Here is a 56,614-nt window from a genome sequence, read left to right on the forward strand (position 1 = left end):
CCCGGAACAGGAACGTCGATCTGACGTGGACCCCACCCGGGACGGGCGGCCCGGTCAAGGAGCACCAGCTCTTCCTGAACGGCAAGTTGGCCACGACCATTGTCTGGGGTGCCGCGCCTCCCGCCGGGACTGCGACGTACACCTTCGCGGTCACGGACAAGCCCGGCACCCGCTACAGCGTCAAGCTCCGCGCCAGACTCCCCGACGGGAAGTGGGGTGACTTCTCCGCGCAGCGCACGGTGGTGATCGGCTAGCCCACTGCCGCGGTCTGTCTTCCGGGCTCGCGCAGCTTGTCCCGTATCCGGATCCGTCCAGGGAAATGCCTGGCTCACGGCGTGATGGAAGCACCGTCCTCGGCGGCGTGGAGGTCGGGCGAAGAAGGCCAACTAAGGCTCGCGTACAGGCACGTTCAAAGTGGGCCCCCGCCACCGGATCGCTTCCGTGGCGAGGCGCCTTCGTTCGTGTGCGCTCAGCCTTGCGCGGCGAGCTCCTCGAGGGCCGTCCAGCCCTCGGAGCGACGCGCAGGGTCGGCCCTGCCTTGTCCTTTGAATCGCGGACGTGGATGGTGCCGGGGCGGGCCGCGGCCTCAACGCACTCGCCGCCCGACCCCGTTTCGATCGGAAGCACTTGGATTCGACGTTGCGACGATGCCCGTGCAGCCAGGATCTGCTCCAGCTGGCCCGGCCCGGCAGATGCCCCGCAAGATTACCTACATCGCCCCGGCGGCGGAACGGTATACGGCCCTCTTCGAGCTTGCGGTGGAATGCCCGGGAATCTCCCAGTATGAACTGATCAAGCGTGCGACTTCTTCGGTTGGCGCCGCGTGGGCAAGGACCGTCCGGCGAATCGATGTCACCGATGGCGTCTCGGCGCCTTCGGTCGCCTCGAATATGCAACTATGTATCCGGTCGCGAGAAACAACCCCAGAATGCCGATACCGGTGAACGCCAGGATTTGAAGGATTCCCGAACCACTCGAAATTCCAGCGATGGAACCTGCGACTCCGGTGAACGCTCCAAGGACGCCAAGGATGAGCGTTCTGTGGTTTCCGAACAATCCGTCGACGAGAAGCCTTCTGCCCGGACCGGTCATGTTATCCTCCCTGTTTCCAGGCGCTCTACTTCCAATGTACTCGTCCTGGGTCCTTGGGAGCCATAATCTTTGCATCGGGTCGCTCCGAGGCATTCTGGGCCGGCGTGTAATAGAAATCCAGACCTGTGGCGACGACACTGGCAGGGAATCCGAAGACCTTCCCTCCGAAACTCCCAACCTTATTCACCAGGGTCGGCTGGCGGTGCCTTCCGCCGCCGCCGGATGTCTCCAGCAGCGAGGACCCCATGCCGGCCGCAAAGGCAGGCGTGCCACCGATGAAGTACGACCTTGCATTGGCCCAGTCCCTCTTCTGTACGCTGTCGGCGCTGTTCAGCCAGGATCTGTAACCTATGAACTCGGCGACCGGCTTGATGGTGCCGCTGCCGAACTTGCCTCGTGACGCGTTGTCGAGCCTGGTTTGGATCTCCTTGTCGGAGAGCTCCTTGAGGGAGATCCTATTTCCGCTCTCCTGTCCGCGTTCCCTGCGTATCTGTCGTGCCTCTGCAAGGGAGACCGGGGCGGTCGGCAGGAATCCGATGTCGTAACTGTCGCTCATGTCCCGCAGTGCCCAACGGAGGGTTGAGTCCGTTTGATCGGCATCTTCAAGAGCCTGGCGCGTTCTTTCCTTGTACGAGGAAATGGTAGTCTCGTAGGCCTTTCTGAGGTCGCCAATGTCATCCGGTTTCACCCTGTTGGGGTCCACAAAGACCGACCCGTCGTTCGGATTCACCAAGAGGTGTTCGTGGCCCTCCAGGCCGTTCGTGATGTTGTCGAGTTCCCCCTTCGCGGAGCGAAATGAATTGAGACAGTTGTTCAAAAATTTATGGACGCTGCCTGCCTCGCTCTCCGCGTTGTCTATCTGATTTCTTATTCCGTTGAGCGCTGTGAAGGCCGTTTCAGCCGCCTCGCCTTCCCAGTCTGATTCCCGGAGTCCTTTCGCCACCTCGTTGTTGAAGGTCCAGCCGGATTGATGAACGAGTTTGGGTGAATTTGCCCAGGCGTCAACAGCTGCGGAAAATTTGTCCAGATTCACAGTCTTGAGGTCTGTGTAGGTCAGCGACATGCCGCCCCCTAAATGACGTCGCCCGGTTTGTAAGTGCCCTCACCACGGAAGCTCTTCTTTCGCTCCTCCTCCTCGTTCCCGAAGGAATTCGCCGATGATCTCAGAGCCTTCGCGAGCCCTTCGTTTCCGATCTGGCCGCTTACGTATTTTACGCCCTTCTTCCAGGAATCAATAAATTCGGTGAACGCCTCGTCAGAGGAGAAACCTTTCATGGATCCGGATATCTCGGAGGTTTTCGACACTGCGATCGTGTGGGCGTCACGGAATTCCTTGGATGCCTTGTGCTCAGCTCTTTCCGCGCGGCCCCGGAGGAGGGAAGGTGTCACATGAAGCTTCTTCTTGGAGCCCTGGCCTCCGCCGTCGTCGGCTTGATTGAGCCGCATTTGTGTGGCGCGCTCCGCTTTCGCCGTCGCCATGTGCTGGGCCCACTCGTCGTCAAAAGACATGTCTCCCCCGTTCAACGCACGCTGAGCGGGCGCCCGTTCGCCGTCCGTAGGGGCCCGCAAATGCACGCTATCCGACGAGTCGGCTCGATCGTCGTGGGGCGGCGTATCCGCTGCGTATGTGCTTCGTATGTTCTTCGTATGTGTCGCGTATGGAAGGACCGCGCGCCGCTGGCCTCGCACGGCTTCCGCCGTGCGCTCACGGCGCGGCGAGCCCGACGAGTGTGCGGTGAGCCGTGCCCGCCGACGGCTACTTCTCGTAGGTGCCCCTGGTCGTGGTGCGTGCGCCCCCACTTCGACGTGCGTGCACGTCGGCTGCCGTGTACGTCGGATGACGAGCGCAGCGCAGTGCGGGCGCTTGCGCTGTCCGTACCTCTTGAGGGGTGCCGCTGCAGGCAGTGAGCGCGGTCAGCGCTTCAGCTCCCGCCCGCCGAACACCCCCGCCCCGTCCGCCCGGCCCCACCACTCCTCCAGCCCCGCCTGGTCCAGCGTCCGCCAGTCCGGGGTTCCCTGCACCAGGGCGTGGCCCAGGCTGCGGCCCAGGTTCACCATCGTGCGGCCCGACGTGGCGCGGGCCTCGTCGTATGTGCGCAGGGCCGCACGCCAGTCAGCGGTCGTGGTGAAGGCGGATTCCAGGGTGGTCGCGTCCTGGAGGGCCTTCACCGCGCCCGCGCCCGTGTGGGGGCGGGCGACCGCGGCCGCGTCGCCCAGGAGGAGGAAACGGTCGGTGGGGACGCGGGGAGCCGTGAAGTCGTACATCGGCTGGCTGAAGACCTCCGCAGGGGCGGTCTGCCTGATCAAGGCGCCCCAGTAGGGCGGGAGCCGGGTCTCGGCGATATGAGCGAGGCGGTGGTGCAGGGCCTCGGTGAGAGTGCCGGGTGGGAGGCTCGTGGGGGTGGTCAGGTGGGCGTCCAGGCCCGGGGGAGGGGTTGCGTAGAGGATCCAGTTGACGCGGTGGCCGCCCGCGCCGTCCGGGATGCGGTAGACGATCATGTGGCCGCCGCTGAAGACCACATAGATGCAGTCAGTGGTGTTCCAGAGGGAGGGGTCGGCCAGTCGCGAGACCGGGAACGCGCCGCGCCAGGCCAGGTAGCCCGCGTACTCCGGGCGTACGTCGGGGCAGGCCGCCGCCCGCACCACCGAGCGGTAGCCGTCGGCTCCGATCACCAGGTCGAAGGACTGGGTGAGTCCGGGAGTGCGGACCTCCGCGGCGGTTGCGGACGCCTCCACCGAGTCGACTGTCGTGCCCGTACGGAACCGCACCGAGCCAGGGACCCGCGCGCGCAGCTCCCGCCACAGCGGACCCCAGTTGTACGTACGGAACGGGAAGGGCAACGTGCCGATGTGGCGGCCGAGGGGATTGCCGCTGTCGCCGTCGCGGACATACCAGCGGCGTTGCGTCAGTTGGACCCAGGGCATGGCCGCGTCCAGATAGCCGGCCGCCTCCAGCTCGGCGTAGCGCGCGTTGTGCACCGCCAGGCCCACACCGCGGTCCGCCAGGTCCCCCGCGGACCGTTCGTACACGGTGATCTCGTCAACTCCCGCACGGTGTACGGCGAGTGCCGCCGCGCAGCCCGCGATGCTTCCGCCCACAACGGCAACCCGTAATTTCCGCATGCGCTCATCGTCGCAGCGCAACACCCCCGGTGCTGTGCGGTACCGGGGGTGTCGGCCGGACTGTGTCGGCCGGACGGTGTCGGCCGGACTGTGTCGGTCGGCCGCTGTGCGGTCAGCCGACCAGCTGCTCGTACGCCGGCAGCGTGAGGAAGTCCTCGTAGTTCTCGTCGAGGGCCACCTTCAGCAGCAGGTCGTGCGCCTGCTGCCATTTGCCGGCCGCGAAGGCCTCGTCGCCGAGCTCCGCGCGGATCGCGACGAGTTCGTCCGCGGCGATCTTGCGGGCCAGCTCCGGGGTGGCTCGCTCGCCGTTCTCGAAGACGACACCCGCGTTGACCCACTGCCAGATCTGGGAGCGGGAGATCTCCGCGGTGGCCGCGTCCTCCATCAGGTTGAAGATCGCGACCGCGCCGAGGCCGCGCAGCCACGCCTCGATGTATCGGATGCCGACCTGGACGGCGGCGACCAGGCCGCCGTAGGTCGGCCTGGCGTCGAGGGAGTCGATGGCGATCAGGTCGCCGGCCGCCACCGAGACGTCCTCGCGCAGGCGGTTCTTCTGGTGGGGGCTGGTGCCCAGGACCGCGTCGAACGAAGCCATCGCGATCGGCACCAGGTCCGGGTGCGCGACCCAGGAGCCGTCGAAGCCGTCGCCCGCCTCGCGGTCCTTGTCCGCCTTGACCTTCTCGAAGGCGACCTTGTTGACCTCGGCGTCCTTGCGGGACGGGATGAAGGCCGCCATGCCGCCGATCGCGTGCGCGCCGCGCTTGTGGCAGGTGCGGACCAGCAGTTCGGTGTACGCCCGCATGAACGGGGCGGTCATCGTCACCGCGTTGCGGTCCGGGAGCACGAACTTCTCGCCGCCGTCACGGAAGTTCTTGACGATCGAGAAGAGGTAGTCCCAGCGGCCCGCGTTCAGGCCGGCCGCGTGGTCGCGGAGCTCGTAGAGGATCTCCTCCATCTCGTACGCCGCTGTGATCGTCTCGATCAGGACGGTCGCACGGACGGTGCCCTGCGGGATGCCGATGTAGTCCTGGGCGAAGACGAAGATGTCGTTCCACAGACGGGCTTCCCGGTGGGACTCCGTCTTCGGCAGGTAGAAGTACGGGCCCTTGCCGAGCTCGATGAGCCGCTTGGCGTTGTGGAAGAAGTACAGGCCGAAGTCGACCAGCGCACCGGGGACGGGCCGGCCGTCGAGGTGCAGATGGCGCTCCTCCAGGTGCCAGCCACGCGGGCGCATGACGACGGTCGCGAGCTCGTCGGCGGCCTTGAGGGCGTAGGACTTGCCGGAGCGGGGGTCCGTGAAGTCGATGCGGCGCTCGTAGGCGTCGATCAGATTGAGCTGGCCGAGGACGACGTTCTCCCAGGTGGGAGCGGAGGCGTCCTCGAAGTCGGCGAGCCAGACCTTCGCGCCCGAGTTCAGGGCGTTGATGGTCATCTTGCGGTCCGTCGGTCCGGTGATCTCCACACGGCGGTCGTTGAGGGCCGCCGGGGCCGGGGCGACCTTCCAGGAGTCGTCCGCGCGGATGGCGGCGGTCTCCGGAAGGAAGTCCAGGGTGGACGTGCGGGCGATCTCGGCGCGGCGTTCGCCGCGGCGGGCGAGGAGCTCGTCACGCCGGGGCGTGAAGTTCCGGTGCAGCTCGGCCACAAAGGCGAGGGCCGCGTCGGTGAGTACCTCGTCCTGCCTCGGCAGAGGCTCGGCATCGACGATGGCCAGCGGGGACGGCGCTGGTGCGGACATGAGCTGTCACTTCCTTCAGCGGGCGGTGCCCGGCGGCCGCCGGGCTCAGAGATACGGCACTCGGTGCCGCAGGAGCCGAGATGCGGTCGCGGGCGCGTCTGGAGAGTCGGGCGCTTCTGACCAGTGGATAGTAGTTTCCTCATGGTGGAAGTTCAATGGTTTGTTGATATCGAGATTCTCTGAGTCGACAGACCATGGCTCTGAGTGCCACGCCGTTCACTCAAGGTGCGCCAGATCTTCCGCGGTGTCGATGTCGTACGCCTGGGCCACGTCGCCGCACTCGACGAGGGACAGCGCGCCCTCATGGGCCTTCAGATAGGAACGGGCTCCGCGATCGCCGGTCGCACTCGCCGCGATGTCCTTCCAGCGATGCGCGCCGAACAGAACGGGATGCCCGCGCTCCCCTCCGTACGCGGCCGCGGTGAGCGAGTCGGGGGAGCGGTACGAGGCGCGGACCCGGGCCACCGCCGCCGCGCCGATCCCCGGCTGGTCGACGAGAGAGACGAGGGCCGCGTCCGCCGCCGTGGCGGCCAGGGACTCCAGACCCGCGCGCAGCGAGGAACCCATGCCCTCCTCCCACTCCGGGTTGTCGACCAGTACACAGCCGGAGAGATCCGCCCGCTCGCGCACCCGGTCGGCCGACGCCCCCAGCACCACGTGCACAGGGCCGCAACCGCCCTCGCGCAGTACGCGCACCGCATGCTCGACCAGTGGTCTTCCCCGGTGCTCGAGCAGCGCCTTCGGGCGTCCGCCGAGCCGGCGGCCACCTCCCGCCGCAAGCAGCAGTCCGGCGACGATCGGTTCCTTCGGTGGTTGTGCCATAAGGACTCCTTACCTCATATACGGGCGAAGCGCTGCGCCGTTCGTGTGCCACCGTCAGGCTTTCGGAACCGCCCGGTCCGAGCGGGTCGTCCAACGTGGAGAGCGCAGGGTGACCTTGGATAAGGTGCATCTCCAACACTGAAGTTCGCCATGGGGGACAAGAGTCGATGAGTGGGCGCGGGCACAAGGGAATGGTCTTCCAGCCGCTGGGCGAAGACGATCCGAAGAATGTCGCCGGGTACAAGCTGGCCGCGCGCCTCGGCGCCGGCGGCATGGGCAAGGTCTACCTCTCGTACACGCCCGGCGGACGCCCCGTCGCCATCAAGGTGATCAGGCCCGACTTCGGCCAGGACCCCGAATTCCGCCGCCGGTTCGCGCAGGAGGTGCAGGCTGCGCAGCGCGTGCAGGGCCTGTACACCGCGCCGGTCATCGACGCCGACCCCGACGCCGAGCAGCCCTGGCTCGCCACCGCCTACGTCCCCGGGCCCTCCCTCGCCGACGCGGTCGTCGAGCACGGCAAGTTGCCGGTCGAGACGGTGCTGTTGCTGGTCGCCGGTATCGCCGAGGCGCTGCACATCATCCATGGCGCGGGCATCGTCCACCGCGACCTCAAGCCGGCCAATGTCCTGCTCGCCTCGGACGGGCCGCGCGTCATCGACTTCGGCATCGCCCGGGCCGCCGACGCCACCTCGCTCACCAGCAGCGGCGTCACCATCGGCACGCCCTCCTTCATGGCGCCCGAGCAGGCGGCCGGCAGCCATGTCACCCCGGCCACCGACATCTTCGCGCTCGGCCAGGTCGCGGCGTACGCGGCGACCGGCAGCCCCGCCTTCGGCGAGGGCACCTCGCACGGTGTGCTCTACCGGATCGTGCACGAGGACCCGGACCTCACCGGACTTCCGGAGCAGCTAAGGGAGTTGGTGACCCGCTGCCTGGCCAAGGACCCGGAGGCCCGTCCGTCGGTCGCCGACCTTCTCGCCATCTGCCAGTCCGCCAACGCGGAAACGGTGCTGCGTCGTCCGGAGGAGTGGCTGCCGGGCGCGGTCGCCGCCGAGATCACCACGCGCAAGGCGGCCCCGGCGCCGCCGGTGACCCCGCCGGACGGTCAGCCGGCCGTCGCGGCGCAGGGCCAGAACCCGGCGCAGGGCCAGAACCCGGCGCAGGGCCAGAACCCGGCTCAGTCTCCGAATCCGACTCAGGGACAGAATCCGGCGTACGTACAGAATCCGGCGCCGACGCAGGCGCCCATGGCGCAGCCTTACATGCCGCAGAACCCGGCCACCGGGCCCGTCCCGGGGGCGCAGGCCCCGATGCCCACGCCCACTGCCGCCTCGGCCCCGGCGACGCCGCCGCCCGGCTTCGGCCCGGCGCCGCAGCCCCAGGCCTACGGCTACCCGCAACAGCACGCCACCCCGCCGCCCGGCCACTCCTACCCCCAGCCGGTGCAGCCGTACGGGACCGTTCCCACGCCCGTCGCACCTGCCGCGCCCAAGAAGAAGACCGCCCGCAATCTGGCCATCGCCGTCCTTGCCACGGTGGTACTCGGCGCATTGGCGGGCGGCGGTGTGTACGTCGCCCTCTCCGGCGACGATGAGAAGAAGTCGTCGCAGAGACAGAGTCAGGAGAAGGGCCAGGGCTCGGCGGACGCCACCCCGCAGGCGGACACCACTCCTTCCGCCGACACCACGCCCGACACCCCGGGGCAGGAGGAGACCTCCCCGCCCGCGGAGCCGATTCCCGACCCGGTCCCCAAGACCTACACCGATCTCGAACTGGTGGACAACTACCACATCACCTTCGGCGACGATCCGGTCAAGCCGATCGAGGACTCCTCCAACTCCGATGTCGAGTACGAATACGACCTCAGCAGGATGGAGGTCGAGAACGGACGGCTGATCCTGCTGCGTGCCGGGCAGGCGGGGGATCTCGCCACCTGCAAGAGCGAGACCCGGTACGCCGAGCAGCTCGATCTCGTCAACCTGTCGAAGGGCGCCAAGTTCTGCGTCCTGACCAACTCGGGGCATGTGGGCCTGGTGACGTACAAGGGGAAGTCGGCCGATTCCGATCCCAGCAGGTTCGTCACCCTCGATGTGACCGTCTGGCGCAATGCGCTCGATGTTGTGCAGCCGACTCCCTGAATTCGGTCGGTGGAGTGGCGCGCACCGCACCGGATGACGTTAACTTGCCCGCGACCGACAGTGTCCGACCATCAGCTGACGGTCGTCGAACCGGCACAACGACGTGCGAGGGGGAGGGCATTGTTGCGGAGCGCGAGGCAGACGCGGGTGACAGGCAGCGATGAGGGCCCGAGGGAGACGGAGCTGCGCGCTGCCGTCTCCCGGCTCCGCCGTGAACTCGCCGGATATCCGGCCGAGTTCTCCGACCGGGGCATCGCCGAGGACGAACTGGCGGTGCTGGCCGCGATGGTGGCGGGCGGCGATCCGGAGATCCCGCGGATGCGTCGCTCCCTGTTGCTGATCGCCGGTGCGGTCGGGTCGGTGAGCGCACTTGCGCCCGCGCTGATGGACGTACGCAACGCGGTCGATCTCTTCGGTGAGGTGCCGCCCCGGGGGCGGGTCTGAGGGGCGGCCGTTCGGCCGAGGTGGATCGACCCCCTCCCGCCCCTTCCCGCTGTATCGATGTGCGGCTCCGCCGCGTGGGGACTCCGCCCCGGACTCCGCGCCTCAGGCACCGGCGGGGCTGGAGTTCCCGCCCGTCGGGCGGGAAATTCGGCCCGTCCGGCGATGGAGGACACGCCCGCAGGGCGCCCAGGGGCGGGGCGTAGCTCCAGGGGAACAGGTCAGCGCCCGATGAGGCGGCGTGCTCTCGCTGTCGCCGCCGCCGGTGTACGCGAGTCCACCCCCAGCTTCGCGCAGATGTGTGTTCCCGTGGGGGCGGCGGTGTCTCTCCCCTGACCTGACCTGACCTGACCCGCCACTCCCCGAAACCGGGGCTCCGCCGGAGCCCGCAGTGGGCCTCGCCCCGCCTCGGAGAGTCCGCAGTGGACCCCGGGCCTCGGAGGGCCCGCACTGGACCCCGGCCCGCACTGCGGGCCTTTCGCCGCCGCTCCGCGGTGAGCGAGACGTGCCCCGGCCGTCAGGCCTACGCCGGGTTCTGGCTCGCCAGCGCCGTCGAGAGGTCCTGGGCGACCTCCTGGAGGACCGGGACGATCTTCTCCATGGCCGCCTCGGTGACCCGGCCGGCCGGGCCCGAGATCGAAACCGCCGCCGCCGTCGGGGAGTTGGGTACCGAGACTGCCAGGCAGCGGACCCCGATCTCCTGCTCGTTGTCGTCGACCGCGTAGCCGGCGCGCCGCACCTGCTCGAGCGCCTCCAGGAAGCCCTCGGGCGTTGTGATCGTCTTCTCGGTGGCGGCGGGCATGCCGGTCCGCGCGAGCAGGGCCCGTACCTCCTCCGGCGGGGTGTGCGCGAGCAGTGCCTTGCCCACGCCCGTGGAGTGCGGCAGGACACGGCGGCCCACCTCGGTGAACATGCGCATGGAGTGCTTGGACGGCACCTGGGCGACGTACACGATCTCGTCGCCGTCGAGCAGCGCCATGTTCGCCGTCTCGCCGGTCTCCTCGACCAGGCGGGCGAGGTAGGGGCGGGCCCAGGTGCCGAGCAGCCGGGAGGCGGACTCGCCCAGGCGGATCAGCCGGGGGCCGAGCGCATAGCGGCGGTTGGGCTGCTGGCGTACATAGCCGCAGGCCACCAGGGTGCGCATCAGCCGGTGGATCGTGGGCAGCGGCAGACCGCTGCTGGCGGAGAGCTCGCTCAGCCCGACCTCGCCACCGGCGTCGGCCATTCTCTCGAGCAGGTCGAAGGCGCGCTCCAGGGACTGCACGCCACCGCTGGAGGCGGACTTGGCGGCGTCGGTGGTGCTGGCGCTGGACGTCGGCACGTGGGCGGTCCTTTCGGGCAGGCAGGGCAAGGCAGCAGCCTACCGGGCAGCTGCACAGGGCACATCGCTCTCGTCAAGGGGTCCGTGCCGGTCAGGGCCCGTTTGTCCCCGTGTCGGCGTCGCCCCCGGCGATCTCCTGCCGGCGCCCTTGGTCGAAACAACATTCTGCGCAGTGAAAGTCTACTTCCACTTCGTGGAAACGTCCAAGGAGGCATCGCGGGGCGGAATGTGGTGCCGCGCCCATGATCCCTTCGCAGGTCACGGGGGTGGCGGCCATGCTGGTGGGGTCTTGACGGGCCGGACTCGGGGGTGAAGACTCCTTCAACAGTTCGTTGAATTTCGCTGTACGGGATTGGAAGTGAGGGCACGGGTGTCCGATGTGGACGTGAACCTGGTACTGCGCTCGACGCGCGTCATCACCCCGGAGGGGACGCGCGCCGTATCGATCGCCGTCGCCGCCGGGAAGATCGCGGCGGTACTGCCGTACGACGCCGAGGTGCCGGCCGGGGCCCGGCTGGAGGACTTCGGGGACGATGTCGTACTCCCCGGCCTCGTCGACACCCATGTCCATGTGAACGACCCCGGCCGCACCGAGTGGGAGGGTTTCTGGACCGCCACCCGCGCGGCCGCCGCCGGCGGCATCACGACCCTCCTCGACATGCCCCTCAACTCCCTTCCGCCCACCACCACGGTCGAGAACCTCGCCACCAAGCAGCAGGTCGCCCGGAACAAGGCGCACATCGACGTCGGCTTCTGGGGCGGGGCCGTCCCGTCCAATGTGAAGGATCTGCGGCCGCTGCACGATGCCGGTGTCTTCGGCTTCAAGTGCTTCCTGTCGCCCTCGGGCGTGGAGGAGTTCCCGGAGCTGGACCAGGACCGGCTCGCCCGGTCGATGGCCGAGATCGCCGGCTTCGGCGGACTGCTGATCGTGCATGCCGAGGACCCGCACCACCTGGCCGCAGCACCGCAGGAGTCCGGCCCGAAGTACGCCGACTTCCTCGCCTCCCGCCCGCGCGACGCCGAGAACACCGCCATCGAGGGCCTGATCGCGCAGGCCAAGCGGCTCAACGCCCGAGTACACGTACTGCATCTGTCCTCCTCCGACGCGCTGCCGCTGATCGCGGCCGCCAAGCGGGAGGGCGTCAGGATCTCGGTCGAGTCCTGCCCGCACTTCCTCACCCTCACGGCCGAGGAAGTCCCGGACGGCGCAACGGAGTTCAAGTGCTGTCCGCCCATCCGTGAGGCCGCGAACCAGGACGCGCTGTGGGAGGGCCTGGCCGACGGGACGATCGACTGCATCGTCTCCGACCACTCGCCCTGCACCACCGACCTGAAGACCCCGGACTTCGCCTCCGCCTGGGGCGGAATCTCCTCCCTCCAGCTGGGCCTCCCGGCGATCTGGACCGAGGCCCGGCGCCGCGGCCTTTCGCTGGAGGACGTCGTCCGCTGGATGTCCGCGGCCCCCGCGAAGCTCGCGGGACTGGACGACCGGAAGGGCGCCATCGAGACGGGCCGCGACGCGGACTTCGCGGTCCTCGCGCCCGACGAGACCTTCACCGTGGACCCGGCCGAACTGCACCACCGCAACCAGGTGACGGCGTACGCGGGCAAGACGCTCCACGGCGTGGTCAGGTCGACGTGGCTGCGCGGCGAACGCATTGTCGAGAACGGCACCCTGGCCGAGCCGACCGGACGACTGCTCGAAAGGAACAACTGATCGTGTCCATCCCTTCCTTCACCGGTGACGCCAGCCCGTTCGGCGGCGGCGACCCGTACGCCGACTACCGCACGGCCGACTTCCCGTTCACGCACTACGCCGACCTCGCCGACCGGCGTCTCGGGGCGGGCGTGACCGCCGCCAACGACGAGTTCTTCGCCGAGCGCGAGAACATGCTCAAGCCCGAGGCCGCGGAGTTCGACCCGGAGCACTTCGGCCACAAGGGCAAGATCATGGACGGCTGGGAGACCCGCCGCCGCCGCGGTGTGAGCGCCGCGCAGCCGCACCCCACCGACGACGACCACGACTGGGCGCTGGTACGGCTCGGTGCGCCCGGAGTCGTACGCGGCCTCGTCATCGACACCGCCCACTTCCGCGGCAACTACCCGCAGGCCGTCTCGGTCGAGGCCACCGCCCTGTCCGGGTCTCCGTCGCCCGAGGACCTCCTCGCCGACGACGTGAAGTGGACGACGCTGGTGCCCCGTACGGCCATCGGCGGCCACGCGGCGAACGGCTTCGCCGTCGACGTCGAACAGCGCTTCACGCATCTGCGTGTCAACCAGCACCCCGACGGCGGCATCGCCCGACTGCGGGTGTACGGCGAGGTGGCACCGGACCCCGCGTGGCTGGCCGCCCTGTCCACGTTCGATCTCGTCGCGCTGGAGAACGGCGGCCAGGTCGAGGACGCCTCCGACCGCTTCTACTCCCCGGCGACCAACACCATCCAGCCGGGCCGCTCCCGCAAGATGGACGACGGCTGGGAGACCCGTCGCCGCCGGGACAAGGGCAATGACTGGATCCGTTACCAGCTCGTGGAGCAGTCCGAGATCCGCGCGGTCGAGATCGACACGGCGTATCTGAAGGGGAACAGCGCGGGCTGGGCGGCGCTGTCCGTCAAGGACGGCGCGGACGGCGAATGGGCGGAGGTTCTGCCCCGCACCCGTCTGCAGCCCGACACGAACCACCGCTTCGTGCTGGACACGCCGGCCGTGGGCAGCCACGTGCGGATCGACATCTTCCCGGACGGCGGCATCTCGCGACTGCGTCTCTTCGGCTCCCTGACGCAGGAGGGCGCGAACCGCCTGGCGGCCCGCCACCAGGAACTGGGCGGCTGACGACACCCTCCCCGTCCCGCCCCTTCCGGCTGTATCGATGTGCGGCTCCGCCCGGAACCCCGCGTCTCTCCCCGGACTTCGTCCGGGGGGGGAGACGGAGGACAGCGCCCGCAGGGCACTCCGGGGCCTGGGAGCTCGCCTCCAGCTCGGGAAGGGGCGGGTGGGGAACAGGCCTGCCGCAGGCGTTACGCCGCGTGGCCGCCGTCCACCGACATCTCGGCGCCGGTGATGTAGGCCGCCTCGTCGCTCGCCAAGTACGCGACCAGTGAGGCCACTTCGCCGGGCCGGCCGAACCTGCCCAGAGCCGTATCGGCCTTCTGCGGCTCGGCGTACGGGCCGTCCGCCGGGTTCATGTCCGTGTCGATCGGCCCCGGGTGGACCAGATTCGCCGTGATACCGCGGGCGCCGAGCTCCCGGGCCAGCGCCTTGGTCAGGCCGGTCAGCGCGGACTTGCTCATCGCGTAGAGCGTGCCGCCGGGGCCCGGTACGTACTTCGTCATGCAGGTGCCGATGGAGACGATCCGGCCGCCTCGCTCCATGCGGGAGGCGGCCGCCTGCGAGGCGAGGAACACCGCCCGTACGTTCACGTCCAGCACCCGGTTCACCGCATCGGCCGACAGGCTCTCGATGGGACCGAGTACGCCGACGCCCGCATTGTTGACCAGGATGTCGATGCTCCCGAGCCGTTCCACGACCTGACCGACGATCGCGCCGGCCGCTTCGGCGTCCGCAGCGTCGGAGCGCAGAGCGAGCCCGCGCTGCCCCGTCGCCTCGATCTTGCGGACCACCTCCTGGGCGGCCTCCTCTCCCTGAACGTACGTGATCGCTACATCGACGCCCTCCTGGGCGAGCCGCAGGGCGATCGCCGCCCCCATCCCGCGGCTGCCACCGGTCACCAGAGCCGTCCTGGCCATGTCGTAACACCTCTTGTCTGCTTGTCAGTAGTGGTTACGACTTCAATGAAATCGGCCCTGCCTCCTCGGTGCTGGCGGCAAACGGACGTTGAATCCGCGTGTGACTCTTCAGCAAGAGATCGTCGGCAACGCCATGCAGATGGCGGTCGTCAGCCTGCAGCCCGGCCAGACCGTCTACTGCGAGGCGGGGAAGTTTCTGTTCAAGACCTCCAACGTGACGATGGAGACCCGCCTGTCGGGGCCATCGGGGCCTTCGGGGAGCGGTGGCAGTGGTGGCAGCCGTGGCGGGCAGCCCGCGGCCGGCGCCGGCAGCCTGCTGCGCCAGGCCATGGGCACCGCCATACAGGTCGGCCAGCGCGCCCTCGCCGGTGAGTCCTTCGCCTTCCAGTACTTCACCCCCACCGGCGGTGAGGGCACCGCCGGCTTTGCGGGCGTACTCCCCGGCGAGATGCGAGCCCTCGAACTCGACGGCACGCGCGCCTGGTTCGCGGAGAAGGACGCCTTCGTCGCCGCCGAGTCCACCGTCGACTTCGGTATCGCCTTCCAGGGCGGCAAAGCGGGACGCAGTGGCGGCGAGGGCTTCGTCCTGGAGAAGTTCACCGGCCGCGGCACGGTCATCATCTGCGGCGCCGGCAACTTCATCGACCTCAACCCCGCCGACTTCGGCGGCCGCATCGAGGTCGACACCGGATGCATCGTCGCCTTCGAGGAGGGCATCCAGTACGGCGTCCAGCGCGTCGGCGGTCTCAACCGCCAGGGCCTGATGAACGCCGTCTTCGGCGGCGAGGGCCTCTCCCTCGCCACCCTGGAGGGCAACGGCCGCGTGATCCTCCAGTCACTCACCATCGAGGGCCTCGCCAATGCCCTGAGAAAGGCGCAGGGCGGCGACAAGCAGGGCCCGACCGGCGGGCTCTTCTCCACCAACGCCGGTTAGCCCGCTCCGGCCCGCTCGCGCCGATCGATGAATGTCCCGGCGCGAGCGGGGTCTGAGCTGATGACGGGAACATCGCACACCAGGACCCCGAACACCGCCCATCAGCGACCCCGAACACTGCACACCGTCCAGGACCCCGAACACCGCACACCGTCCAGGAACCCGAACACCGCACATCAGGAAGCAGGCACGTGTCATGGCACAGCTCTCCATCACCACTTTTGTCACCCTCGACGGCGTGATGCAGGCGCCCGGCGGACCGAACGAGGACCCCAGCGGCGGCTTCGAGCTCGGCGGCTGGTCCGTGCCGTACGGGGACGAGGACTTCGGCCGGTTCATGACAGAGGTCTTCGACCGTGCCGGAGCCTTCCTGCTCGGCCGGCGCACGTACGAGATCTTCGCCGGCTACTGGCCCAAGGTGACCGACCCCGCCGACCCGATCGCATCGCGGCTCAACTCTCTGCCGAAGTACGTCGTCTCGACCAAGCTCGAGAAGGCCGACTGGGCGGGCACCACCGTCATCAGTGGTGACCTCGCCAACGAAGTTGCCGCAGTCAAGGAGCGCACGGACGGCGAGCTCCAGGTCCACGGCAGCGGCGCCCTCGCCCACTTCCTCATGGCGCACGACCTGATCGACACGCTCAACCTGCTCGTCTTCCCCGTCGTTCTGGGCACGGGCCGCCGCCTCTTCGCGAACGGCGCGGTACCGACCGCCTTCCGGCACACCGGGGCCCGCACCACGGCCGCGGGCGTGGCCATCCACACGTACGAGCTGGCCGGCCGCCCCGAGTACGGAACCTATGAGGCCCCCTAAAACGGTGGGCCCTCACGTACCCGGCCGGGTACGGTGATCGCTCCAGGTGGCAGCCGACGACGTCTCCACGCCCGAATCTGAGACATCGCCGCTCCCCGGAGGCTCCCGCACGTGACCTCGATCGCCGTACCCGCCGCGCTCGCGCCCCGCCGGGCCTGGCTCACCGATCTGCCCGTGCTGCTCGTGGCCGTGGTCTGGGGCGCGAGCTATCTCGCGGCGAAGGGCATCACCACAACGCACACCGTCGTTGCCGTGCTGGTGCTCCGCTTCGCGCTCGTCCTGCCGGTGCTCGCGGTGGCCGGACACCGCAAGCTGCGGGCACTGACCCCGGCCCAGTGGCGCGGCGCCGGCCTCCTCGGGCTCGTACTCGGCGTGATCTTCCTGCTGGAGACGTACGGCGTTGTGCACACCTCCGCGACCAACGCAGGGCTCATCATCAGCCTCACCATGATCTTCACGCCGCTCGCCGAGGCGGTGGTGACCCGCAACCGGCCGCCCAGGGCCTTTGTGGCCGCGGCCGGGCTCTCCGTGGCCGGTGTCGTGCTGCTGACCCAGAGCGGCGGTTTCACCACACCATCCCTCGGCGATCTGCTGATGCTGCTGGCTGCTCTCGCCCGTACCGTCCATGTGCTGGCGATGTCCAGGATCAAGGCGGTGCAGGGCGCGGACTCGCTCTCCTTGACGACGGTCCAGCTGGGCAGCGCGGTCGCGGTGTTCGCGGTCCTGGCCGCCGTCCCCGGCACCGGGGCCTCGCCCTGGACGGTGGCCCTCGGTTTCGGTCCGCGCGAATGGGCCGGGCTGCTCTTCCTCTCCGTCTTCTGCACGCTGTTCGCCTTCTTCGTGCAGATGTGGGCGGTACGCCGCACCTCACCGTCCCGCGTCAGCCTGCTGCTCGGCACGGAGCCGTTGTGGGCGGCCGCGGGGGGCATCGCCATCGGGGGCGAACACCTCGGCGCGCTCGGTCTGCTGGGCGGGGCGCTGGTCCTCGCGGGCACGACGTGGGGACGCCGCACCGCCGACCGGACTGCTTGCTAGGTTCGGGCGCCCGGACTGCTCGGCGTCCCCGGGAACCGGGGGCTGACCCACACATGTCGCGCTCCGCAGCCGTCAGGCCCAGGCTGGAGGTGAGGGAGTTTCCCCTGATCCCGCAGCAGGCCGGCACATGGAGGGTCAGCGCGGTGATCGATCACGTCACGGCGCAGCTGGGGTGACCGTACGCCCCGTTCGGAGTCCGACATGAATCTCCTGCTTCTCGGCGCGACGGGGCTCACCGGCCGACAGGTGGTGGCCCAGGCCCTCGACGCGGGTCATCACCTCACCGCGGTCGTCCGCAATCCGGACAGACTTCCCCCGCTCGACGACCGGCTGACCGTGCTCGTCGGTGACGTCGCCGACGAGCAGGAGGTCGCCAGTGCGGCTGTGGGCAAGGATGCGGTGCTGAGCACGATGGGGACGGGAAAGAGCCTCACCTCCGACATCGTCAGCCGGACCGTGGACGCGCTCGTCCCCGCCATGCACGATGCGGGAGTCGATCGCCTGATCTTCCTCTCCGCCTTCGGCGTCGACCGGACCTATACGCAGGCGTCGTTGCCGCAGCGGTTCTTCTACCGCACGCTGCTGAGGAAGATCTACTCCGACAAACAGCGGGCGGACCGCAAACTCCTCGCCGGCGACCTCGACGTGACCCTGGTCTATCCGGTGTCGCTGACCAACCGGCCGTTCACCGGCACCTACCGCGCCGGTGACCTCTTCGACTTCACGGGCATGCCCCGCATCAGCCGCGCGGACGTTGCCCACTTCATGGTTGCGCAGGTCAACGACTCGACCTGGTCGCGCCGTATCGCCATCCTCACGAGCTGACACGGCCACGGGACCCGACGCTGCGGCGGCCGCAACGCCGCCGGAGCTTTCGTCTGCCCGGACGGTCTGGTCAACGATCTGCGCGGGATGAACAGGGTCGAGGTCCGCCCCGGACGCGCGCCCGGCACGCTCCGGCCGACCATTAAGCGCTCCGGCCGCTCCGGCTGCCCCCTAAGCGCTCCGGCCGATCCGGTCCGAGGCCACCAGGAACACCAGTCCCACCACCGTCAGCACGATGTTCGCGAAGAGCTGGTAGCCGTCGGGGATATTCAGCAGCTGCAGGCCTCCCCAGACGCGGAACCAGCCGGTGAACTCATGGACCACGCCGACCGCGCCCCAGACGAGCAGGACAAAGCCGACCGCCTCGAAGATTTTCCTCATACGTGGAGCCTTGCGTATGCGCGACAGCCCCCGCGTCGGCCGTCGGAATGCGGGCGCGCGCCGAAAGTCTGAAGCCGTGCGACTTTGGTAGCTTCCCTCGGCCAGGGGGGCCACACCCTCGCCCCACCTGCGTAGTTTTGTCGATATGACGCGCACGGAGTACCCCTGGCTGCTGCCCTCAGCCATGTCCGACCCTCTGGACCCGGACCTCACCGGCAGCCGCGGCAAGGGGAGGGGCAAGGGCAAGGGCGCCGAGGACGGCAAGGGCACGGAGGACGGCAAGACCAGGGCCAGGCCGCGCCGTACCGTGCGCGACTGGATCGTCGACACCTCCGTCTTCGTCCTCGCCGCAATCCTCGGCATGCTCGCCTCCGAGGCGAGCACGCAGGCCGGCAACCCCGAGCTCGTCGTCCTCGCCGACCAGTTGCTGGGCGCGGCGGCCTGCTGCGCCCTGTGGGTACGGCGGCGCGCGCCCGTGGGGCTCGCGGGCGTTCTTGTCGTGCTCGCCTCCGTGGCTCCGGCGGCCGGCGGCGCCCTGCTGGTGAGCCTGTTCAGCCTCGCCGTGCACCGGACCTTCAAACCGGTCGCGACCGTCGGAGTCCTCGCCGTTGTGAGTTCGGCGGTGCAGGCAGCTGTACGCCCCGATCCGGCGACGTCTTTCGTGGCCTCGCTCATCACCTCGGTGATTCTGGTCCTGCTGATGACCGGCTGGGGCATGCTCGTCCGCGCCCGCCGACAGCTCGTCGTAGCCCTGCGCGAACGTGCCCGGCGGGCCGAGAACGAGGCCGAGCTGCGCGCCGCGCACGCGCAGCGCCTCGCCCGGGAGGCCATCGCCCGCGAGATGCACGATGTGCTGGCCCACCGGCTGACCCTCCTCAGCGTGCACGCCGGGGCCCTCGAATTCCGTCCGGACGCGCCCCCGGCCGAGGTTGCCCGCGCGGCCGGAGTGATCCGCGACAGCGCGCACGAGGCGCTCCAGGATCTGCGCGAGATCATCGGCGTGCTGCGCGCCCCGGGCGACGGCGACGGATCCGACCGGCCGCAGCCCACGCTCGCCACCCTCGAAGCGCTGGTCGCGGAGTCCCGGCAGGCCGACATGTTGGTCACGCTCGACAACCGCGTCACCGACCCGGCCTCTGCCCCCGCCGCCACCGGACGCACCGTCTACCGCATCGCCCAGGAGGGCCTGACCAACGCGCGAAAACACGCGCCGGGCACGGAGGTCACCGTCGCCGTGAGCGGCGGACCGGGGCAGGGGCTCACCGTCGACGTGGAGAATCCCGCCCCGCTCGGCGAGGTGGAGAAAGTCCCGGGATCCGGCCAGGGCCTGATCGGGCTGACCGAACGCGCCACGCTCGCCGGCGGCCGTCTCGAACACGGAGCTACGGACGACGGCGGCTTCCACGTCCGGGCCTGGCTACCGTGGCCCTCATGACTATCCGGTTGATCGTCGTCGATGACGACCCGCTCGTACGGGCAGGACTCGCCTTCATGCTCGGCGGGGCCGAGGACCTCGAGATCGTGGGGGAGGGGGCCGACGGCTCCGAAGTCGCCGCGCTCGTCGACGAACACGCGCCCGATGTGGTGCTGATGGACATCCGGATGCCGCACATGGACGGTCTCACCGCCACGGAAGCGCTGCGCCGCCGTCCCGACGCCCCTGAGATCGTGGTCCTGACCACCTTCCACGCCGACGAACAGGTCCTGCGGGCGCTGCGGGCGGGCGCCGCCGGATTCGTACTGAAGGACACCCCGCCCGCCGAGATCGTGGCGGCGGTACGGCGGGTGGCGTCCGGCGACCCGGTGCTCTCCCCGGCCGTCACCCGCCAGTTGATGACACATGTGTCGGACAGCCGGCCCGAAACACGCAGAAACGCCGCGGCACAGCGACTCGCCGCGCTCGCCGAACGCGAACGGGAGGTGGCGGTCGCCGTCGGCCGCGGCCAGTCCAACGCCGAGGTCGCCGCGGCGCTCTTCATGAGCGTGCCTACCGTCAAGACGCATGTCTCCCGCATCCTGGCCCGGCTGGGTCTCAACAACCGTGTTCAGATCGCGCTGTTGGTGCACGACGCCGGTCTGCTCGACGAAGGGGAGGCGACGTAGGCTGACGCGATGACCGTCGTCGATCTGGGGGAGTACGGAGCGGACTTCATCGCGAACCCGTATCCGTACTATGCGCGGCTGCGCGAGTCGGGGCCCGTCCACGAGGTGCGCCTGCCGAACGGCGAGGAGCTCTGGCTGATCGTCGGCCACCAGGAGGCACGGGCCGCGCTCGCCGACCCGCGGCTGTCCAAGTCACCCGCCACGGTGGGCGCGACCATGCTCGACGAACGCGTCGTCGGCCCGTACCTGCTGGTCCTGGACCCGCCGGACCACACCCGGCTGCGCAGGCTGGTCGCCCGCGAGTTCACCGGCCGCCGGGTGGAGAGTCTGCGCCCGCGCATCCAGCAGATCACCGACGAACTGATCGACGCCATGATCCCGGCCGGGCAGGCCGATCTGGTGCACGCGCTGGCCTTTCCGCTGCCCATCATCGTCATCTGCGAACTGCTCGGCGTTCCGGCCGCCGACCGGGAGGCGTTCCGTGCCTGGTCCAACGAGGTCGTGGCTCCGACCGGCCCGGCGGCCGAACGGGACGCCGTCCATCAGCTTGCCGCGTACCTCGACGAACTCATCGAGGACAAGCGCTGCGCCGGCCCCACGGACGATCTGCTCTCCGCCCTGGTCCGTACCCGCGACGAGGACGACGACCGGCTCTCGGCTTCCGAACTGCGCGCCCTCGCCTATCTGTTGCTGATCGCCGGTCATGAGACGACCGTCAATCTGCTCTCCAACGGGATCCGGGCGCTGCTCGGCCATCCCGGTCAACTCGCCGCCCTGCGTGCCGACTTCACTCTCCTCGACGGAGCCGTCGAGGAGATGCTGCGCTACGACGGACCGGTGGAGACCGGCACCGCACGCTTCACCGCCGCCCCCGTCCGTATCGCAGACACCGTGATCCCGGCCGGCGAGGCGGTGCTGGTCGGCATCGCCGCGGGCGACCGCGACCCGGGGCGCTTCCCGGCCCCCGACCGCTTCGACATCCGCCGGGACACCCGCGGCCACCTCGCCTTCGGCCATGGCATCCACTACTGCCTGGGCGCCCCGCTCGCCCGGATGGAGGGCCGGATCGCGATACGCACGCTGCTGGAGCGCTGCCCCGGACTCGCCCTCGACCCGTCCGCCGAACCGTACGACTGGCTGCCCGGCATGCTGATGCGCGGCGTACGCCGGCTCCCGGTGCGGTGGGAGTGTCGTCCGCCTGCCGGTCCCGGGGCCGAGGGGCGTGGCGGAGTGGGCGCGGACCCGTGCTCGCCCAGCACCAGAGCGGTACTTCAGAACCGAACGCCCAAGGAGCGTGACCATGCCGGGATTTGACCTCGAGGTGGCCCGGAAGGTCCTCGACAGCCAGCCGTTCAGCCGACTGCTCCGGGCACGGATTACCGCGTTCGGCGACGGGCAGGCCGTGCTCGAGGTGGACATCCGCGAGGAGCTGCACCAGCAGAACGGCTATCTGCACGGGGGAGTCCTCGCGTACGCCGCCGACAACTCGATCACCTTCGCCGCCGGTACGACACTTGGTGCCGCCGTGCTGACCGGCGGCTTCTCCGTCCAGTACATCCGGCCGGCGACCGGCCGCACCCTGGTCGCCCGCGCCGCCGTCGTGCACAGCGGCCGCCGCCAGGCGGTCGCCCGCTGCGACCTGTTCACGGTGAACGCGGATGGCGAGGAGACGCTCTGCGCCGTCGCGCAGGGCACCGTACTGTCCGCGCAGCAGTCCTGAACGCCGCGCGGGAGTCTGGAACGCCGCGCGGATCCTGGACGTCGCGCGGGAGTCCTGGGCGTCCGGGTCAGTCGGCCGGGATCTCCTCGAGCCGCACCGGCCTGCGCTCCCGCCGCGACAGCTCGCACGCCTCCGCGATCCGCAGTGCCGTCAGCGCCTCCCGCCCGTCGCACGGGTTCTCGGTCTCGCCCTGGACCACCCGCACGAACGTGTCCAGCTCCGCCTCGTACGCCGGGGCGAACCGCTCCAGGAAGCCCGGCCACGGCTTGTCCGCCGCGGGCGGGCCCTTGGGCTCGGTCGAGCTGATCGGCGTACGGTCGTCCAGGCCGACCGCTACCTGGTCGAGCTCGCCCGCCAGTTCCATCCGTACGTCGTAGCCCGCGCCGTTGCAGCGGGTGGCCGTCGCCGTCGCCAGCGTCCCGTCGTCCAGGGTGAGGACCGCCGCCGCGGTGTCGACGTCGCCCGCTTCGCGGAACATCGCGGGTCCGGCGTCCGAACCGGTCGCGTACACCTCGACGACCTCGCGGCCCGTGACCCAGCGCAGGATGTCGAAGTCATGGACCAGACAGTCCCGGTAGAGGCCGCCGGAGAGCGGCAGATACGCGGCCGGCGGCGGAGCGGGATCGGAGGTCATGGCCCGTACGGTGTGCAGCCGGCCGAGCCGCCCGGACCGCACCAGCTCGCGGGCCTGCGTGTACCCGGCGTCGAAGCGGCGCATGAAGCCCAGCTGGAGCACGGTGCCCGCGCTCTCGACCGCCCGCAGTGCGGCGAGTGTCCCGGGCAGGTCCAGTGCGATGGGCTTCTCGCAGAAGGCGGGGAGCCCGGCGCGGGCGGCGCGGGCGATGAGTTCGGCGTGGGAGGCGGTGGCGGAGGCGATGACCACGGCGTCCACGCCCCAGGCGAAGATCTCGTCCACGCCGGGCGCGGCGGTGGACCCGGTGCGCTCGGCGACCTCCGCCGCGCGAGCGGCGTCGGCGTCCGCGACGACCAGTGACCCCACCTCCCGATGGCGGCTGAGCACGCCCGCGTGGAAAGTGCCGATACGTCCCGTCCCGATAAGTCCGATGCGCATGGCCCAAAGGTGGAGCCGAGCCCGCCGCCCTGTCAAGACTTTGTCCTGACAACCGAACTTCACGACTTCCCGTCAACATTCCGTGCGACTACGCTCGGCCCGTGCCCAAGCAGCCCAGACACGTGACGGACCCGTCCCTGTCTCTCCAGCTGAGCGTGGACCGCACCAGTCCGGTCCCGCTCTACTTCCAGCTCTCCCAGCAGCTGGAATCGGCCATCGAGAGGGGGACCCTCACCCCCGGCAGTCTGCTCGGCAACGAGATCGAGCTGGCCAACCGCCTCGGGCTCTCCCGTCCCACCGTCCGCCAGGCCATCCAGTCCCTCGTCGACAAGGGCTTGCTGGTACGCCGGCGCGGCGTCGGCACCCAGGTCGTGCACAGCCAGGTCAAGCGCCCGCTGGAGCTCAGCAGCCTCTACGACGACCTGGAGGCGGCCGGCCAGCGCCCGGCCACCATCGTCCTGCGCAATGTCTTCGAGCCCGCGAGCGCCGAGGTCGCCGCCGCCCTCGGCGTACCCGAAGGCAGCGACGTCCAGCTGGTCGAGCGGCTGCGGTACGCCCACGGCGAGCCCATGGCCCGGCTGCGCAACCATCTGCCCGCGGGTCTCTTCGACTGTGACACAGAGCGGCTGGAGGCGACCGGTCTGTACCGGATGATGCGGGCCGCGGGAATCACCCTGCACAGTGCCCGGCAGTCGGTCGGGGCACGCGCCGCCACCGCCCTGGAGGCCGAGCTGCTCACCGAGTCGACGGGTGCGCCGCTGCTCACCATGGAGCGGACCACTTTCGACGACACCGGCCGTGCGGTCGAGTTCGGCTCGCACATCTACCGCGCCTCGCGCTACGCGTTCGAGTTCCAGCTGCTGGTCAGACCGTAGCCCCGGACCGCCCCGGGCGGCCGTCCCCCTGCCGTCCCTCTGCCGTCCGTCCTGCCGCCCGCATACTGCCCGCCTGCCTTGTGCGCCGCTGTCCGCGCCGCTGTTCGCAGTGCCGCCCGTAACCCCGTCGGCACCATCGTCCGCGTAAGAATGTTCGGACAAAGTCTTGACGGCGTCCCGTGACCACCGTAAAAACTCACCCAGCCGCAACCTGGCGGCCGGGAGAGAAGGCGGACCCACCATGCGTACCACCCGCACGGCAGCAGCCCTGCTCGCCGCATGTGCCCTGGTCGTCGTCGCCGGATGCAGCAGTTCCGGTGGCAAAGAGGCCAAGGACAGCCCCTCCACGGGCGGCAAAGGCGGCGAGCCCGCCACCACCGACCGGCTGAAAATCGCCATGGTGACGCACTCCGGCGAGGGCGACACCTTCTGGGACATCGTCCAGAGCGGCGCCAAGGTCGCGGCCCGCAAGGACAACGTCGAATTCCTCTACGCCGCCAACAAGGAGGGCAAGGAGCAGGCGCAGCTCATCCAGACCTACATCGACCAGAAGGTCGACGGGATCGTGGTGACCCTCGCCAAGCCCGAAGCGGTCCAGGACGCCGTCAAGAAGGCCGTCGCGGCCGGCATACCCGTCGTCACGATCAACTCCGGCGCAGAGTTCTCCAAGGGCGTCGGTGCGCTCAGCCATATCGGCCAGGACGAGACCGTGGCAGGCGAGGCCGTCGGCGAGGAGCTCAACAAGCGCGGCAGGAAGAAGGCGATCTGCGTTATCCACGAGCAGGGCAATGTCTCGCTCGAGGCCCGCTGCGCAGGGGTGAAGAAGACCTTCGAGGGGAGCGTGGAGAACCTCAACGTCGAGGGCACCAACATGCCCGCCTCCACCTCCTCCATCGAGGCGAAGCTGCAGAGCGCCAAGGACATCGACGCGGTCGTGACGCTGGGCGCGCCCTTCGCCGCGGCCTCCGTCAAGGCCAAGGAGGGCGCAGCCTCCAGCGCCGAGGTCAACACCTTCGACCTCAACGAGGAAGTGGTCAAGCAGCTCAAGGCCCAGCAGATCGGCTTCGCCGTGGACCAGCAGCCCTACCTCCAGGGCTACCTCGCCATCGACGAGCTGTGGCTCAACAAGACCAACCTCAATGTCATCGGCGGCGGCAAGCCGATCCTCACCGGCCCGGCGCTCGTCACCGAGAAGGACGTGCCCGCGCTGGAGAAGCTCACCGCCGACGGCACCCGATGACGTCCCCGGTATACCCGATGACGTACCCGGCGTACCCGATGCCGACCCTCCGACCAGCCGTGACACATACTTGGGCGGCCGGGGCGCGTCGACACGACTGTCGATACGACCCCCGGCCGCACCGAGAAGTACGGCAAGAAGGGCACGGGGTCGTGGCTAGGGCAAGGACTGGGGTACGCGCGCTCGGCGCGGTGCTGGCAGCGGTACTCGGAGCCTCCCTCGCGGGATGCAGCAGCACGGGCGGCAAGCGCGCGGAGGACGCCCGTAAGGCACAGGCCGCGGGCAGGTCCGCGGTCACCACCCCCCGCTGGACCTTCGCCATGGTCACCCACTCGGGCGACGGCGACACGTTCTGGGACATCGTCCAGAGGGGCGCCGAGCAGGCCGCCGTCAAGGACAACATCAAATTCCTGTACTCCCACAGCGACGAGGGGCAGCAGCAGGCACAGCTCGTCCAGGCCGCGATCGACAAGAAGGTCAACGGGCTGATCGTCACGCTGGCGAAGCCCGACGCGATGAAGGCCGTCATCGCCAAGGCGACCGGTGCCGGTATCCCGGTGATCACCGTCAACTCGGGATCCGAGCAGTCCAAGGCGTACGGCGCGCTCACCCACATCGGCCAGGACGAGACGATCGCCGGCGAGGCCGTCGGCGACGAGCTCGACAAGCGCGGCAGGAAGAAGGCCCTGTGCGTACTGCACGAGCAGGGCAACGTCGGCCATGAGCAGCGCTGCGACGGCGCCAAGAAGGCCTTCGACGGCGAGATGCAGAACCTGTACGTGGACGGCACCAACATGCCCGACGTCCAGGCGTCCATCGAGGCGAAGCTCCAGACCGACGCCTCCATCGACTCCGTCGTCACGCTCGGCGCGCCCTTCGCGGACGCCGCCGTCCAGGCGAAGAAGTCCGCGGAGAGCAAGGCCGAGATCGACACCTTCGACCTCAACCCCAAGGTCGCCACCGCACTCCAGGCAGGCACGCTCGGCTTCGCCGTCGACCAGCAGCCGTACCTCCAGGGGTACCAGGCCGTGGATCTGCTCTGGCTCTACAAGTACAACGCCGATGTCCTCGGCGGCGGGCGGCCCGTGCTCACCGGACCGCAGATCATCACCGAGAAGGACGCCGCCGAGCTGGAGGAATACACGGATCGGGGGACCCGATGAGCGCGACCGCTCCACCTGCCGCACCGGACAGGACCACCGACGAGCGGCTGCTGCGGACCTCGCCACTGCGCAAGCTGCTCGGCAGGCCCGAGCTGGGCTCGGTCGTCGGCGCCGCGGCGGTCTTCATCTTCTTCTCGATCGTCGCGGACTCCTTCCTGCGGGCGTCCAGCCTCTCCACCGTGCTGTACGCCGCCTCGACCCTCGGCATCATGGCCGTACCGGTCGCGCTGCTGATGATCGGCGGCGAGTTCGACCTCTCGGCCGGCGTCCTGGTGACCACATCGGCACTGATCTCCTCGATGTTCAGCTACCAGATGACGGCCAACGTCTGGGTCGGCGTCCTTGTCTCGCTGCTGGTCACGCTCGCGGTCGGGGTCTTCAACGGCTTCATGCTGACCCGTACGAAACTGCCCAGCTTCATCATCACGCTCGGTACGTTCCTGATGCTGACCGGTCTCAACCTCGGCTTCACCAAGCTGATCAGCGGCACGGTCTCGACGAAGTCCATCGCCGACATGGAGGGCTTCGAGTCGGCGAAGAAGATCTTCGCCTCCGAGCACACCTTCGGTGATGTCACCCTCAAGGTGACCATCCTGTGGTGGTTCGCCCTGGTTGCCCTGGCCACCTGGATCCTGCTGCGCACCCGCTTCGGCAACTGGATCTTCGCGGTCGGCGGCGGCGCCGATGCTGCCCGCGCGGTCGGCGTGCCCGTCAACAGGACGAGGATCGGCCTCTACATGGGCGTCGCCTTCGCCGCCTGGGTCTCCGGCCAGCATCTGCTGTTCTCGTTCGACGTGGTGCAGTCCGGCGAGGGCGTCGGCAATGAGCTGACGTACATCATCGCGGCCGTCATCGGCGGCTGTCTGATCACCGGTGGTTACGGCTCCGCGATCGGCTCGGCGGTCGGTGCCTTCATCTTCGGCATGACCAGCAAGGGCATTGTCTACGCGGAGTGGAACCCGGACTGGTTCAAGTTCTTCCTCGGAGCGATGCTCCTTCTGGCCACCCTGCTCAACGCATGGGTCCGCAAGCGGGCGGAGGCAAGCAAATGACGGCTGAAGACACGCAGGCAGCCCTTGTCGAGCTCGACGACGTCAGTAAGTACTACGGCAACATCCGCGCCCTGGAAGGGGTTTCGCTCCAGGTCCACGCCGGGGAGATCACCTGCGTGCTGGGTGACAACGGCGCCGGCAAGTCCACCCTGATCAAGATCATCGCGGGTCTGCACCGGCACGACGCCGGCACCTTCCTGATCGAGGGGGAGCAGGCGAGCCTCGCCAACCCGCGTGAGGCCCTGGACCGGGGCATCGCCACGGTCTACCAGGATCTCGCCGTCGTACCGCTGATGCCGGTCTGGCGGAACTTCTTCCTCGGCTCGGAGCCGACCAAGGGCGCGGGCCCCTTCAAGCGCCTCGATGTCGAGCTGATGCGCAGGACCACCCGATCCGAACTGCTGCGCATGGGTATCGACCTGCGCGATGTCGACCAGCCCATCGGGACGCTGTCGGGCGGTGAGCGCCAGTGCGTGGCGATCGCCCGGGCCGTCTACTTCGGTGCGAAGGTCCTGGTACTGGACGAGCCGACCGCGGCGCTCGGAGTGAAGCAGTCCGGCGTCGTTCTGAAGTATGTGGCGGCGGCACGCGACGCGGGACTGGGTGTTGTGCTCATCACCCACAACCCGCACCACGCGTATCTGGTCGGCGACCGCTTCGTACTGCTCAAGCGCGGCACCATGTCCGCCAGCCACACCAAGGAGTCCGTCACCCTCGACAAGCTCACCCGCCAGATGGCGGGCGGCAGCGAGCTCGAGGACCTCCGCCACGAGCTGGAACGGGCGCCCACGCCGACGCACCTGGGCGGCCACAGCACGTGACCGGGGCTCCGCCCCGGACCCCTCCCCCCGGGGACCCCCGCCTCGAGCGCCGGAGGGGCTGCCTGTGCAGCCCCTCCGGCGCTCGGCGAGATGTGGTCGAAAGACTGCGCGCCCAGGCCTCCGCCGCGGCGGACCGCCCTCACCACAGGAGCGGTACTGGCAGAATCGGTGCCGACAGTCATCCGCCCCCGAGACCCCGCAGGGACATGAGCACCTACCGCGACTTCACGAGCCGGGGCTCCGCCCGCGCCACCGTCCTGAAGACCGCCGGCACCCGGGAGCGGCGCTCGCACCTGACCGCGCCCCGCGTCCCCACGGTGGGCATCGACATCGGCGGTACGAAGGTGATGGCGGGCGTCGTCGACGCCGACGGGGTCATCCTGGAGAAGGTCCGTACCGAGACGCCGGACAAGTCCAAGAGCCCCAAGGTCGTCGAGGACACCATCTGTGAGCTGGTTCTCGACCTCTCCGACCGGCACGATGTGCACGCCGTGGGCATCGGCGCGGCCGGCTGGGTCGACGCCGACCGTTCCAAGGTCCTCTTCGCGCCCCATCTGGCCTGGCGCAACGAACCCCTGCGCGACGCCCTCTCGGCCCGCCTCGCCGTCCCGGTCCTGGTCGACAACGACGCCAACACCGCCGCCTGGGCGGAGTGGCGCTTCGGCGCGGGCCGTGGCGAGGACCATCTCGTCATGATCACCCTCGGCACGGGCATCGGCGGCGCGATCCTCGAGGACGGCCGGGTCAAGCGGGGCAAGTACGGAGTGGCGGGTGAATTCGGCCATATGCAGGTCGTGCCCGGCGGCCATCGCTGCCCCTGCGGCAACCGCGGCTGCTGGGAGCAGTACAGCTCCGGCAACGCACTGGTACGCGAGGCCCGTGAGCTCGCCGCGGCCGACTCCCCGGTCGCGTACGGCCTGATCGACCGCGTCGGCGGCAATGTGCACGAGATCACCGGCCCGCTCATCACCGAGCTCGCCCGTGAGGGCGACGCCATGTGCATCGAGCTCTTCCAGGACATCGGCCAGTGGCTCGGCGTGGGCATCGCCAACCTCGCGGCCGCCCTGGACCCTTCCTGCTTCGTGATCGGCGGCGGCGTCAGCGCCGCGGACGACCTGCTCATCGGCCCCGCCCGGGAGGCCTTCCGCCGTCATCTGACCGGCCGCGGCTACCGCCCCGAGGCCCGTATCGTCAAGGCCCAGCTAGGCCCGGAGGCCGGTATGGTCGGAGCCGCCGACCTGGCGCGACTCGTGGCGCGGCGCTTCCGCCGGACCAACCGGCGCCGGGTGGAGCGCCATGAGCGGTACGAGCGCTACGCGCAGGCGATCCGTAATTCCAGTACCACCCGCCCCACCCAGGAACCGTAGCCATGACAGTGCCCCGACAGTCGACGCCTCCGGACGAGAGCACCCACCCTCCCGAGGGCCGGCGCCATATGATCTTCCGCCGCTGGCTGACGGCGATCACCATCGTGCTGCTCGTCGGGATCCCGGCCGGCTATCTGGTGATCTCCGCCGAGCAGAGCCGCGACAGCGGCCGGGACAAGGAGGCGGAGTCCTCGGCCACCGGCCTGCGGGACACCTGGCCCTCTCTGATGAAGCGCCGTGTCTTCGAGGTGCCGATCCCGGAGGGGTCCACCAGGGTCGCCTACTACGAGACGAGCAACTGGAAGACCAGCCGGCTCTACGTGCAGTTCCGTACGTCGGCGGCCGGTCTCGACGCGTTTTTGAAGGGCGTCGGGACGAGCCGTGCCGAGCTCGGCGACGGCACCGTCACCATCGGCGGACGCGACGCCGATACGGTCGGCTGGAACTTCGGCCTGGCGGGACGTGACTGGGCGGGCATCACCCACAAGCAGAAGGATCCGCGGCCGACGCAGGACATCACCACTGATCTGACCGATCCGTCCCGCCCCTGGGTGTATGTCGTCTCGACTTCGACCCCCTGACCCGGAAGGGCCCGTTCCACTCACTACCGTGGAGCGGGTGAGTGAAATGCAGACGCCCCCGAAGACCCTGCAGTACCGGATCGACGGTCCGGACGACGCCCCCGTGCTCATCCTGGGGCCGTCGCTCGGCACCACCTGGCACATGTGGGACCGGCAGATCGCCGAGCTGGCCCGCCAGTGGCGGGTGATCCGGTTCGACCTGCCGGGCCACGGCGGTGCCCCCGCACACCCCGCCGCCGCCGTCGGGGAGCTCGCCGACCGGCTGCTCGCGACCCTCGACGGGCTGGGCGTCCAGCGCTTCGGGTACGCGGGCTGTTCCATCGGCGGCGCGATCGGCGTCGAGCTGGCGCTGCGCCACCCGCAGCGGCTGGCCTCGCTCGCCCTGGTCGCCGCCTCGCCCCGGTTCGGGACCGCCGACGAGTTCCGTCAGCGCGGGGTGATCGTCCGCACCAACGGTCTCGACCCGATGGCCCGCTCCGCGCCCGAGCACTGGTTCACGCACGGCTTCGCCGCCGCACAGCCCGCGATCGTCGAGTGGGCCGTCCAGATGGTCCGCACCACCGACCCCGGCTGTTACATCGCCGCCTGCGAGGCCCTCGCGGCCTTCGACGTACGCAGTGAACTCGGCCGCGTCGGCGTCCCCACCCTGGTCCTGGTCGGCTCCGAGGACCAGGTCACCGGCCCCGCCGAGGCCCGCACCCTGGTCGCCGGCATACCCGACGCCCGGCTCGCGCTGGTACCCGGCGCCTCCCACCTGGCCCCCGTCGAGCAGCCCGCGGCCGTCACCGACCTGCTCGTCCACCACTTCTCCACCGCCTGGCTGAGCGCCTCCGACACCACTACGGGTACGGGTCTCCCGACGATTCAGGCGCCGCCCCCGGCGCCCGCGGTCTCCGGCCCGGTGGCCCCGGTCGCCGAGATCGCCCCCTCCTCGCCCCTGCAGCCCGAAGCGGTCGCGGCCGTCCGCCCCGATCCGTACATCGCCGGGATGAAGGTCCGCCGCGAGGTCCTCGGCGACGCCCATGTGGACCGGGCGACGGATGCCGCGGACGACTTCACCGGCGACTTCCAGGAGCTGATCACCCGCTACGCCTGGGGTGAGGTCTGGACCCGCGAGGGCCTGGACAGACGCACCCGCAGCTGTGTGACGCTGACCGCACTGGTCGCGGGCGGGCACCTGGACGAGCTGGCCTTCCACACCCGCGCGGCCCTGCGCAACGGACTCACCCCCGCCGAGATCAAGGAAGTTCTGATCCACGCGGCCGTGTACTGCGGCGTGCCCGCGGCGAACTCCGCCTTCAAGGTGGCCCGTGCCGTGATCCAGGAGGAGACCACCCCCAAGCCGTAGCAGGATGGGGGTATGAGGCTCACGAAGAAGACGCATGCCTGCATCCGGCTGGAGAGGGACGGGCAGACGCTCGTCATCGACCCCGGCGGCTTCAGTGAACAGGACGCCGCCATCGGCGCGGACGTCATCCTCGTCACGCACGAGCATCCCGACCACTTCGACGAGGACCGGCTGCGCGCCGCCCTCGAGGCGAACCCGGCCGTCGGAATCTGGACTCTGCGCAGTGTCGCCGAGAAGGTCTCGGCGGCCTTCCCGGGGCGTGTCCACACCGTCGGCCACGGTGACACCTTCAGCGCGGCCGGCTTCGACGTCCAGGTGCACGGCGAACTGCACGCCGTGATCCACCCGGACATCCCGCGGATCACCAACGTCGGCTTCCTGGTGAACGGTTCGCTCTTCCATCCCGGCGACGCGCTCACCGTCCCCGACCACCCCGTCGAGACGCTGATGCTCCCGGTGATGGCCCCCTGGAACAAGATCTCCGAGGTGATCGACTACGTACGCGAGGTCAAGCCGCAGCGCGCCTTCGACATCCACGACGCCCTGCTCACCGATCTCGCCCGCCCCATCTACGACCGGCAGATCGGGGAGCTGGGCGGCACGGAGCACGGCCGGCTGACCCCCGGCGAGGCGACCGACCTGTGACTGTCACACCCCGCGGATAGGCTGTGGGACATGCGCATCGCCACCTGGAACGTCAATTCGATCACCGCTCGGCTGCCCCGGCTGCTTGCCTGGCTGGAGAACACGGGCACGGACGTGCTCTGCATCCAGGAGACCAAGTGCAGCGAGGAGCAGTTCCCCGCCGACGAGCTGCGCGAGCTCGGCTACGACTCCGTGGTCCACGCCACCGGCAGGTGGAACGGCGTGGCCCTGGTCTCCAGGGTCGGCCTGGAGGACGTCGTCAAGGGCCTGCCCGGCGGCCCGGACTACGAGGGCGCGCAGGAGCCGCGGGCGATCTCCGCGACCTGCGGTCCGGTGCGCGTCTGGTCGGTGTACGTGCCCAACGGCCGCGAGGTGGCCCACGACCACTACGCCTACAAGCTGGCCTGGCTGAAGACGCTCAGGGAAGCGCTCGCCGAGGATGCCGCGGGGGCCCGGCCGTTCGCGGTTCTCGGCGACTTCAACATCGCGCCGACCGACGACGACGTGTGGGACGCGTCGGTCTTCGAGGGCATGACCCATGTGACCCCGCTGGAGCGGGAGGCACTGGAGGCGCTGCGCCAGGCAGGGCTCGCCGACGTGGTGCCGCGCCCCCTCAAGTACGAGCACCCGTTCACGTACTGGGACTACCGCCAGCTCTGCTTCCCCAAGAACCGCGGTATGCGCATCGACCTGGTGTACGGCAACGAGTCCTTCTCCAAGGCGGTCAAGGACAGCTATGTCGACCGCGAGGAGCGCAAGGGCAAGGGCGCCTCGGATCATGCGCCGGTTGTTGTCGATCTGGACATCTGAGGTTTGTTGACGCGCGCCCAGTGGTGCGCCCGGTCACAGGGATGCGAGGCTGGGCAGTATGAACATCCCTTTCTTGGACAGCTGGCTCAATCGGCACGGCGGTGAGCAGGAGGCGCAGGAGCAGGCCGCCGCGGATGTGAACGACCCGGAGCGTGCGGCAGGCGTCGCCGAGTTGCTCTCCGAGTGCGAGCTGCTGCGTGTCCGAGCAGGACAGGCCGGGCTGGAACTGGACGACTCCCCGGCCTCGTTGGCCGCCCTCGACCAGCTGCCCCCGCGCTGGCGGGACGACCCGGAGGAGCTGCCCTGGCTGGGCAACGACGCGGGTCTCTACCTCGGCACCGTGATCGTCCGTACGGTCCCGGGCGCGACCTGGCACATCTGGCCGGGCGGCCATCCCGTGGTCCGGCTCGTCTCCGGCCGTGAGATCAGTGTGGTCGAAGCCGGCCTGGACTGGGCGGTCAACGGCGCCCCCGAGCTCGCGCAGGTCTACGGGGAAGCCGCCGAAGCCTGAATTTGAGTTTATACGGCTTATGCCCTATTTATGCGTGTCGGGTGTGAAGTCCCTTGCCGGGCTGGATAGTTTGCGCTGACCTCGACACCGCTGAGAGTGGGTAGGCAGCGTATGGCCGTCGATCCGTTGATCGAGCTGCGTGACGTCAACAAGTACTTCGGACCGCTGCACGTCCTCCAGGACATCAACCTCACCGTCGGGCGCGGCGAGGTGGTGGTGGTCATCGGCCCCTCCGGCTCGGGAAAATCGACGCTCTGCCGTGCGGTGAACAGACTCGAGACGATCGAGTCCGGCCGGATCACCATCGACGGACAGCCGCTCCCCGAGGAGGGCAGCGCCCTCGCCAGGCTCCGCGCCGACGTCGGCATGGTCTTCCAGTCCTTCAACCTCTTCGCCCACAAGACCGTGCTGGCGAACGTCTCCCTCGCACCCGTCAAGGTCCGTGGCCGCAAGAAGGACGAGGCCGACCGCCGCTCCCGTGAACTCCTGGACCGTGTCGGCCTCGCCGACCAGGCGGCCAAGTACCCCGCGCAGCTCTCCGGCGGACAGCAGCAGCGCGTGGCCATCGCCCGCGCGCTCGCCATGGAACCCAAGGTCATGCTCTTCGACGAGCCGACCTCGGCCCTCGACCCCGAGATGATCAATGAGGTGCTGGAGGTGATGCAGCAGCTCGCCCGCGACGGAATGACCATGGTCGTCGTCACCCACGAGATGGGATTCGCCCGCTCCGCCGCCAACCGCGTCGTCTTCATGGCGGACGGCCGCGTCATCGAGAACCGCCCCCCGGAGGACTTCTTCACCAACCCGGAGAGCGACCGGGCCAAGGACTTCCTCTCCAAGATCCTCAAGCACTGACGGGGGGCGCAGGACTCATGATGCGTACGAGACGTGCTCTCGCGGCGCTGGCGCTCGTCCTGGTCGCCGCCGTCACCGCCGTCACTGCCTGCGGCAAGGAGGGCAGCCCGCCCGTGAAGGGCCCGCAGACCGACAAGCTGCCGCAGTACACGGTGAACACCGGCTTCCGGCTGACCGACTCACCGACCTGGAACAAGGCCGAGCGGCGCGGCCACCTCGTCGTCGGCGTGAAGGAGGACCAGCCCTACCTCGGCGAGAAGGACCCCGCGAGCGGCCTCTACACCGGATTCGACATCGAGATCGCCAAGATGATCGGAGCCTCGCTGGGCTTCGACCCGAAGACGATCCGGTTCCGGACGATCGCCTCCGCGAACCGCGAAACCGCCCTGCAGAACGGTCAGATCGACTACTACGTCGGCACCTACACCATCAACGACAACCGCAAGAAGCTCGTCGGCTTCGCCGGCCCGTACTACATGGCCGGCCAGTCCCTCCTCGTACGGGCCGACGAGCAGGACATCAAAGGCCCCCAGGACCTCGCAGGCAAGCGCGTCTGCTCGGCGGCCGGTTCGACGCCGTACCAGCGGATCCAGTCCGACTACCCGAACGCAGAACTCGTCGCGTACGACACCTACTCCGTCTGTGTGGACAACCTGCTGACCTACCAGGTCGACGCCGTCACCACCGACGACGCCATCCTCGCCGGGTACGCGGCCAAGGTGCCCGACGAGCTCAAGGTGGTCGGCAAGCCCTTCTCCGAGGAGCCCTACGGCGTCGGTGTGCCGCGCAGCGACAACGCCCTGCGCTTCGCCATCGACGATGCCCTCGAGGCCAACGAGAAGAACGGGAACTGGAAGAAGGCCTACGAAGCGACGCTGGGCCTCTCCGGGGTCCCGGCCCCACAGCCGCCACCGATCGACCGCTACCCGGCGAGCTGAGGACAGAAGTGAACGTACTGATCGACAACTTCTCCGTGTACGGCGAGGGCTTCCTCGGCACCGTCGAGCTCACCGTCTACGCCTCGCTGCTCGCGCTGGCCCTCGGCTTCCTCATGGCCTCCTTCCGTGTCTCGCCCGTCGGCTCCCTCCGAGTGCTGGGCACGGTCTGGGTGACGGTGCTGCGCAACACCCCGCTGACGCTGCTCTTCTTCGCCGTCCTGCTGGGCCTGCCGCGCTTCGGACTCGTCCTGCCCTTCCAGGTCTTCGCCGTGCTTGCACTGGGCTGCTACACCTCCGCCTTCATCTGCGAGGTGATGCGCTCCGGCATCAACACCGTGCACAAGGGGCAGGGCGAAGCGGCCCGCAGCCTCGGTATGTCCTTCGGCCAGACCCTCAACAACGTGGTGCTGCCGCAGGCGTTCCGTACCGTCATCCCGCCGATCGGCTCCACCCTCATCGCGCTGGCCAAGAACTCGGCGATCGCCGGCGCCTTCAGCGTCACCGAGCTGCTCGGTACCTACAAGATCCTCAACGAGCTGGGCTACAACATCATCTGGACCTTCGTCTGGATCGCCGTCGGATACCTGATCATCACCCTGTCCATCAGTGCGCTGTTCAACGTGCTGGAGAAGCGCTATGGAGTCGCCCGATGACCGATTCCACCGCCCTCTACGACATCCCGGGACCCAGGACCCGCAGACGGCACCGCGCTTACGGCGTCCTCTCGACCGTCGTCATCGTGGCGCTGTTCGGCTGGATCCTCTATCTGCTCTTCGACACCGGTCAGTTCACCGCAACCAAGTGGAGTCCCTTCGAGTACAAGGGCATTCAGGAGCTGCTGCTGCGCGGGCTCGGCAACACGCTCAAGGCGTTCGCCCTCGCCGCGGTGTTCTCGCTCGCGCTCGGCGGTGTGCTCGCCGCCGGCCGGCTCTCCGAACACCGGGCCGTCCGCTGGGTGGCCACCGTGGTGGTGGAGTTCTTCCGTGCCATGCCCGTGCTGGTGATGATCTTCTTCATCTTCGTCGCCCTGAAGGTGCAGCCGCTGCCCGCCCTGGTGGCCGGACTGACGCTCTACAACGGCTCGGTGCTCGCCGAGGTCTTCCGCGCCGGCGTCAACTCCGTGGAGCGCGGCCAGCGGGAGGCGGCGTACTCACTGGGCATGCGCAAGACACAGGTCATGAGCTACGTCCTGGTGCCGCAGGGCCTTCGTGCGATGTTGCCGACGATCATCAGCCAGCTGGTGGTCGCACTGAAGGACACCTCGCTCGGATATCTGATCACCTATGAGGAGTTCCTCCACGCCGGCAAGCTCATCGCCTCGAATCTCGACTACGATTTGCCGTTCATCCCCGTAGTGATGGTGATCTCGCCGATCTACATCGGGATGTGCATGCTGCTCTCCTGGTTTGCCAACTGGGTGGCCGGGCGACAGCAGCGCAGTCCGAAAACAGAGGCTGTGGATGTCTCCGCGGCCGAACCAGGGACGCTGCTGCCGGGGGGTCCCCCTGCGCCCCCCAGGGCGTAGTCGGGGGTCCTGCCCACGCCCCCCAGGGCGTAGGGGAGAGAGGGCAGTGGCTCAGGGGCAATGGCCCGCCCGGCAGCAGCCGGTGATCACTTCTCGCGCAGCGGGACCGTCAGATATGACGGGTCGGCTGCGGACGAGGAGAAGGTCAGCTGCGCGCCGGTCGGGTTGTGCTCGATGTAGAGCGGGTCGACCGTGTCGACAACCAGGGCGAGGCGGTGGCCGGCCGGTACGTCGTAGGCCGTGGAGAACAGCTCCAGGTCGACGGCGAACGGCTTGCCGGGCGTCTCGCCGTGGAAGGTGTACGGCGCGTTGCTGACCAGCTTGCCGAGGCCGAGCGGGCCCACGTCGTACAGATATGCGACGAGGGTGCCGCTCTCCTTGGTGCTGGTGACCGTGGTGTGCAGCTTCGCCGTCCCGCGGACCCGCTGCGGGGAGGCGTACCGCTCGGACTGCCAGACGGCGGCGAAGGAGCGTGGCAGCAGCGGAATCGACGCCATCGGGGGCAGTCTGACGAACTGGTCCAGGATGCTGGAGAGCATGACGATCCCTCCGTTGGCGCCCGAGTCGATGTTCGCGCGGATCTTCTTGGTGCCACCTAGGTTGATCTTCCGCTCGTTCGCACCCACCGACTTCCAGTCCGGATAGCCCTCGTAGCCGCTGGTGGAACGGGACTTGAGCTGGACGGGCTGCTCGCGGTCGACGCCGTTGTCGACCCCCTTGAGGTAGTGGTCCAACCACCGGTGGGCGCTGGTCCAGGTGTCGTTGGGCAGGCCGAGCAGTCCGGTGGCCTCGGCCGTGGCGTGGTCGCCGGGGCGGAACTCCAGCCGCTTGGGGCCGGTGAGCTTCTCGTAGAAGGCGGCGTACTGGTTGGGCGGGAAGATGGTGTCGCCCCAGGCGTTGCCGAGCATGACGGCTGGGCCGTTCGCGTTGAGCCGGTCCAGATAGGTGGCGGGGGAGCGCTTCCTCCCCCACTCGAGCATGTTCTGCTCCTTGGCGAGGTTCGAGCTGATGAAGTCGCCCATGACCTCCTTGAGTTCGTCGCTGGGGCGGCCGGTGAGGGAGCCGGTGCCGTAGAGCAGGCCTGCGGCCTGCACATGCTGGGTGCGGCCGCTGTAGATGGACTGGATCAGGTCGCCCCAGCCGCTGAGCGCGGTCACGGCCTTGACCCGCTTGTCGTGGGCGGCGGCGAGCAGGCAGATGCCGGCGCCGTACGAGACTCCGGCCATGCCCACCTTGTCGGGGTCGGCGGGGGTGTTCGCAAGGGCCCAGTCGATCACCTTGGACGCGTCGGCGACGTCGGGCGGGCCCGCCACCTCGATCTTCCCGCCGGACTGCCAGAAGCCGCGCGAGTTGTAAGTGACCACCACATAGCCGGCGTCGGCGAGCTTCTTGGCCTGCGCGAGGTATTCGATCTGGGGCGTGGCCCAGCTGGTGGGCAGCACGATCACCGGATAGGTGCTTGTGCCGTCCGAGCCCGCCGGGGTGACGACGTTGGCTTTGAGTACGGTCCCGCCGTCGCCCACGATGTCGACGAACCGCACGTCCATGGCGGCGGACTGGGCCTGGGCGCGGGGCGTCGCCACCGGCGCGGCGGGAGCGACGCCGACGGCCGGACCGGCGAGAAGCGCGGCGGAGACCGTACCGATCGCGGTGGTGCGCAGGGCGGTGCGCGAATGTCCCACGGGTCACTCCTCACTCGGGTCACTGCAAAGTGACCCGACGGTAACCTTGGGGACTTACTTCAGGTAACTCCTCGGTAAGTTACGCGAGGGTAACGATTATTGACATGATGTCAGTGAGGCGGGTGTCATGAATGCAGAGCGCTCTTGGCCTGCCACTGCGACCAGGACAGATTCCACTCGCCGTAACCGTTGTTGAGCGCCTGCGTGCCCTTGGCGTCGCCGCCGCTGATCTCGAACGGGTCTCCCACCTGGACCTGTTCGTAGATCCACTGGGCGTCGGCGTCGCTCATGCCGACGCAGCCGGAGCTCTTGTTGGCGGTGCCGAAGTACCCGGCGTTCCAGGGCGCGGCGTGTGCATACATTCCGGACCAGGTCAGCCGCATCGAGTAGTCGACCATCTTGTCGTAGGCGTCGCCCAGGCCCACCGTCTCGGAGCGCATGTTGATCGTGCCCTCCTTCGACATCAGCACGGTCCTGCCGCGCCAGGACGCCTTCTCGCCGCCGGGGGTGCCGGCCGACATCGGAACGTCCTTGATCTCCGCGCCGTCACGCAGCAGCTTCAACCGGTGGTTGTCGAGGTCGACCCTGACGAGCTGGTTCCTGCCGATGGTGAAACTGCTCGTGTAGTCGCGTACGAACCAGCCGCCGCCCGAACCCGAGTCGATGCCGTTGAGCCCGGCGTCGAGCGTGACCTTGGTGCCCGGCTTCCAGTACTCCTTGGGGCGCCAGTCGACACGGTCCTTGCCCGACCAGTCCTGCATCCAGCCCCAGGAGCCCTCGGTCTTGTCGGAAGTGGTGACCTTGAGGCTCTTCTCCACCTCGGCCCTGTTCTTCACCGGGTGGTCGAAGACGATCGACAGTGGCTGCCCGATGCCCACCGTGGAGTTCTTGCCCGGTACGAGAGTGAGCTTGTTGACCTTGTCGGGGGCGGCCGTGGCGAAGTCCGCCGTGGCGCTCCCACCGTCCGCGTCCTTCGCCTCGACGGAGTAGCTGGTGCCGGGCGCGGCCTTGCGGGCGGAGGTCCAGCTCCTGCCGTCCGCGGAGATGCTGCCGTCGAGCCCGGCGCCCTTGGAGTCGGTGACCGTGACCTCCTTCAGCCTGCCGTCGGCGAGGGTCACCTTCACCGGCCCGCCCGCCTTGGCCTGCTTGCCGGAGAGGTTCACCGAGATCGAGGTCTGCTTCTTACTGCCGCCCCCGCCGGCGCTGCCCCCTTCGGCGCCGCCGCCCGAGCATGCGGTGAGTGCCGCGGAGAGGACAACGACGCCGGCTGTCGCGGCGAAGCGGGCCGGGCTGCGGCGGAGCGGGGTACGCGGGCGTATGCGGCTCAACGGGAAAACCTCCGATGCGATCACTGTCGGAGTGAGAGAGCCCGAACGGCCGCGACAGGTTGCGGAAGGTCCCGGATTTCCCGGTAGTTCCGGTGTGACATGCAACGCAGCGGAAAGAGTCGTTGGTTCCTTGGAAACGGTGTTGTTCCCCCTGGTGTTCTTCGGGCCGACGCGGCAGGCTCACGGTGTGGACACGGCGGCGGAGCAGACGGAGCGTACGGAGCAGGCGCAGCGGACCCTGCGACTGCGGCTGAGACGGCAGGTGGAGTGGGTGCCCGTTGCCGCGCTCGTCCTGCTCGTCGTCTGGGGCATCGCCGTCGCGACGATGCTCGAAGGACCCAACGGCACGGCCGGCGGGATCGCCATGTCGGTGGCCGGTGTGCCGGTCGCCGCCCTCGCGGTGAGCAGCGCCGGCCATCTGGTGCGGCCGCTGCGGATCACCGTCGATGCGGACGGGCTGACCGTACGGCTGCCCCTCTGGCCTGCCCGAACCGTGCCGTGGTCCGACATCTCGGCAGTGAGCGAAGCGCCGGGCGCTGCACCGGACGGCCTGCCGAGTGCTTCGGTGAGCGCATCACCCCCTTACGTCGTGGTGGACTGCCGCGGGCCCGTCGGGGGACTGCCGCCGACCTGCCGGCCGCGGGCCGCGTACCGCAGGCTCGCGCCGGCCCTTGGCCGGCCCGCGGGCGCCGGCGGGCTCTGTTTCGAGACACAGGTCTTTGATCTGGATCCGGCCGAACTGATCGGAGCGGTGCGGACGTACGCGCCGGTGGGGCTCACGGCAACGGACGAAACACGCCAGTAGCCTCCGCAGGCCCCTTCACCGGCCTTGCCCCAAGGGGCAGTTGAGCCCACCGTGGTGCCGTACGCCTGTGCCGGCGATCGGAGAAGCCGTGGCCGCCCCCTTCCTCCTGCCCCATTCGCTGCACGGATCGGGCCCCCACCGGATCGTCGCCGTGCACGGCTGGCTCGCCGACCGGGCCGGCTATGCCGCCGTACTTCCGGACCTCGACCGCGAGAACTTCACCTATGTCTTCGTCGATCTGCGTGGCTACGGCGAGGCGCGGGGCGCGCCCGGCGCATACACCACCACCGAGGGCGCGGCCGACATCCTCACACTCGCCGGCCGGCTCGGCTGGGACTCCTTCTCGCTCGTCGGGCACTCGATGGGCGCAGCGGTCGCCCAGCGCGTCCTGGCCGCTGCCCCGCACCGGGTGCGGCGGCTGGCCGGGATCTCGCCCGTGCCCGCGAGTGGCCTGAAAATGCCGCCAGAGCAGTGGGAGGTGTTCGCTTCCGCCGCCGAGAAGCCGGAGAACCGGCGCGCCATCATCAACTTCAGCACCGGCTCGGTGCGGCCTGCCGCCTGGCTGGACCGGATGGTGGACCGGTCGCTGGCCCGCAGCGACCCCAAGGCCTTCCGCGCCTGGTTCGACTCCTGGGCGGGCGAGGACTTCCGGGCCGAGGTGGCGGGCTCGCGGACCCCGGCGCTCGCGGTGACCGGGGCACTCGACCCGGCGATCAGCACCGACTTTCTGCGCCGGACCTGGCTGCCCGTGTACGCGCGCGGCGAACTGGTCGAGCTGGCGTGCGCCGGACACCACGCGATGGACGAGACCCCGCTCCAGCTCATCCGTACCGTCGAGGACTTCCTCCGGGCGGACGATGGCGTGTAGCGGACGACGTCGCGGGGGAGTGTCGTGCAAGAGTTCCGTCATGACCGTGCCCGATGTCTTCGACCCGCGGATCTACGCCGCCGGGGTGCCGCACGAAGCCTTCCGTACGCTGCGGGACCACCACCCGGTGGCCCGGCAGGAGGAGTACGAGGTCCTGGGCTGGCCCGCGGGACCGGGCTTCTGGGCGGTCACCCGGCATGCGGACGTCGTCCGGGTCCTCAAGGACTCGGGCACGTACTCCTCCCACCTCGGCGCCACCCAGATCCGCGATCCCGATCCGGCCGATCTGCCCTTCATCCGCCGCATGATGCTCAACCAGGACCCATCCCCCCGCTGCGCGGGGGAGACCCCATCGGACCACGGGCGGCTGCGGCGCCTGGTCAGCCGCGCCTTCACCCCCGGGCGCATCGACCGCTTCACCGCCGCCGCCCGGGCCCGCGCACGTCAACTGCTCACCGGCGCACGGGACATGGGCCCCGTCTTCGATCTGGTCACCGCCGTCACCGACGACTACGCACTGCTCAATCTGGCCGATCTGCTGGGTGTCCCGCAGAGCGACCGCGGTCTGCTGCTGGAGTGGACCGAGCACGTCATCGCCTACCAGGACCCGGACGAGCCCCCCGTGCCCGGACCGGACGGCCGGCCCGTCAATCCACGCTCACCGGCCATGCTGCAGGAGATGTTCGGCTACGCCCAGCAGCTCGCCGCGTACAAGCGGCGCCGCCCGGCCGACGACGTCATGACCTCGCTCGCGCAGTCGGAGCTCTCCGACGCCGAGCTGGAGATGTTCTTCTTCCTGCTGACGGTCGCGGGCAACGACACCGTGCGCAGCGCCGCACCCGGCGGCTTTCTGACACTCGCGGAACACCCGGACGAGCAGCACAGGCTACGGGCGGGCGAGGTGGACCTGGACCGTGCCGTCGACGAACTGCTGCGCCGCCACCCGCCCGTGCTCACCTTCCGCCGCACCGCGGTGCGGGACACCCGCCTCGCCGGGCAGCAGATCCGTACGGGCGACAAGGTCGTCGTCTTCCACGCCTCCGCCAACCACGACGAGCGCGTCTTCGCCTCGCCGTACGGACTCGACCTGTGCCGCTCCCCGAATCCGCACGTTTCCTTCGGCGACGGCCCGCACGTCTGTCTCGGCGCCCACTTCGCCCGGCTCCAGCTGCGGGTCCTGCACGAGGAGGCGCTGGGGGTGCTGCCGCCGTTGGTGAGTGCGGGACCACCGCGACGGCTGGTCTCCAACTTCATCAACGGCATCAAGTCACTGCCGCTGACCGCGCTCTAGCCCGCCGCGCGGTGGGAGTTGCGTACGGCGGGCGCCGGAGCCTGCGCGGTACGTGTCACATCGGCGACCAGCTCCACCACATCGGGTCCGTACGCCTGGGAGTTGACGACCTTGAGCAGCAGACAGAAGGTGTTGCCGCCGTGCTTGCGGGCGAGCTTCTCGTGGTGGCGGGCCAGATAGCGGGTGGCCGCCTGGTTGGTTATGGCGCGCTGGCCGCAGAAGAGGAAGACGGGCCGCGCGTCCTCGCCCGCGGTGAGCCGCGCCAGAAGGACGTACTCGGCGATGCCCGGCTCCATGCGGTAGCGCTCCGAGCCGATCTGGAACCCGCCCTGGTCCGGGCCGGGCTCCGGGTCCGTATTGATCTTCACGCCGGGGAGGAGGGAGTGCAGATGTGCGGCCATGCGGCGGTTGGAGACCGGGCCGCCGACACAGAATTCGGTACGTTCGCCGAAGCCCTGCTGGGCCACGTCGTGCCAGACGATCTGGGAGTTCGCCCCGCAGTCCTTGATCAGGGCAGCGAGTTCGAGCAGCGCGAACACGTCGAAGCGGTGCACCGAGCCGTCGCGGCCGGCCTCGCGGTTGACGACGAGCAGGGACTCGGAGTTTCCGGGCAACCCGAAGAAGGCCTGCTTGCGGCGGAGTCTGCGCCGCCACAGATAGGTGCGGGCGAGCCAGCCGAGAGTGGTGCTCAGGCCGGCGGCCACCACGCCGAGCACGATGTTGCGTACGTCGTCAGTCATGGGCGCGCATGTTAGCGGTGTTGCGGACCATTGTTCGAGATGGTCCTGACGGGGGGTGCATGGTGAAGTTACGCTGCGCGGACGTACGTTGACTGGAGGTACGGATGCGTCGCTCCTTCGCACGGAATGTGTCGGTTCTGGCCGTTGCCGCGGCCGTTGTCTCGATCGGCGCCGCGGCGCCGCCGACGGACTCCCCGCCGGTCGGGACACCTGCCGGGACACCGGCCAAGACACCCGTGGCGGCGGGGTACGGCGGCGCGATCGCGAGCGTGGACCCGGACGCCTCGGCCGCCGGGATCGAGGTGCTGCGGCGCGGCGGCAACGCCGTCGACGCGGCGGTGGCGACCGCCGCCGCGCTCGGTGTCACCGAGCCGTACTCCGCGGGCATCGGCGGTGGCGGCTTCTTCGTCTACTACGACGCCCGTTCCCGTACGGTCCACACCATCGACGGCCGCGAGACCGCGCCCCGCTCGGCGGACGCCTCCCTCTTCCTGGAGAACGGCAAGCCGATCCCGTTCGAGGAGGGGATGACGAGCGGTCTCGGCGTCGGCACGCCCGGCACTCCGGCGACCTGGGACACGGCACTGGACGCCTGGGGCAGCAAGCCGCTGGGGCAGCTTCTGCGGCCCGCCGAGCGGCTGGCCGAGGGCGGGTTCACCGTCGACGCCACCTTCCGCTCCCAGACCCAGGCCAACCAGGCGCGCTTCGCGGACTTCCCCGACACGGCGGAGCTCTTCCTGCCGGGCGGACAGCTGCCGGTGGTCGGGTCGGTCTTCAAGAACCCCGACCTGGCCCGTACGTACAAGGAGCTGCGGCGCAAGGGCGTCGGCGCGCTCTACAAGGGGCAGCTGGCCGAGGACATCGTCCGTACCGTACGCAAACCTCCGGTGGCCGACGGCGCGACAAGGGTCGTGCGGCCCGGCGATCTGACCACGAGGGACCTGCGGTCGTACGAGACGGAGCGGCGGGCGCCGACGAAGGTCGCCTACCGCGGTCTCGATGTGTACGGCATGGCACCGTCCTCGTCCGGGGGCACGAGCGTCGGCGAGGCGCTCAACATCCTGGAGCGGACGGACCTCTCCAAGGCCTCGCAGGCGCAGTATCTGCACCGCTTCATCGAGGCGAGCCGGATCGCGTTCGCGGACCGCGGGCGGTGGGTGGGCGACCCGGCCTTCGAGGACGTGCCGACGAAGGGGCTGCTGTCGCAGCGCTTCGCCGACTCGCGCGAGTGCCTGATCAAGGACGATGCCGTCCTCACCAGCCCGCTGGCACCGGGCGACCCTCGTCGGCCCACGGCGTGCGGGGCTTCGGGCACGGCGGCCCCCACCACGTTCGAGGGCGAGAACACCACCCATCTGACGGCCGCCGACCAGTGGGGCAACGTCGTCGCGTACACCCTGACGATCGAGTCGACGGGCGGCAGCGGCATCACCGTGCCCGGACGTGGCTTCCTGCTCAACAACGAGCTGACCGACTTCTCCTTCGCCCCGGCGAACCCGGCGGTCCACGACCCCAACCTGCCGGGTCCCGGCAAGCGCCCGCGCTCGTCCATCTCCCCGACGATCGTGCTCGACCACGGCAGGCCGGTGCTGGCGCTGGGCTCCCCGGGTGGCGCGACGATCATCACGACGGTGCTGCAGACGCTGACGGGCCACCTGGACCGGGGCCTGCCGCTGGTGGAGGCCATCGCGGCGCCGCGCGCCAGTCAGCGCAACCAGACGACGACCGAGATCGAGCCGGGTCTGTGGAACAGCCCGCTGCGCGCGGAGCTGGAGGCGATCGGCCACGCCTTCAGGCAGAATCCCGAGATCGGGGCGGCGACCGCCATCCAGCGGCTGCCGGACGGGCGCTGGCTCGCGGCGGCCGAGAAGGTGCGGCGGGGCGGCGGTTCGGCCATGGTCGTCCACCCCCGGCCGTAACCCGTCCGGCGGCCGAACGGACGCGCCCCGCCTGAGGGCGGGTAGGGAGCCTTTCGGACAGAAAGGCTCCCCATGCGCATTCGCAACACTGCTGTTGCCGCAGCAGCCGGCTCCGCCCTGCTCGCGGCCGCCGCGCTGCCTGCCACCGCGCTGCCTGCCACCGCACTGCCTGCCACCGTCACCGGCCACTCCCCGTACAGCGCCGCCGTCCCGGAGGCGAGCGTGAGTATGGAGGGCCCGGTCGCCGCGGCCGAGCTGCTCGCCAAGGTCGAGCGCTGTTCACAGATCTCGAAGGGCAGATACAGACCGGACGCCGGTGCGTCCGCGAGCATCCCCGTCTGCGGGCTGAACGGCGCCGTGTTCTGGAAGGCCGACATGGACATCGACTGCGACGGTCAGCGCACCACGAAGTGCAACAGCACGACCGATCCGTGGTTCCTGAACACCACCTCCTACCAGCAGTCCAACGGCGCGATGCTGAATTCCGAGAAGCTGCCGCACATCGTCGTGCCGGTCCCCAGCAGCATCTGGGACTACCGGGCGTCCGGCATCCGCGGTGGCTCGCTCGCCGCCGTGATCCACAAGGACAAGGTGCGGTACGCCGTGGTGGGGGACACCGGACCCGCCGGGATCATCGGTGAGGCCTCCTACGCCACGGCCGAGGCACTGGGCATCAACCCGGATCCGAGGAACGGCGGTGTGGCCTCGGGCGTCACCTACATCCTGTTCACGTACTCCGAGGTGTCGCCGATCGAGAGCCACAGTGCGGCCGTCGGACTCGCCCAGTCCCTGGTGCCCACGTTCCTGATGAACAACCGGGTATCCGGTCCCTAGAGGGCGGTGAGGATGCGCGGGCCGTCGTGCGTGATCGCCACCGTGTGCTCCGCGTGGGACGCGCGGCTGCCGTCCACCGTACGGATCGTCCAGCCGTCGTCCGCCGTGTAGTGATCGTCCGTGCCGCTGCCGATCACCATCGGCTCGATCGCAAGCACCATGCCGTGCCGCAGCGGCATGCCCCGGCCCGGGCGCCCCTCGTTCGGGACGCCCGGGTCCTCGTGCATGTGGCGGCCCACGCCATGGCCGCCGAAGCCGTCCGGGATGCCGTACCCGGCCGAGCGGCACACCCGGCCGACGGCATGGGCGATGTCGCCGATGCGGTTGCCCACGAGGGCGGCCGCGATACCCGCGTCCAGGGCCTCTTCGGCGGTGCGGATCAGTCGTAGGTCCTCGGGGCGGGCGCGGCCGACGGTGAAGCTGACGGCCGCGTCGCCGACCCAGCCGCCCCGGCTCGCACCGCAGTCGATGCTCACCAGATCGCCGTCACCCAGCCGGTAGTGGTCCGGGATGCCGTGCACGATCGCGTCGTTGACGGAGGTGCAGATGACGGCGGGGAAGGGGGTCGGAGCCCAGTCGGGCCGGTAGTCCAGGAACGGCGAGCCGGCTCCGGCCTCGCCGAGGACCGCGCGGGCGGCCGCGTCCAGGTCGCGGAGGGTGACGCCCACGGCCGCCGCCTCACGTACCGCCGCGAGGGCCTGGGCCACGATGCGGCCCGCCTCGCGCATCGCCTCGATCGATGTATCTGTTTTGATCTCCACCATGCCAATTACTATACCGTTCTACCGGTATGAGAATACCGGCATTAGAATAACAGCATGGTGCGCACCCCCCTCACTCCCGAAGAGCGCGAACGCGGTGAACGACTCGGCCGGTTGCTCCGCAGTGCGCGCGGCGGCCGCAGCATGGTGGAGGTCGCCGCGGTCGCCGGACTGTCCCCCGAGACCCTGCGCAAGATCGAGACGGGCCGTGCCCCCACGCCCGCCTTCTTCACCGTGGCCGCGCTCGCCGCGGCGCTCGGTCTGTCCATGGACGAGCTGGTGGTGCGCTGCGCCCTGGTGCCCGCGGCCTGACGCTGTCCTGGCGCAGCTTGCCGGTCGGTGACGGCCGGCTGGATGCGGAAGTGGCGCGGGGTTTCGATGAGGCCCTGGCTACTGCCTCGAATGCCAGTACGGCGTAGTCTCGCGCCCGTGACCGTCGAGCAGTTCGCCAGCGCCGAGTACCGGTACGTCAGCCTGACCACGTTCCGCAAGAACGGGACGGGCGTCGCCACCCCCGTGTGGTTCGCGGTGGACGGCGATGAGCTGTTCGCCTGGACGCGCTCCGACTCCTGGAAGGTCAAGCGGCTGCGCAACAACAGTCGCGTCGTCGTCACCGTCTGCGACGCACGCGGGCGCATCGCGGACGGCGCCCCGACCGCGGAGGGGACGGCAGGACTCCTGGACGAGGCCGGGACGGGCGCGGTCCGCAAACTGCTGGCCCGTAAGTACACCTGGCAGTTCTGGCTGGTCGACTGGCCCGCGATGGTCGTACGGCGCGGCAAGCGGCCGCACACCGGCATCACGGTGACGTTCTGAAAACTGTGCGTAGCAGCCCCGTAACACAGCTGCGGTCGAATGCCTCCGGTGCCTCCGGACCGGAAGGCTCCAGTCGGCGGTGGGGCAGGGGCGGCGATGACGGTGCATCAACTCCCGGTAGAGGCCGGGGTGTTCGCGCGGTATCTGAGAGACCTGGTGACGCTGCTCGACCGCGGAGACGGCTGGTACGGGATCTTCTGGCAGCGTGACCCCGAGGGCATGAAGGCCTGCCTGGACGGTATCGAGATCCCGCCGTGGGACGTGGTGGAGGCACTGCTCCAGGACCTTGCGGCCGGGCGCGGGGCGGAGTTCGCGGAGACCGAATCCGTACGGGCGAGACCGCTGCACGCGGCCGCTGCGGCGGTGCACGACCGGCAGCCGGGCGGCCGCGAGGCGCTGGAGGAACGGCTGGAGCTGATGCTCCGCGAGCAGACCTACGCGACGGGCCGGGCGGAGGAACTGCTGCGCCGGCTGGGCGCGGAGGCGGAGGGCACACCGGCGGCGGAGCAACTCGCCCACGAACTGGCCTGGACGCGCGACGACTATGCGCGCGCGACGGCCCGCGTCGCGGAGTTGAGGGCCAGGGTGACGGCCGTGGACGCGAGGGACGCCGCGCAGCCGGTGCCGCACGGGCCGGCGCGCCCGCTCGACGGAACACCGGCGGATCCGGTCTACGGAGGGCCCGCAGACCCGGCTTACGGAACACCGGCGGATCCGGCGCACGAAGGGCCCGCAGACCCGGCGTACGGCCCCGGGCAGGGCTCGGAGCGTGTCGCTGCCCCGGACGACTGGGGCGCGGCCGCGGCGTACGACGGCCACCCCCGCCCGCAGGACAACGACACCGACCCGGCTCGACGACTTCAAGCCGGCGATCCGGCCGCACCGGAGGGGCCCGATGAGGCCGCGTACGCGGACGCCTGGTTCCGCCCGGAGGCGGCGGCGGGTTTCCCGGATCGGCCTGCCTGGGATACGTACTCCCGTCCCGCGGGCAGCGCGCACGCCGGTTGGGCGGGAGGTCCGGAAACGCCCGCCCCGCCGGGCGACCGGTACCGGCCGGACGCGGACCGGGATGCCTCCCCCCGCTCCACGGGTGGCGCGGAAGCCGGCCGAGGGGCCGCGGACCAGGAGATGCCCGCAGTACCGGAAGGGCAGCCCCCCGCCCCGGCTGCGTACTCCCCTCCCGAGCGGGGCTCCCGCGGCGGCAGGAAACGGCGGCCGCGCGGGGCCCGGTTCGCCGGGATCGAGGGGAGTGGGGACGAGATCGCCGCCGTCCCCCTGCTGCCCGTCGCCGCCGATGTACCCAGGGGAGCCCGCTACGGCGGCGGCGCCCCGCCCGGCCAGGACGCGCAGGCTCAACCGGCCGCGCCGCCCGCTTCCGACGGTGCGCGGCGCGCCACCCGGGAGACCGTCGCCGCGCTGGGGCGGCTCCGTGCCGAGGGGCGCAGCGGCGAGGCCCATGCCGTGCTCTGCGAGGCCGCCGTACGGCCCGCCTCCTGGCTGCCCCACCTCGCCGCCGAACTGCACCGCGCCGGCCTCGACGCCGACTGGGCCACCCTGCTCTGGGAGGCCGCGTCACAGCCCGCCTCGAGGCTCGCGGCCGCCGCGGGAGCGCTGGCCGCGGCAGGACGGGCGGAGGACAGCCGGCAACTGCTGCGCCAGGGCGTCGCCCGCCCCGCCGACGAGATCGCCGCCGCCGTCATCGCCCTCGAGGACGAGGGCCGCCAGTCCCAGGCGAGGGCTTTACTGTCCGCTTTCGTGCAGGTCCGCACGGCGGAGGACGCCGCCGGAATCGCCGACCGTGATCCGCACCGCCTGCTGCCGCAACTGCTCGGCGCCGCCCGTGCGGTGTCCGCGGCGTGCGAGCGTGATCTCGTCCATGCACTGCGCGTAGCGGGTCACCTCGGTGGCTGAAGCCGTTCGGTGTGGACCGCTCGGGTGTGAAACATGATCGACTCTGCGGGTTAATGACGATGGTCTTGCCCCAGTGTGTGACGGGGCTTACGTTCTCCTCCTACGCACCGTATCTACGTGCGTAGAGGCTCTCTGACGCGCCGTCGAAGGAGCAACTCATGGCCAATGTCGTACGCGCCGCACTCGTCCAGGCGACCTGGACCGGCGACACCGAATCCATGATTGCCAAACATGAGGAACATGCCCGCGAGGCGGCCCGGCAGGGCGCCAAGGTCATCGGATTTCAAGAGGTCTTCAACGCGCCGTACTTCTGCCAGGTCCAGGAGCCGGAGCACTACCGCTGGGCCGAGCCGGTCCCGGACGGCCCGACCGTCCGCCGGATGCAGGAGCTCGCCCGCGAGACCGGCATGGTGATCGTGGTCCCGGTCTTCGAGATCGAGGGCGCCGGCTTCTACTACAACACCGCTGCCGTGATCGATGCCGACGGCTCGTACCTCGGCAAGTACCGCAAGCACCACATCCCGCAGGTCAAGGGCTTCTGGGAAAAGTACTACTTCAAGCCGGGCAACGCCGGCTGGCCCGTTTTCGACACCGCCGTCGGCAAGGTCGGCGTCTATATCTGCTACGACCGGCACTTTCCGGAGGGCTGGCGCCAACTCGGCCTGCACGGCGCCCAGTTGGTCTACAACCCGTCCGCCACTTCCCGCGGCCTCTCCAGTTACCTCTGGCAGCTCGAGCAGCCCGCCGCCGCCGTCGCCAACGAGTACTACATCGCCGCCATCAACCGCGTCGGCCAGGAGGAGTACGGCGACAACGACTTCTACGGCACCAGCTACTTCGTCGACCCGCGCGGCCAGTTCGTCGGCGAGGTCGCCAGCGACAAGGCGGAGGAACTGCTCGTACGGGACCTCGACTTCGACCTGATCGATGTCGTACGACAGCAGTGGGCCTTCTACCGGGATCGCCGCCCCGACGCGTACGAGGGACTGGTGCAGCCGTGACCAATCTGTACGACCGCCACAAGGCCGTCATCCCCGACTGGGTCTCGCTCTTCTACAAGCAGCCCATCGAGATCACGCATGGCGAGGGCCGCCATGTCTGGGACGCGGACGGCAACCGCTACCTCGACTTCTTCGGCGGCATCCTCACCACCATGACCGCGCACGCCCTCCCCGAGGTCACCAAGGCGGTGAGCGAGCAGGCCGGGCGGATCATCCACTCCTCCACGCTCTACCTCAACCGCCCGATGGTCGAGCTCGCCGAGCGGGTGGCCACCCTGTCCGGAATCCCGGACGCCCGGGTCTTCTTCACCACCTCCGGTACGGAGGCCAATGACACGGCCCTGCTGCTCGCGACCGCCTACCGCGGCTCGAACCAGGTCCTGGCCATGCGCAACAGCTACCACGGCCGGTCGTTCAGCGCGGTCGGGATCACCGGCAACCGCGCCTGGTCGCCGACGAGCCTGTCGCCGCTGCAGACGCTGTACGTACACGGGGGCGTCCGCACCCGCGGCCCCTACGCCCAGCTGTCCGACGCGCAGTTCATCAAGGCGTGCGTCGCCGACCTCGAGGACCTGCTCGGGCACACCCGGGGCGTGGCCGCGCTGATCGCCGAGCCCATCCAGGGCGTCGGCGGATTCACCGCACCGCCCGACGGTCTGTACGCCGCCTTCCGGGAGGTACTGGACCGGCACGGCATCCTGTGGATCACCGACGAGGTGCAGACGGGCTGGGGGCGTACCGGAGAGCACTTCTGGGGCTGGCAGGCGCACGCCGCGAGCGGCCCGCCGGACATGCTCACCTTCGCCAAGGGCATCGGCAACGGCATGTCCATCGGCGGCGTCGTCGCCCGCGCCGAGGTCATGAACTGCCTTGACGCAAACTCCATTTCGACCTTCGGCGGCTCCCCGGTCACCATGGCGGCAGGCCTCGCCAACCTCTCCTATCTGCTGGAACACGACCTCCAGGGCAACGCCCGCCGCGTCGGCGGACTGCTGATCGAGCGACTGCGCGCCATCGGCGCGAGTGTGCCGGCCGTACAGGAAGTGCGTGGCCGAGGCCTGATGATCGGTATCGAACTGGTCAGGCCCGGCACGGACGAGGCGAACCCGGAGGCGGCCTCGGCCGTCCTGGAAGCCGCCCGCGAGGGCGGGCTGCTGATCGGCAAGGGCGGTGGCCACAACACCAGCGTCCTGCGGATCGCCCCGCCGCTGACCCTGACCGTCGCCGAGGCCGAAGAGGGCGCCTCGATCATCGAACGGGCCCTTCACAACGTCTAGGGGGTGTCGTTCGGATCCTGCCCGGCTCGCGTGCCCCGGCACCGCGCCGCGTTGTCGTCAGTCGCCGACGCTCCGCGTGGACTCCCGGTGCACCACGCCGGACCCCGCTCACTGATCCAGCCCGATCCGCACGACACCCCCCAGTCACAGAACGAGAGGGAGCGCCGAAATGAGCACCCGCACCCTGATCCGCGGCGGTCTCGTCATCACCGCCTCCGAGGAGACCCACGCCGACGTCCTGATCGAGGACGGCCGGATCGCGGCCCTCGCCGCGCACGGCACCACGGCGGCCGAGTCCTGGACTGCCGACCGTACGATCGACGCCACCGGTAAGTACGTCATCCCGGGCGGCGTCGACGCGCACACCCATATGGAGCTGCCGTTCGGCGGGACCTTCGCCTCCGACTCCTTCGAGACCGGGACGCGCGCCGCCGCCTGGGGCGGCACCACCACCATCATCGACTTCGCCGTACAGTCGGTCGGGCACGGCCTGCGCGAGGGCCTGGACGCCTGGTACGCCAAGGCGGACAGCAAGTGCGCCATCGACTACGCGTTCCACATGATCCTCTCCGACGTCAATGAGTCGTCGCTGAAGGAGATGGATCTGCTGGTGGAGGAGGGCGTCACCTCCTTCAAGCTCTTCATGGCCTACCCCGGCGTCTTCTACAGCGACGACGGCCAGATCCTGCGCGCCATGCAGCGCTCGGCCGCCAACGGCGGGCTGATCATGATGCACGCCGAGAACGGCATCGCGATCGACGTGCTGGTGGCGCAGGCGCTGGCCGCGGGGCATACCGATCCGCGCTACCACGGCGAAGTCCGCAAGGTCCTGCTGGAGGCCGAGGCGACCCACCGTGCCATCCAGCTCGCCCGGGTGGCCGGAGCTCCGCTGTACGTCGTCCATGTCTCGGCCGAGGAAGCCGTCGACGAGCTCATCGCCGCCCGCGACAAGGGACTCAATGTCTTCGGCGAGACCTGCCCGCAGTATCTCTTCCTCTCCACCGACAACCTCGCCGAGCCGGACTTCGGCGGCGCGAAGTACGTGTGCTCAACTCCCCTGCGGCCGAAGGAGCATCAGGCCGCCCTCTGGCGCGGGCTGCGCACCAACGACCTCCAGGTCGTCTCCACCGACCACTGCCCGTTCTGCTTCGTCGGGCAGAAGGAGCTCGGCCGGGGAGACTTCTCCAAGATCCCCAACGGGCTGCCGGGCGTGGAGAACCGGATGGACCTCCTGCACCAGGCGGTCCTGGACGGACACCTCACCCGCCGCCGCTGGATCGAGATCGCCTGCGCCAGTCCGGCCAGAATGTTCGGCCTCTATCCGAAGAAGGGCACCATCGCGCCGGGCGCCGACGCCGATGTCGTCCTCTACGACCCGCACGCCGAGCAGACCCTCTCGGCGCAGACCCACCACATGAACGTCGACTACTCGGCGTACGAGGGCAAGCGGATCACCGGCCGGGTGGAGACCGTGCTCTCCCGCGGTGAAGTGGTCATCGACCAGCGGGAGTTCACCGGCCGGGCGGGACACGGTCAGTACACGCCCCGCGGCACCTGTCAGTACCTCACCTAGGAGTGGCCAGGCCATGGACTTCGGACTCGTCCTGCAGACCGACCCGCCGGCCTCGGCCGTCGTCGGACTGATGCGGCGCGCGGAACGCAACGGCTTCCGCTACGGCTGGACCTTCGACTCGGCGGTGCTCTGGCAAGAGCCCTTCGTGATCTACAGCCAGATCCTCGAACACACCCGGGAACTCACCGTCGGACCGATGGTGACCAACCCCGGGACCAGGACCTGGGAGGTCACCGCCTCCACCTTCGCGACGCTCAACGACATGTACGGCAACCGCACGGTGTGCGGCATCGGCCGCGGCGACTCCGCGATGCGCGTCGCCGGACGCAAACCCAACACCCTGGCACGGCTCGGCGAGGCGATCGGGGTCATTCGTGATCTGGCCGAGGGCCGGGAGGCGGACGTCGAGGGGCAGCCGCTGCGACTGCCCTGGGTGCGGGACGGGAAGCTGCCGGTGTGGATGGCGGCGTACGGCCCCAAGGCGCTGGCGCTCGCCGGCCAGAAGGCCGACGGGTTCATCCTCCAGCTCGCCGACCCGTATCTGACCCAGACCATGGTCCAGGCGGTCCGTACCGCCGCGTCGGACGCCGGGCGTGACCCGGACTCCGTCACGATCTGCGTCGCCGCGCCCGCGTATGTCGGCGACGACCTCGCACACGCCCGCGATCAGTGCCGGTGGTTCGGCGGGATGGTCGGCAACCATGTCGCCGACCTGGTGTCCCGCTACGGCGAGCACTCCGATCTGGTGCCCGAGGCCCTCACCTCGTACATCAAGGCGCGCGAGGGCTACGACTACAGCCACCACGGCCGCGCCGGGAATCCGTCCACGGACTTCGTCCCGGACGAGATCGTGGACCGCTTCTGTCTGCTGGGTCCGGCCCAGGCGCACATCGAGAAGCTGCAGGCGCTGCGCGAGCTGGGCGTGGACCAGTTCGCGGTCTACAACATGCACGACGCGAAGGAAGCGACGATCGACGTGTACGGCTCCGAGATCATCCCGGCGCTCAACCCGCCGTCGCACGGCTGAAGGAGCTGGAGCCATGACCGCGACCGTCCCGCCGGCCCCCTCCGAGGGGTCACCGTCCGACCCGGCGGGACGCGTCGAGCTCGCGCCCGGTGCGGTTCCCGCCGACAGCCCCTTCGTCAATGACGATCTGCTGCCCGTCCCCCTCGCGCAACGACGCTGGACGACGTACAACTTCGCCGCCCTGTGGGTCGGCATGGCCCACAACATCCCGTCCTGGCTGCTCGCTTCCGGTCTCGTCGCCCTCGGCATGGACTGGAAACAGGCAGTGTTCACCATCGCCCTCGCCAATCTGATCGTGCTCGCGCCGATGCTGCTGACCGGGCACGCGGGACCGAAGTACGGCATCCCGTTCCCCGTCCTCGCGCGCGCCTCCTTCGGGCTGCGCGGAGCGAACCTGCCGGCACTGGTCCGGGCCGCGGTGGCCTGTGCCTGGTTCGGCATCCAGACCTGGATCGGCGGGCAGGGCATCTTCATCCTGCTCGGCAAGATCTTCGGCGGCTGGGCGGAGGCGGCCGAGGTCGGCGGGCAGCCGTGGACGCTGTGGGTGTGCTTCGCGCTCTTCTGGGTGGTCGAACTGGCCATCATCTACCGGGGAATGGAGACGCTGCGGCGGTTCGAGAACTGGGCCGCGCCCTTCGTCATCGTCGGCGCGCTGGTCCTGCTGGTGTGGATCACCGCCAAGGCGGGCGGCCTCGGACCGCTTCTCGACCAGCCTTCGAAGCTCGGCTGGGGCGCCGACTTCTGGGCGGTCTTCTTCCCTTCGCTGATGGGGATGATCGCCTTCTGGTCGACCCTGTCGCTGAACATCCCGGACTTCACCCGTTTCGGTGCCGGTCAACGCGCCCAGGTCTGGGGCCAGTCGCTGGGCCTGCCGACGACGATGACGCTCTTCGCGCTCCTCTCGGTCCTTGTCACCTCGGGATCCCAGGCGGTGTACGGCGCGGCGGTCTGGGACCCGGTCGAGCTCGCCGCCAAGACCGACAATGTCTTCGGCCTGCTCTTCGCGCTGGTGACGGTGCTGATCGCGACGATCTCGGTGAACATCGCGGCAAACGTCGTCTCACCCGCGTACGACCTCGCCAACCTGGCGCCGAAGCTGATCAACTTCCGCAGGGGCGCGCTGATCACGGGCATCGTGGGCGTCCTGATCATGCCGTGGAAGCTGACCGAGACACCCGAGCTCTATATCTTCACCTGGCTCGGTCTGGTCGGCGGAATGCTCGGCACGGTCGCGGGCATCCTGATCGCGGACTACTGGATCATCCGCCGCACCGTCCTGGACCTGGCCGGCCTCTACACCCCGGGCAGCCGCTACTGGTACACCGCCGGCTGGAATCTGCGCGCGGTAGCCGCGTTCGCGGTCGGCGGGTTGCTCGCGGTGGGCGGTTCGCACTCGGCCGAGGGGAAGGGGCCGTTCCCCGAGGACGGACTGATCCCCTTCCTGAAGCCGCTTGCGAACTACGGCTGGGCGGTGGGACTCGCGGCGTCGCTGCTGCTGTATGTGGCGTTGATGCGTTCGGCCGGGATCCAGCGGCGGGAGCCGGTGTCGTAGTCGTAGACCGGGCGGTCCTTGATACCGCTCGTACGGAACGGCTGTCCGTTGTTGTCGAGCCGTACGGTGCCGGAGCGGTCGCCGCTGCTCCACTCCAACTCCAGGTACCAGTCGCAGTCACAGGCGACCGTACGGCCGAGGACCAGCAGTGACTCGGGGTCGGCGGCCGACACCTTGTAGGGGAAGGAGACGGCGG

The 56,614-nt window shown here is 69.5% G+C and carries 55 protein-coding genes and 1 pseudogene (2 of these 56 cut by a window edge); 41 read left to right on the top strand and 15 right to left on the bottom strand.

Annotated features, from left to right (window positions below):
- Positions 1-254, top strand: partial view of a fibronectin type III domain-containing protein gene (locus tag OG883_RS10195; protein WP_266537966.1) — the 3' end only. It extends 664 nt beyond the left edge of the window; 254 of the gene's 918 nt are visible here — the last part of the coding sequence; its start codon lies beyond the left edge, outside the window; it ends in the stop codon at positions 252-254.
- Between the two features lie 250 nt (positions 255-504).
- On the opposite strand, the pseudogene OG883_RS10200 reads toward OG883_RS10195, so the two are convergent.
- From OG883_RS10200 to OG883_RS10225, 6 genes and pseudogenes are all read right to left on the bottom strand, one after another.
- Positions 505-663, bottom strand: a pseudogene (locus OG883_RS10200) (DUF397 domain-containing protein); the annotation flags it as partial.
- A gap of 454 nt (positions 664-1,117) precedes the next feature.
- Positions 1,118-2,155: a hypothetical protein gene (locus OG883_RS10205; RefSeq protein WP_266537969.1), complete on the bottom strand. Its 1,038-nt coding sequence runs from the start codon at positions 2,153-2,155 to the stop codon at positions 1,118-1,120.
- 8 nt (positions 2,156-2,163) lie between these two features.
- Positions 2,164-2,601, bottom strand: coding sequence for a hypothetical protein (locus OG883_RS10210; RefSeq protein ID WP_266537972.1), 438 nt, complete (start codon positions 2,599-2,601; stop codon positions 2,164-2,166).
- Between the two features lie 405 nt (positions 2,602-3,006).
- Positions 3,007-4,215, bottom strand: a complete 1,209-nt coding sequence (locus OG883_RS10215) for an FAD-dependent monooxygenase (RefSeq protein ID WP_266537975.1) — start codon at positions 4,213-4,215, stop codon at positions 3,007-3,009.
- A 112-nt stretch (positions 4,216-4,327) separates the two neighbouring features.
- Entirely contained in the window at positions 4,328-5,950 is a 1,623-nt protein-coding gene (gene aceB / locus OG883_RS10220; protein ID WP_266537978.1) for a malate synthase A, read from the bottom strand.
- Between the two features lie 216 nt (positions 5,951-6,166).
- On the bottom strand, positions 6,167-6,772 hold the full coding sequence (locus OG883_RS10225) for an NTP transferase domain-containing protein (protein WP_266537981.1): 606 nt from the start codon (positions 6,770-6,772) through the stop codon (positions 6,167-6,169).
- A gap of 167 nt (positions 6,773-6,939) precedes the next feature.
- On the opposite strand from OG883_RS10225, the gene OG883_RS10230 reads away from it, so the two are divergent.
- Together OG883_RS10230 and OG883_RS10235 are read left to right on the top strand one after the other, a co-directional pair.
- Positions 6,940-8,910, top strand: coding sequence for a serine/threonine-protein kinase (locus tag OG883_RS10230; protein WP_266537984.1), 1,971 nt, complete (start codon positions 6,940-6,942; stop codon positions 8,908-8,910).
- A 120-nt stretch (positions 8,911-9,030) separates the two neighbouring features.
- Positions 9,031-9,354, top strand: a complete 324-nt coding sequence (locus OG883_RS10235; protein WP_266537987.1) for a DUF5955 family protein — start codon at positions 9,031-9,033, stop codon at positions 9,352-9,354.
- A 520-nt stretch (positions 9,355-9,874) separates the two neighbouring features.
- Here OG883_RS10235 and OG883_RS10240 read toward each other — a convergent pair.
- Complete coding sequence (locus OG883_RS10240; protein WP_266537990.1) at positions 9,875-10,672, bottom strand: IclR family transcriptional regulator; 798 nt, start codon at positions 10,670-10,672, stop codon at positions 9,875-9,877.
- 370 nt (positions 10,673-11,042) lie between these two features.
- Between OG883_RS10240 and allB the strand changes: the two genes are divergently transcribed.
- Both allB and alc read left to right on the top strand, forming a co-directional pair.
- Positions 11,043-12,389, top strand: coding sequence for an allantoinase AllB (gene allB / locus OG883_RS10245; RefSeq protein ID WP_266537993.1), 1,347 nt, complete (start codon positions 11,043-11,045; stop codon positions 12,387-12,389).
- Positions 12,389-13,504, top strand: a complete 1,116-nt coding sequence (gene alc, locus OG883_RS10250; RefSeq protein WP_266541391.1) for an allantoicase — start codon at positions 12,389-12,391, stop codon at positions 13,502-13,504. Before allB ends, alc begins: the two co-directional genes overlap by 1 nt.
- A 185-nt stretch (positions 13,505-13,689) precedes the next feature.
- Here alc and OG883_RS10255 read toward each other — a convergent pair whose 3' ends face one another.
- Entirely contained in the window at positions 13,690-14,418 is a 729-nt protein-coding gene (locus OG883_RS10255) for an SDR family NAD(P)-dependent oxidoreductase (protein ID WP_266537996.1), read from the bottom strand.
- Positions 14,419-14,518: 100 nt separating this feature from the next.
- On the opposite strand from OG883_RS10255, the gene OG883_RS10260 reads away from it, so the two are divergent.
- From OG883_RS10260 to OG883_RS10275, 4 genes are all read left to right on the top strand, one after another.
- The gene (locus OG883_RS10260) at positions 14,519-15,352 is read left to right on the top strand and encodes an AIM24 family protein (RefSeq protein ID WP_266537998.1); all 834 of its coding nucleotides are present in this window, start codon (positions 14,519-14,521) and stop codon (positions 15,350-15,352) included.
- A 196-nt stretch (positions 15,353-15,548) separates the two neighbouring features.
- A complete protein-coding gene (locus tag OG883_RS10265; RefSeq protein WP_266538000.1) occupies positions 15,549-16,166 on the top strand; it encodes a dihydrofolate reductase family protein in 618 nt (205 codons plus the stop codon).
- Between the two features lie 111 nt (positions 16,167-16,277).
- On the top strand, positions 16,278-17,201 hold the full coding sequence (locus tag OG883_RS10270; protein WP_266538003.1) for a DMT family transporter: 924 nt from the start codon (positions 16,278-16,280) through the stop codon (positions 17,199-17,201).
- Positions 17,202-17,402: 201 nt separating this feature from the next.
- Positions 17,403-18,026, top strand: a complete 624-nt coding sequence (locus OG883_RS10275; RefSeq protein WP_266538006.1) for an NAD(P)-dependent oxidoreductase — start codon at positions 17,403-17,405, stop codon at positions 18,024-18,026.
- 171 nt (positions 18,027-18,197) lie between these two features.
- On the opposite strand, the gene OG883_RS10280 is transcribed toward OG883_RS10275, so the two are convergent.
- Positions 18,198-18,407, bottom strand: coding sequence for a hypothetical protein (locus OG883_RS10280; RefSeq protein WP_266538009.1), 210 nt, complete (start codon positions 18,405-18,407; stop codon positions 18,198-18,200).
- A gap of 145 nt (positions 18,408-18,552) precedes the next feature.
- Between OG883_RS10280 and OG883_RS10285 the strand changes: the two genes are divergently transcribed.
- Genes OG883_RS10285 through OG883_RS10300 form a run of 4 tightly spaced genes read left to right on the top strand, consistent with a single transcriptional unit; the run spans position 18,553 to position 22,230 of the window.
- A complete protein-coding gene (locus tag OG883_RS10285; RefSeq protein ID WP_266538012.1) occupies positions 18,553-19,842 on the top strand; it encodes a sensor histidine kinase in 1,290 nt (429 codons plus the stop codon).
- Positions 19,839-20,510 carry a response regulator transcription factor gene (locus tag OG883_RS10290; protein ID WP_266538015.1) on the top strand — a complete coding sequence of 224 codons (672 nt, stop codon included), beginning with the start codon at positions 19,839-19,841 and terminating at the stop codon, positions 20,508-20,510. Before OG883_RS10285 ends, OG883_RS10290 begins: the two co-directional genes overlap by 4 nt.
- 9 nt (positions 20,511-20,519) lie before the next feature.
- Positions 20,520-21,824 carry a cytochrome P450 gene (locus tag OG883_RS10295; protein ID WP_266538018.1) on the top strand — a complete coding sequence of 435 codons (1,305 nt, stop codon included), beginning with the start codon at positions 20,520-20,522 and terminating at the stop codon, positions 21,822-21,824.
- Positions 21,811-22,230 (top strand): PaaI family thioesterase, encoded by a 420-nt coding sequence (locus OG883_RS10300; RefSeq protein ID WP_266538021.1) that lies wholly within the window; start codon positions 21,811-21,813, stop codon positions 22,228-22,230. The genes OG883_RS10295 and OG883_RS10300 overlap by 14 nt, the downstream gene beginning before the upstream one ends.
- Before the next feature lie 67 nt (positions 22,231-22,297).
- Here the strand turns inward: OG883_RS10300 and OG883_RS10305 are convergent, their stop codons facing one another.
- Positions 22,298-23,302: a Gfo/Idh/MocA family oxidoreductase gene (locus OG883_RS10305; protein WP_266538024.1), complete on the bottom strand. Its 1,005-nt coding sequence runs from the start codon at positions 23,300-23,302 to the stop codon at positions 22,298-22,300.
- A 155-nt stretch (positions 23,303-23,457) separates the two neighbouring features.
- Between OG883_RS10305 and OG883_RS10310 the strand changes: the two genes are divergently transcribed.
- From OG883_RS10310 to OG883_RS10380, 15 genes are all read left to right on the top strand, one after another.
- On the top strand, positions 23,458-24,177 hold the full coding sequence (locus OG883_RS10310; protein WP_323180925.1) for a GntR family transcriptional regulator: 720 nt from the start codon (positions 23,458-23,460) through the stop codon (positions 24,175-24,177).
- Between the two features lie 241 nt (positions 24,178-24,418).
- Positions 24,419-25,417 carry a sugar ABC transporter substrate-binding protein gene (locus OG883_RS10315; protein WP_266538026.1) on the top strand — a complete coding sequence of 333 codons (999 nt, stop codon included), beginning with the start codon at positions 24,419-24,421 and terminating at the stop codon, positions 25,415-25,417.
- A 152-nt stretch (positions 25,418-25,569) separates the two neighbouring features.
- The gene (locus tag OG883_RS10320; RefSeq protein ID WP_266538029.1) at positions 25,570-26,580 is read left to right on the top strand and encodes a sugar ABC transporter substrate-binding protein; all 1,011 of its coding nucleotides are present in this window, start codon (positions 25,570-25,572) and stop codon (positions 26,578-26,580) included.
- Positions 26,577-27,632: an ABC transporter permease gene (locus OG883_RS10325; RefSeq protein WP_266538032.1), complete on the top strand. Its 1,056-nt coding sequence runs from the start codon at positions 26,577-26,579 to the stop codon at positions 27,630-27,632. The genes OG883_RS10320 and OG883_RS10325 overlap by 4 nt, the downstream gene beginning before the upstream one ends.
- On the top strand, positions 27,629-28,453 hold the full coding sequence (locus OG883_RS10330) for an ATP-binding cassette domain-containing protein (protein WP_266538034.1): 825 nt from the start codon (positions 27,629-27,631) through the stop codon (positions 28,451-28,453). Before OG883_RS10325 ends, OG883_RS10330 begins: the two co-directional genes overlap by 4 nt.
- Positions 28,454-28,659: 206 nt before the next feature.
- The gene (locus OG883_RS10335; protein ID WP_266538037.1) at positions 28,660-29,820 is read left to right on the top strand and encodes an ROK family glucokinase; all 1,161 of its coding nucleotides are present in this window, start codon (positions 28,660-28,662) and stop codon (positions 29,818-29,820) included.
- A 2-nt stretch (positions 29,821-29,822) separates the two neighbouring features.
- Positions 29,823-30,401 carry a hypothetical protein gene (locus tag OG883_RS10340; protein ID WP_266538040.1) on the top strand — a complete coding sequence of 193 codons (579 nt, stop codon included), beginning with the start codon at positions 29,823-29,825 and terminating at the stop codon, positions 30,399-30,401.
- 46 nt (positions 30,402-30,447) lie between these two features.
- Positions 30,448-31,749 carry a 4-carboxymuconolactone decarboxylase gene (gene pcaC / locus OG883_RS10345; protein ID WP_266541395.1) on the top strand — a complete coding sequence of 434 codons (1,302 nt, stop codon included), beginning with the start codon at positions 30,448-30,450 and terminating at the stop codon, positions 31,747-31,749.
- Positions 31,750-31,761: 12 nt separating this feature from the next.
- On the top strand, positions 31,762-32,394 hold the full coding sequence (locus tag OG883_RS10350; protein ID WP_266538043.1) for an MBL fold metallo-hydrolase: 633 nt from the start codon (positions 31,762-31,764) through the stop codon (positions 32,392-32,394).
- A 30-nt stretch (positions 32,395-32,424) separates the two neighbouring features.
- Entirely contained in the window at positions 32,425-33,204 is a 780-nt protein-coding gene (locus OG883_RS10355; RefSeq protein ID WP_266538046.1) for an exodeoxyribonuclease III, read from the top strand.
- A 58-nt stretch (positions 33,205-33,262) separates the two neighbouring features.
- The gene (locus tag OG883_RS10360) at positions 33,263-33,715 is read left to right on the top strand and encodes a DUF6278 family protein (protein WP_266538049.1); all 453 of its coding nucleotides are present in this window, start codon (positions 33,263-33,265) and stop codon (positions 33,713-33,715) included.
- Between the two features lie 111 nt (positions 33,716-33,826).
- Positions 33,827-34,570 (top strand): amino acid ABC transporter ATP-binding protein, encoded by a 744-nt coding sequence (locus OG883_RS10365; RefSeq protein WP_266541397.1) that lies wholly within the window; start codon positions 33,827-33,829, stop codon positions 34,568-34,570.
- Between the two features lie 17 nt (positions 34,571-34,587).
- The gene (locus OG883_RS10370) at positions 34,588-35,508 is read left to right on the top strand and encodes a glutamate ABC transporter substrate-binding protein (RefSeq protein WP_266538052.1); all 921 of its coding nucleotides are present in this window, start codon (positions 34,588-34,590) and stop codon (positions 35,506-35,508) included.
- Positions 35,509-35,516: 8 nt separating this feature from the next.
- Positions 35,517-36,161: an amino acid ABC transporter permease gene (locus OG883_RS10375; RefSeq protein WP_266538055.1), complete on the top strand. Its 645-nt coding sequence runs from the start codon at positions 35,517-35,519 to the stop codon at positions 36,159-36,161.
- Positions 36,158-37,033: an amino acid ABC transporter permease gene (locus OG883_RS10380; protein ID WP_266538057.1), complete on the top strand. Its 876-nt coding sequence runs from the start codon at positions 36,158-36,160 to the stop codon at positions 37,031-37,033. Before OG883_RS10375 ends, OG883_RS10380 begins: the two co-directional genes overlap by 4 nt.
- An 86-nt stretch (positions 37,034-37,119) precedes the next feature.
- Here the strand turns inward: OG883_RS10380 and OG883_RS10385 are convergent, their stop codons facing one another.
- Together OG883_RS10385 and OG883_RS10390 are read right to left on the bottom strand one after the other, a co-directional pair.
- Positions 37,120-38,715 (bottom strand): CocE/NonD family hydrolase, encoded by a 1,596-nt coding sequence (locus OG883_RS10385; RefSeq protein WP_266538059.1) that lies wholly within the window; start codon positions 38,713-38,715, stop codon positions 37,120-37,122.
- A 125-nt stretch (positions 38,716-38,840) separates the two neighbouring features.
- Complete coding sequence (locus tag OG883_RS10390) at positions 38,841-40,043, bottom strand: Ig-like domain-containing protein (protein ID WP_266538062.1); 1,203 nt, start codon at positions 40,041-40,043, stop codon at positions 38,841-38,843.
- Positions 40,044-40,173: 130 nt separating this feature from the next.
- On the opposite strand from OG883_RS10390, the gene OG883_RS10395 reads away from it, so the two are divergent.
- The 3 genes from OG883_RS10395 to OG883_RS10405 all read left to right on the top strand — a co-directional run bounded on the left by OG883_RS10395 (position 40,174) and on the right by OG883_RS10405 (position 43,007).
- Positions 40,174-40,848: a hypothetical protein gene (locus tag OG883_RS10395; protein ID WP_266538065.1), complete on the top strand. Its 675-nt coding sequence runs from the start codon at positions 40,174-40,176 to the stop codon at positions 40,846-40,848.
- A gap of 67 nt (positions 40,849-40,915) precedes the next feature.
- On the top strand, positions 40,916-41,716 hold the full coding sequence (locus OG883_RS10400) for an alpha/beta fold hydrolase (protein WP_266538068.1): 801 nt from the start codon (positions 40,916-40,918) through the stop codon (positions 41,714-41,716).
- 40 nt (positions 41,717-41,756) lie between these two features.
- Entirely contained in the window at positions 41,757-43,007 is a 1,251-nt protein-coding gene (locus OG883_RS10405) for a cytochrome P450 (protein ID WP_266538071.1), read from the top strand.
- Here the strand turns inward: OG883_RS10405 and OG883_RS10410 are convergent.
- Complete coding sequence (locus OG883_RS10410; protein WP_266538074.1) at positions 43,004-43,747, bottom strand: hypothetical protein; 744 nt, start codon at positions 43,745-43,747, stop codon at positions 43,004-43,006. The two genes, OG883_RS10405 and OG883_RS10410, sit on opposite strands and share 4 nt — an antisense overlap.
- Positions 43,748-43,851: 104 nt before the next feature.
- On the opposite strand from OG883_RS10410, the gene ggt reads away from it, so the two are divergent.
- Positions 43,852-45,666, top strand: a complete 1,815-nt coding sequence (gene ggt / locus OG883_RS10415) for a gamma-glutamyltransferase (RefSeq protein ID WP_266538080.1) — start codon at positions 43,852-43,854, stop codon at positions 45,664-45,666.
- Positions 45,667-45,738: 72 nt separating this feature from the next.
- Entirely contained in the window at positions 45,739-46,500 is a 762-nt protein-coding gene (locus OG883_RS10420; RefSeq protein ID WP_266538082.1) for a glycoside hydrolase family 75 protein, read from the top strand.
- On the opposite strand, the gene map is transcribed toward OG883_RS10420, so the two are convergent.
- Complete coding sequence (map, locus tag OG883_RS10425) at positions 46,497-47,264, bottom strand: type I methionyl aminopeptidase (RefSeq protein ID WP_266538085.1); 768 nt, start codon at positions 47,262-47,264, stop codon at positions 46,497-46,499. The two genes, OG883_RS10420 and map, sit on opposite strands and share 4 nt — an antisense overlap.
- 54 nt (positions 47,265-47,318) lie before the next feature.
- Here map and OG883_RS10430 point away from each other — a divergent pair, with 54 nt between their 5' ends.
- The 8 genes from OG883_RS10430 (at position 47,319) to OG883_RS10465 (ending at position 56,418) form a co-directional block, all read left to right on the top strand.
- Positions 47,319-47,573: a helix-turn-helix transcriptional regulator gene (locus OG883_RS10430; RefSeq protein WP_266538088.1), complete on the top strand. Its 255-nt coding sequence runs from the start codon at positions 47,319-47,321 to the stop codon at positions 47,571-47,573.
- Between the two features lie 117 nt (positions 47,574-47,690).
- Positions 47,691-48,077, top strand: a complete 387-nt coding sequence (locus OG883_RS10435; protein WP_266538091.1) for a PPOX class F420-dependent oxidoreductase — start codon at positions 47,691-47,693, stop codon at positions 48,075-48,077.
- Between the two features lie 96 nt (positions 48,078-48,173).
- Positions 48,174-49,988, top strand: coding sequence for a hypothetical protein (locus OG883_RS10440; protein WP_266538093.1), 1,815 nt, complete (start codon positions 48,174-48,176; stop codon positions 49,986-49,988).
- Between the two features lie 158 nt (positions 49,989-50,146).
- Entirely contained in the window at positions 50,147-50,989 is an 843-nt protein-coding gene (locus OG883_RS10445; RefSeq protein WP_266538095.1) for a nitrilase-related carbon-nitrogen hydrolase, read from the top strand.
- Positions 50,986-52,266, top strand: a complete 1,281-nt coding sequence (locus tag OG883_RS10450) for an aspartate aminotransferase family protein (RefSeq protein ID WP_266538097.1) — start codon at positions 50,986-50,988, stop codon at positions 52,264-52,266. Before OG883_RS10445 ends, OG883_RS10450 begins: the two co-directional genes overlap by 4 nt.
- Before the next feature lie 169 nt (positions 52,267-52,435).
- Positions 52,436-53,839, top strand: a complete 1,404-nt coding sequence (gene hydA, locus OG883_RS10455; protein WP_266538099.1) for a dihydropyrimidinase — start codon at positions 52,436-52,438, stop codon at positions 53,837-53,839.
- 13 nt (positions 53,840-53,852) lie between these two features.
- Positions 53,853-54,866, top strand: coding sequence for a TIGR03842 family LLM class F420-dependent oxidoreductase (locus OG883_RS10460; RefSeq protein WP_266538101.1), 1,014 nt, complete (start codon positions 53,853-53,855; stop codon positions 54,864-54,866).
- A gap of 13 nt (positions 54,867-54,879) precedes the next feature.
- The gene (locus OG883_RS10465) at positions 54,880-56,418 is read left to right on the top strand and encodes an NCS1 family nucleobase:cation symporter-1 (protein ID WP_266538103.1); all 1,539 of its coding nucleotides are present in this window, start codon (positions 54,880-54,882) and stop codon (positions 56,416-56,418) included.
- On the opposite strand, the gene OG883_RS10470 is transcribed toward OG883_RS10465, so the two are convergent.
- Positions 56,325-56,614, bottom strand: partial view of a helix-turn-helix transcriptional regulator gene (locus OG883_RS10470; RefSeq protein WP_266538104.1) — the 3' portion only. 1,207 nt of this gene lie beyond the right edge of the window; 290 of the gene's 1,497 nt are visible here — the last part of the coding sequence; its start codon lies beyond the right edge, outside the window — the gene reads right to left on this strand; it ends in the stop codon at positions 56,325-56,327. The two genes, OG883_RS10465 and OG883_RS10470, sit on opposite strands and share 94 nt — an antisense overlap.

It is taken from the genome of Streptomyces sp. NBC_01142, assembly GCF_026341125.1.
In the GTDB taxonomy this organism is placed as follows: domain Bacteria; phylum Actinomycetota; class Actinomycetes; order Streptomycetales; family Streptomycetaceae; genus Streptomyces.

Bases quoted from the DNA above. Each gene is read 5' to 3' on its own strand.
- OG883_RS10205 (WP_266537969.1), bottom strand. From the start codon at position 2,155: ATGTCGCTGACCTACACAGACCTCAAGACTGTGAATCTGGACAAATTT.
- OG883_RS10210 (WP_266537972.1), bottom strand. From the start codon at position 2,601: ATGTCTTTTGACGACGAGTGGGCCCAGCACATGGCGACGGCGAAAGCG.
- OG883_RS10215 (WP_266537975.1), bottom strand. From the start codon at position 4,215: ATGCGGAAATTACGGGTTGCCGTTGTGGGCGGAAGCATCGCGGGCTGC.
- aceB (WP_266537978.1), bottom strand. From the start codon at position 5,950: ATGTCCGCACCAGCGCCGTCCCCGCTGGCCATCGTCGATGCCGAGCCT.
- OG883_RS10225 (WP_266537981.1), bottom strand. From the start codon at position 6,772: ATGGCACAACCACCGAAGGAACCGATCGTCGCCGGACTGCTGCTTGCG.
- OG883_RS10230 (WP_266537984.1), top strand. From the start codon at position 6,940: ATGAGTGGGCGCGGGCACAAGGGAATGGTCTTCCAGCCGCTGGGCGAA.
- OG883_RS10255 (WP_266537996.1), bottom strand. From the start codon at position 14,418: ATGGCCAGGACGGCTCTGGTGACCGGTGGCAGCCGCGGGATGGGGGCG.
- OG883_RS10265 (WP_266538000.1), top strand. From the start codon at position 15,549: ATGGCACAGCTCTCCATCACCACTTTTGTCACCCTCGACGGCGTGATG.
- OG883_RS10275 (WP_266538006.1), top strand. From the start codon at position 17,403: ATGAATCTCCTGCTTCTCGGCGCGACGGGGCTCACCGGCCGACAGGTG.
- OG883_RS10280 (WP_266538009.1), bottom strand. From the start codon at position 18,407: ATGAGGAAAATCTTCGAGGCGGTCGGCTTTGTCCTGCTCGTCTGGGGC.
- OG883_RS10285 (WP_266538012.1), top strand. From the start codon at position 18,553: ATGACGCGCACGGAGTACCCCTGGCTGCTGCCCTCAGCCATGTCCGAC.
- OG883_RS10290 (WP_266538015.1), top strand. From the start codon at position 19,839: ATGACTATCCGGTTGATCGTCGTCGATGACGACCCGCTCGTACGGGCA.
- OG883_RS10295 (WP_266538018.1), top strand. From the start codon at position 20,520: ATGACCGTCGTCGATCTGGGGGAGTACGGAGCGGACTTCATCGCGAAC.
- OG883_RS10300 (WP_266538021.1), top strand. From the start codon at position 21,811: ATGCCGGGATTTGACCTCGAGGTGGCCCGGAAGGTCCTCGACAGCCAG.
- OG883_RS10305 (WP_266538024.1), bottom strand. From the start codon at position 23,302: ATGCGCATCGGACTTATCGGGACGGGACGTATCGGCACTTTCCACGCG.
- OG883_RS10315 (WP_266538026.1), top strand. From the start codon at position 24,419: ATGCGTACCACCCGCACGGCAGCAGCCCTGCTCGCCGCATGTGCCCTG.
- OG883_RS10325 (WP_266538032.1), top strand. From the start codon at position 26,577: ATGAGCGCGACCGCTCCACCTGCCGCACCGGACAGGACCACCGACGAG.
- OG883_RS10330 (WP_266538034.1), top strand. From the start codon at position 27,629: ATGACGGCTGAAGACACGCAGGCAGCCCTTGTCGAGCTCGACGACGTC.
- OG883_RS10335 (WP_266538037.1), top strand. From the start codon at position 28,660: ATGAGCACCTACCGCGACTTCACGAGCCGGGGCTCCGCCCGCGCCACC.
- OG883_RS10340 (WP_266538040.1), top strand. From the start codon at position 29,823: ATGACAGTGCCCCGACAGTCGACGCCTCCGGACGAGAGCACCCACCCT.
- pcaC (WP_266541395.1), top strand. From the start codon at position 30,448: ATGCAGACGCCCCCGAAGACCCTGCAGTACCGGATCGACGGTCCGGAC.
- OG883_RS10350 (WP_266538043.1), top strand. From the start codon at position 31,762: ATGAGGCTCACGAAGAAGACGCATGCCTGCATCCGGCTGGAGAGGGAC.
- OG883_RS10355 (WP_266538046.1), top strand. From the start codon at position 32,425: ATGCGCATCGCCACCTGGAACGTCAATTCGATCACCGCTCGGCTGCCC.
- OG883_RS10360 (WP_266538049.1), top strand. From the start codon at position 33,263: ATGAACATCCCTTTCTTGGACAGCTGGCTCAATCGGCACGGCGGTGAG.
- OG883_RS10365 (WP_266541397.1), top strand. From the start codon at position 33,827: ATGGCCGTCGATCCGTTGATCGAGCTGCGTGACGTCAACAAGTACTTC.
- OG883_RS10370 (WP_266538052.1), top strand. From the start codon at position 34,588: ATGATGCGTACGAGACGTGCTCTCGCGGCGCTGGCGCTCGTCCTGGTC.
- OG883_RS10380 (WP_266538057.1), top strand. From the start codon at position 36,158: ATGACCGATTCCACCGCCCTCTACGACATCCCGGGACCCAGGACCCGC.
- OG883_RS10405 (WP_266538071.1), top strand. From the start codon at position 41,757: ATGACCGTGCCCGATGTCTTCGACCCGCGGATCTACGCCGCCGGGGTG.
- OG883_RS10410 (WP_266538074.1), bottom strand. From the start codon at position 43,747: ATGACTGACGACGTACGCAACATCGTGCTCGGCGTGGTGGCCGCCGGC.
- ggt (WP_266538080.1), top strand. From the start codon at position 43,852: ATGCGTCGCTCCTTCGCACGGAATGTGTCGGTTCTGGCCGTTGCCGCG.
- OG883_RS10420 (WP_266538082.1), top strand. From the start codon at position 45,739: ATGCGCATTCGCAACACTGCTGTTGCCGCAGCAGCCGGCTCCGCCCTG.
- map (WP_266538085.1), bottom strand. From the start codon at position 47,264: ATGGTGGAGATCAAAACAGATACATCGATCGAGGCGATGCGCGAGGCG.
- OG883_RS10430 (WP_266538088.1), top strand. From the start codon at position 47,319: ATGGTGCGCACCCCCCTCACTCCCGAAGAGCGCGAACGCGGTGAACGA.
- OG883_RS10440 (WP_266538093.1), top strand. From the start codon at position 48,174: ATGACGGTGCATCAACTCCCGGTAGAGGCCGGGGTGTTCGCGCGGTAT.
- OG883_RS10445 (WP_266538095.1), top strand. From the start codon at position 50,147: ATGGCCAATGTCGTACGCGCCGCACTCGTCCAGGCGACCTGGACCGGC.
- hydA (WP_266538099.1), top strand. From the start codon at position 52,436: ATGAGCACCCGCACCCTGATCCGCGGCGGTCTCGTCATCACCGCCTCC.
- OG883_RS10460 (WP_266538101.1), top strand. From the start codon at position 53,853: ATGGACTTCGGACTCGTCCTGCAGACCGACCCGCCGGCCTCGGCCGTC.
- OG883_RS10465 (WP_266538103.1), top strand. From the start codon at position 54,880: ATGACCGCGACCGTCCCGCCGGCCCCCTCCGAGGGGTCACCGTCCGAC.